Origin of the sequence: Skermanella sp. TT6 (assembly GCF_016653635.2) — a bacterium.
GTDB lineage: Bacteria > Pseudomonadota > Alphaproteobacteria > Azospirillales > Azospirillaceae > Skermanella > Skermanella cutis.
This window is the reverse complement of record NZ_CP067420.1, coordinates 1,165,813-1,223,483: the sequence shown is the minus strand read 5'-3', so window position 1 is coordinate 1,223,483 and position 57,671 is coordinate 1,165,813. Positions and strand designations below refer to the sequence as shown.

Sequence of the window (57,671 nt, the reverse complement as noted above, 5' to 3'; positions counted from 1 at the left end):
CCGATATGGCAGGTATAGTAGGGTAGCTGCCCCACCATGGTTTCCTTCAACGAGCCGCCGCAACTTGGACAGGTCAGCGATACCGGCTGATCCATTTCATAATCGCCTGTCACCTCGTCATCCTCTTCTGGTTCTTGCAAGCTCCCGGAATGCTCCTTCTCACCTCCCGAAGAACTGGCCGGGTGTGCGCCTGACAAGTGGACGACCAAATCGGGTATCGCCGCGAGCGGAAGGCAGTGGTCGGCACCAACATAGCGCAATGCGTTCCGACTCATACCAGGATATTCAGCTTCATCCGGGTCCTGCACCACGGTGGTGCCGCCGCACCGCTTGATCGCGCTGAAGCCGGCGGTGCCGTCGCTCAAGGTGCCGGACAGGATGATCCCGACGACCCGCGGACCGTAGGCTTCCGCGGCCGATCGGAACAGCGGGTCGACCGCCGGGCGGGTCCGGTTTTCCCGCGGGCCACGCGTCAGGCGCATGCGTCCGGGCTCGAGCAGGAGATGGTGGTCGGGCGGCGCCACGTGGATATGCCCGTTGCGGATCTCCCCACCGTCGACCGCCTCGGCGACCGGCAGCGGGCTCGACGAATTCAGGATCCGAGACGCGGCGCTGGGCCGCGCGCCGATATGCAGGACTATGAACACGGCTGCGGCAAGGTCCTGAGGCAAACCTCCGACCAGAGTCTGGAGCGCTCGGAGTCCGCCTGCCGAGGCCCCCACGACGATGATGTCTCGACATTTCATACGTTTGACAACAGGCGGGGGCGCCATCCATGGCGACGCGGCGCGAAGAATATGGAAGTATGGGCGTCGTGGAGCGACAGTCCGAGTCCGCAAGGGCGTGCCGAGACATGCACGCGTCGAGGTGATATCTCATGGAACAGGCCAACAGGCGGGACATCGTCGTCATCGCGGCGTCGGCCGGCGGCGTGGGCGCCTTGCAGATCCTGTGCGCAGGCCTGCCGAAGGATCTCGCAAGCGCCGTCCTCATCGTCCAGCATGTCAGCCCCAGCGCGAAGAGCATGCTGCCCGCCATCCTGGGCCGTACCGCGTCCCTGCCCGTGATCCACCCGGCGGAGGGAGACGCGATCCGGTCCGGCCAGATCTATGTCGCGCCGCCCGACCGGCATCTCCTGGTCAGGCAAGGCTATCTGCTGGTCAGGAGGGGACCGAAGGAGAACAGGACGCGGCCGGCCGCGGACCCGCTGTTCCGCTCCGCGGCGGCGGCTTACGGCTCGCGGGTCGTGGGCCTGGTGCTGACCGGCACCCTGGACGACGGAACCGCCGGGCTGCTGGCGGTGAAGCGCTGCGGCGGCATCGCCGCGGTCCAGGATCCGGACGATGCCGCATGGCCCGACATGCCGCGCCATGCCATGCAGAAGGTCGCGGTCGATCACTGCCTTCCCCTGGACCGGCTTGCCGATCTCATTCGGCGGCTGTCCCTGGAACCTGCCGGACCGCAGCCGCCGATACCGGCCGACATAGAGCTGGAAGCCCGCATCGCCGAGCAGGAAATGATCGCCATGATCGAAGAGACCGAGAACAATTCCCTGTCGGGTCGCCCCGCCCTGATCACGTGCCCGGACTGCGGCGGGGCGATGATGGAGGTGATGGACGGCCCCCTGCTCCGGTTCCGCTGCCATATCGGCCACGCATACAGCCCGGCGACGCTCGCCGAGGCGCAGGCCGAAGCCTTCGAGCAGGCCCTCGCGATGGCGCTCCGCACCCATCACGAACGCATCAAGCTGTTCGAACGGATGGCGGAGAACGCCACGGCGCACGGCCAGCATCACGCGGCCGCGAAATGGACGGCGGCGGCGGAGGAGGCCCGGGGCCATGTCGACGTGCTGAGGACCGTCCTGTCCAACCAGTCGCCCGCCGGCGGAATCACGCCTGAAGCGGGCTGATGCTCCGGGCGGCCGGGCAGGTCACGCCATTCCGCCCTGCTCCCGGGCGCCGCCGGCCGATTCGAGCTGCTGGCGCTCCGTCGTGTCGTGGACGATGGCGATCAGGATGGGCGGATCCTCCTCGTGCAGGTACTGCATGCAGACTTCGGCCGGATAGGGGCCGCGGTGCCGTGCCTGGATCACGGTATCGAACACCACCTCCTCCCTTTCCTTGGAGATCAGCGGCGCCAGGAGATCGCGCAGCCTCTCGCCGGAAACCTCGGGCATCAGCTCCGTCAGGGCCATCTGCCTGAGCTGGTCCAGCGGATAGCCCAGCTTCCGCTCGGCGCCTTTGTTCACCAGCTGGAAGCGGAGGGTGTCGGGCGACAGGATATAGACCTCGTTCAGCGACTCGCCGACGATACGGCCGAGATACGCGTTGAAATCCTGCGTGCGGCGCAAGTCCGTGATGTCGTCGATCAGCAGGACGAGACCGCGAAGATCATTGGAGCCATACATCAGCGGCAATATCCGGAAACGGCAGTCCAGGGTGCGGCCGCGCCGGTCGATCGCCTTGAACTCGATCGACTCTGCCGCCCCCTGCAGGTCCATGACCCGCTGCATCTCCGCGTTCAGCTTGAACAGGGGCAGCCCGATGTCCAGGCCGCCGAGGCGCTGGCCGATGACCTCCTCGCTCCGCAGGCCCCAGGTGTTCTCGTTCCAGCGGTTCCAGGACTTCACCCGCAGGTCGCGATCGAGGACGATGATCCCGTTGTCCATGCTGCGCAGGACCGCCTCGGCATAGAGGCGGTACTCGGCCGTCTCCTCCGACTGGCGGCGCATCTCCTCGTTGGTGGTCTCCAGCTCCTCGTTGGTCGAGCGCAGTTCCTCGTTGGTGGTCTCAAGCTCCTCGTTGGTGGATTGAAGCTCCTCGTTGGTGGTCTCGAGCTCCTCGTTGGTGGACTGAAGCTCCTCGTTGGTGGTCTCGAGCTCCTCGTTGGCCGACTGCAGCTCCTCGACCGTGGTCTCCAGCGTTTCCTGGGTCATTTCCAGTTCCCGCTGGAGCATGTGGGATCGCGTGGAATCGTTGAACCCGAGCAGGGTCGCCATGAACTGCCCGTCCTCGCCATGGACGGGCGAAATGTCGATCGTCAGCCAGATCGGATCGGCCGGAGGGCGATGATAGTTCTGGTTCTCCAGCCGCAAGGGACGGCTCGTCGTCTGCACCTCCTCGATGCGGCTGCGCAGCTCGGTCGGGCGATAGGAGATGATCAGGTCCTGGAAGGGCTTGTCGATGTCGCCCGGCCCGATGTCCAGCAGGCGCCGGGCGGTGGTGTTGGCGAGCATGACACGGCCTTGCGGGCTGACCGCCACATAGGCCGTGGCGCTGGCGTCCACGATCGCTTCCAGCAGACGGTTCTGATGGCCCCGGCGGACCGGGTTGTCCTCCGTCGTGACGGTCAGGCTTCCGCCGAGGCTGCGCTGCCATTCCTGGCCGACCTTCTTGAAGATCCGGCTCTTCAGGTTGACCGATTCGAACAGCTTCGACCGGGCGAGCTGGGTTTCGGCCTTGCCGAGGAACAGGAACGCGCCGGTGTTCAGCGCGTAATGCAGCCTGGGCAGAACGGCGGCCTGGGTCCTGGTATCCAGATAGATCAGCAGGTTGCGGCAGATCAGCAGGTCCACGCGGGAAATCGGCGCATCGTGCACGATGTTGTGGCGCCCGAAGATCACGCATTTCCGCAACTCGCGATGGAAGACATAGTGATTGCCGATGCGATCGAAATACTTGTCGAGCAGGGCCGGCGGCACGCCCTCGACATCGCGCGGGTTGTAGGTGGCGAGCCGCGCCGTCCGCAGCGCGTCCTCGTCCAGGTCGTTGGCATAGATCTTCACGGACCGGCAGAAATTCTCGACTCCCAGGGCTTCGGCGAACAGCATGGCCGCCGAATAGGGCTCCTGCCCGGAGGCGCAGCCGACGCTCCAGATGCGGATCGGGGTCTTGTCCTTCCTGTGCTCGATGATCCGGGGGACGACTTCCTCCTGCAGCACCCTCCAGGACTCCGGATCGCGGAAGAAGGACGTCACGTTGATCAGCACGGTGCTGAGGAGGTTTGCGACCTCCTTGGGGTCGCTATCGATCAGCGCGCGATAGGTCGCATAGTCCGGACACTCGACCTCGGCCATCCGCTGCTGGATGCGCCTTTGAAGACTGGTCCGCTTGTATCCGCGGAAATCGACCTGGCGCATCTCCTGCAGGTGATGGATCAGGTCTTCCAGTTCAGGGTTCGAGGGCTTGTCGTCAACCATCATGGCCTCGGCGTTGGCAGGGGCGCGGATACTAGCGCAAGGGATTCCAATGCCCAAATCGGCCTGCATCCGCGGCACCGGCCGGCGTTTGCGCGCCATTGACACTTCGGAGCGCGGTCATCCACAGTCGACTTCGGCGAAGGTGGCGAAGCGGCCACCAATAACAACAGTCGAGGGGGGACTATAATGGCGCAGAAGGCGGTGCATGTGCTCGCCATCGACCAGGGCACGACTTCGACCAGGGCGATCGTGTTCGACAGCACGGGACTGCCGGTCGCCACCGCGCAGCGCGAACTTCGCCAGTTCTATCCCCACGATGGCTGGGTCGAGCACGACCTGGAGGACATCTGGCGCGACACGACGGTGGTCTGCCGCGCGGCGCTGGAGGAGGCGGGCCTGACCGCTGCCGGCATCTCCGCGATCGGGATCACGAACCAGCGCGAGACGACCGCCCTGTGGGACCGGGCGACCGGCGAAGGCCTGCACAACGCGATCGTCTGGCAGGACCGCCGCACGGCGGAGGCCTGCCGCAAGCTCCACGCCGACGGCGCCGAGGCCCTGGTGGCGGAGCGCACCGGCCTGCTGATCGACCCCTATTTCTCGGCGACCAAGCTGGGCTGGCTGCTCGACCACGTGCCCGGTGCCCGCGCGCGCGCGGAGCGGGGGGAACTGTGCTTCGGCACCATCGACAGCTTCCTTCTGTTCCGCCTGACCGGCGGCGCCGTCCACGCGACCGATGCCAGCAACGCGTCGCGCACCCTGCTGTTCGACATCCATGCCCAGGACTGGGACGACGAGCTGCTCCGCCTGTTCGGCATTCCGCGGGCGCTGCTGCCGCGGGTGCTCGACAACAGCGCCGATTTCGGCGTGGCGGAGGCCGATTTCATCGGGGCTCCCGTGCCGATCACCGGGATGGCCGGCGACCAGCAGGCGGCCACCGTCGGGCAGGCCTGCTTCGAGCCGGGCATGATCAAGAGCACCTACGGCACCGGCTGCTTCGCCTTGCTGAACGTGGGCGACAAGCCGGTGCGCTCGACCAACCGGCTGCTGACCACGACGGCCTACCGGCTGGAGGGCAAGCCCGCCTACGCGGTGGAGGGCTCGATCTTCGTGGCCGGGGCCGCGGTCCAGTGGCTGCGCGACGGCATCAGGGTGATCGCGGACGCCGCCGCGTCGGAGCGGCACGCCAACGACCTGCCCGATACCCAGGGCGTCTACATGGTGCCGGCCTTCACCGGGCTGGGAGCGCCCTACTGGGATCCCGACGCCCGCGGCGCCCTGATCGGGCTGACGCGGGACACCGGGATCAGCCATATCGTCCGGGCGGCGCTGGAGGCGGTCTGCTACCAGACCCGCGACCTGATGGACTGCATGGCGGCCGACGGCGGCACCCGGCCCAGCGCGCTCCGCGTGGACGGCGGCATGGTGCGGAACGACTGGCTGATGCAGTTCCTGGCCGACATCCTGGAACTTCCGGTCGAGCGCCCGATCGTGACCGAGACGACGGCGCTTGGAGCCGCCTATCTCGCGGGGCTTCGTACGGGGGTGTACGCCTCCCTCGACAGCGTCGCCGCCGCCTGGCAGCGGGAAAAGCTGTTCGAGCCCGGCATGTCGTCCGCCGACCGCACGCGCCTGTACGACGGATGGCGGCGGGCGGTGCGCCGCGTGCGCAGCGATCTGGCATAACCCGGAAAAGAAGATTAGAATGCGCATCAACCGGCGGATGGTCATCGAAGCTTAATCGAACCGTCACGGCGGAGACATGGCGAGGGGCTAACCATTTGGCCCATCGTAAAAATTGGGAGACGAGACAAATGCAGCGCATCCACGCGACGATCGCCGTTTCGGCGTTCGCCCTGTTTGCCATGGCAGCCGCCACCACGGCCCCCGCACAGGCCCAGACCGAGATCCAGTGGTGGCATGCCATGTCGGGCGCCAACAACGAGACGGTCGAGAACCTCGCGAAGGAATTCAATGCCAGCCAGAGCGAGTACAAGGTCGTCCCGGTCTACAAGGGAACCTATCCGGAAACCCTGAACGCCGGCATCGCCGCCTTCCGCGCGCGGCAGCCTCCCCACATCATCCAGGTGTTCGACGTCGGCACCGGCGTCATGATGGGTGCGCGCAGCGCGATCAAGCCGGTCGCGGACGTCATGAAGGAAGGCGGCGAGAGCTTCGACAAGTCGAAGTACCTGGCGGGCATCGTCTCCTATTACAGCGCCGCCGACGGCACCATGCTGTCCTTCCCGTTCAACAGCTCGTCCCCGATCCTGTACTACAACAAGGCGAGCTTCCGGAAAGCCGGCCTCGATCCCGAGACGCCGCCCAAGACCTGGCCGGAAGTGTTCGAGGCGGCCAAGAAGATCAAGGCGTCGGGACAGTCCTGCGGCATGACCACGACCTGGCCGACCTGGATCCACCTGGAGAATTTCAGCGCCTGGAACAACCTGCCCTACGCCACCGACCAGAACGGCCTGACCAGCCTGACGCCGGAACTGAAGATCAACGGCCCGCTCAACATCCGGCACTTCTCGACCCTGGCGGAGCTTCAGAAGGACGGCACCTTCCAGTACGGCGGCCGCACCTCGGAGGCCAAGGCCAAGTTCCTGAACGGCGAATGCGCCATGCTTCCGGAGTCGTCGGGCGGCATCGGCGACATGGTCAAGGCCGGCCTGGATTTCGGCACCGGCAACCTGCCCTATTATCCGGAAGCGGCGGGAGCCCCGCAGAACACCGTGCCCGGCGGCGCGTCCCTGTGGGTCTTCGCCGGCAAGCCGGCCGCCGACTACAAGGGCGTCGCCCAGTTCTTCACCTACCTGTCGAAGACGGAAGTCCAGTCCCGCCTGCATCAGGTCTCGGGCTACCTCCCGGCCACCATGGCCGCCTATGAGGCGACCAAGAAGGAAGGCTTCTACGAGAAGAATCCCGGCCGCGAGATCCCGATCCAGCAGATGATGGGCAAGGAGCCGACCGAGAACTCCAAGGGCATCCGCCTCGTCAACATGCCGCAGGTCCGCGATATCCAGAACGAGGAGATCGAGGCCCTCCTGAACGGCAGGCAGGATGCCAAGACCGCGCTGGACAACGCCGTCCGGCGCTCCAACGAGGCGATCAAGGAAGCGGCCAAGGCTTACCAGTAAGCCGAAACCAGCTTCTCCGAAAGCGCCCTCTCCCCGCCACGGGGGAGGGCGCGCTCTCTTTTCACGGACCTTCATGTCAAGACGCGTCGTCTTTCCCAACCGGCTGCTGCCGTACCTGCTGCTGGCACCCCAGATCGCCATCACGCTGGTGTTCTTCTTCTGGCCGGCCTTCCAGGCGGTCCGCCAATCGCTCTACCGGGACGATCCCTTCGGCTTCAGCAGCCGTTTCGTGGGGCTGGCCAATTTCGAACTGGTGCTGTCCGATCCCAACTACATCAACTCGCTGAAGGTGACCGTCGTCTTCAGCCTGTCGGTCGCCATCGTGGCGCTGGTCGCGGCGCTGGTGCTGGCGGTGATGGCCGACCGGGTGGTCAAGGGCAAGGGCATCTACCAGACCCTGCTGATCTGGCCCTACGCGGTCGCCCCCGCGATCGCCGGCATGCTGTGGCTGTTCCTGTTCAGCCCCGCCATGGGCACGCTGGCGGTGATGCTCCAGCGCGCCGGGTTCGACTGGAATCCTCTGCTGAACGGCGACCAAGCCATGGCGATGGTCGTGGGCGCCGCCGCCTGGAAGCAGATCAGCTACAATTTCCTGTTCTTCCTGGCCGGGCTCCAGGCCATTCCGAAATCCCTGATCGAGGCCGCGGCGATCGACGGCGCCGGGCCCGGACGGCGGTTCTGGACCATCGTGTTCCCGCTGCTGTCGCCGACTTCCTTCTTCCTGCTGGTGGTCAACACCGTCTACGCCTTCTTCGACACCTTCGGCATCATCCACGCGGTGACCGGCGGCGGCCCGGCGCGGGCGACCGAGACGCTGGTCTACAAGGTCTACAACGACGGCTTCGTGAACCTGAATCTCGGCGCCTCCTCCGCCCAGTCGGTGATCCTGATGGCGATCGTCATCGCGCTGACCGTCGTCCAGTTCAAGTATGTCGAGCGCAGGGTGCATTACGCATGATCGAGTCCCACGATGATTGAAAGGCGTCCCCTGGGCGTTCTGCTCGCCCATTTCATCCTGATCCTCGGCATCCTGATCGTCGCCTTCCCGATCTACTACACCTTCGTCGCCTCGACCCTGACCACGCCGGAGATCATGGCCCCGCCCATGCCGCTGGTGCCGGGGCCGCACTTCCTGGAGAACTACGGCGGCGCCTTCGGGGGCATCGGGACCATCGGCGGCGTCGGCGTCGGCCGGCTGCTGCTGAACACGCTGGTCGTGGCGCTCGCCATCGCGGTGGGCAAGATCATCATCTCGATCCTGTCGGCCTACGCGATCGTGTTCTTCAGCTTTCCCGGCCGGATGCTGTTCTTCTGGATGATCTTCATCACGCTGATGCTGCCGGTCGAGGTGCGCATCCTGCCGACATACCAGGTGATCGTCGACCTGGGGCTGATCGACACCTATACCGGCCTGACGCTGCCGCTGATGGCGTCGGCCACCGCGACCTTCCTGTTCCGGCAGTTCTTCATGACGATCCCGGACGAGCTGGTCGAGGCCGCGCGCATCGACGGCGCCGGCCCGATGCGGTTCTTCAAGGATATCCTGCTGCCGCTCTCCTACACCAACATCGCGGCGTTGTTCGTCATCCTGTTCATCTATGGCTGGACCCAGTACCTGTGGCCGCTGCTCATCACCAACGACAACGAGATGAACACGATCATCATCGGCTTGCGGAAGATGATCTCGTTCGTGGACGCGGACACGCAGTGGAACCTGATCATGGCGATCACGATCCTCGCCATGCTCCCGCCGATCGCCGTCGTGGTCTTCATGCAGCGCTGGTTCGTCAAGGGCCTGGTCGATTCGGAGAAGTGAAGAAAAATGGCTGAAGTCGGCATCCGCGGCGTGCGGAAGACCTATGCGGGCGGTTTCGAGGCGATCAAGGGGATCGACTGCGCGGTGGGCGACGGCGAGTTCCTGGTCATGCTCGGGCCGTCGGGCTGCGGCAAGTCCACCCTGCTGCGCATGGTCGCCGGGCTGGAAACGATCAGCGCGGGCGAGGTCTCGATCGGCGGCCGGGTGGTCAACGACCTGGAGCCCAAGGATCGGGACATCGCCATGGTGTTCCAGAACTACGCGCTCTACCCGCACATGACCGTCTACGACAACATGGCCTACGGGCTGAAGATCCGCGGCATGTCGAAGTCGGAGATCGAGGAGCGGGTCCACAAGGCGGCGGACATCCTGGAACTCCGGCCCTTCCTGGGCCGCCGGCCCCGCCAGCTCTCCGGCGGGCAGCGCCAGCGCGTCGCCATGGGCCGGGCCATCGTGCGCGAGCCCAAGGTGTTCCTGTTCGACGAGCCGCTGTCCAACCTGGACGCCAAGCTGCGCACCCAGATGCGGGTCGAGATCAACCGGCTCCAGGACCGCCTGGGGATCACCAGCCTCTACGTCACCCACGACCAGGTGGAGGCGATGACGCTCGCCGACCGCATGATGGTGATGAACGGCGGCGTCGCCGAGCAGATCGGGACGCCGATGGAGGTCTATCACCGGCCGGCCAGCACCTTCGTCGCCGGCTTCATCGGGTCGCCCGCGATGAACTTCCTTCCGGCCAGGCTGACGGCCGCGGGGGTCGAGCTGAACGGCGGCCATGCCGTGCCGCTGCCGGGGGAAACGGGGATGTCCGGCGCCGCGGGCCGGGAGGTGACCCTGGGCATCCGGCCGGAGCATCTGACGCTGGAAAGCGGTCGGGGGATCGGCGACATCGCCGTGCGGGTCGAACTTGTCGAGGCGCTGGGAGCCGACACCGTGGTCCATGCCCGCCTGACGTCCAGCGGCGATCCGCTGCTCGCCCGCCTGCCCGGCAGCGCCCGCGTCGCGACGGGCGACACGCTGCATTTCGCGATCACGCCGGGGGAGGTCCACCTGTTCGACCGCCAGGGCGGCCGCAGGCTGTAAGGCATATCTTCCGGAGGGGCGGCGTGGCGTCGCCCCTCCTTCTTCCTACTCCGCCGCGACCTGCCGCGGCGCCGGAGGCGCGAAGCGTCCGGAGGTGTCGTGGGTCAGCATGAAGTCGCGGACCTTCGGCAGGATCTGCTCGCGCCACCGGCGGCCGTTGAAGATGCCGTAGTGGCCGACGCCCTTCTGCAGGTGGTCGCCGCGCTTCTCGGCCGGCAGGCTGGAGACGATCTGGTGGGCGGCGCGGGTCTGGCCGGGGGCCGAGATGTCGTCCAGCTCGCCTTCGACCGTCATCATCGCGGTATGCCGGATCGCCGAGGGATCGACGCGCTGGCCCTGCCACTGCATGGTGCCCTTCGGCAGCGAATGCTTCTGGAACACGTTCTCGACGGTCTGGAGGTAGAACTCCGCCGGGAGATCCATCACCGACAGGTACTCGTCGTAGAACTTGCGGTGCTGCTCGGCGCTGTCGCCGTCGCCCTGGATCAGGTGCTGGTACAGCTTGACGTGCTCGCCCACGTGGCGGTCCAGGTTCATCGACATGAAGCCGGTGAGCTGGATGAAGCCGGGATAGACCTGGCGCAGGCCGCCGGGGTAATAGGCCGGGACGGTCTGGATGACGTTGCGCTCGAACCAGCTCAGCGGCTTGTTCTCGGCCAGTTCGGTCACGACCGTGGGGGCCGCCGTGGTGTCGATCGGGCCGCCCATCAGGATCATGCTGGCGGGCTGGTTGGGATCCTCGTTCTGGGCCATCAGCGAGACCGCGCACAGCACCGGCACGGTCGGCTGGCAGACCGCCATCACGTGGGTGTGCGGGCCCAGGTGCCCCATGAACTCGATCAGGTAGCTGATATAGTCATCCAGGTCGAACTTGCCGCGCGACAGCGGGATCTTGCGCGCGTCGAGCCAGTCGGTGATGTAGACGTCGTGCTCCGGCAGCAGCGCCTGGACCGTGCCGCGCAGCAGCGTGGCATGGTGGCCGGACATGGGCGCCACGACCAGCACCGGGGGGTGCACCTTGTCGGTGTCCCGCTCGAAATGGATCAGGTCGCAGAACGGCTTGCGAAGCACGGGCACTTCGCGGACCGCCACCTCGATGCCATCGACCTTGGTGGTGGGCAGGCCGAACTCCGGCTTGCCGAACCTCCGCGTCGTCCGCTCGAACAGTTCCGCCCCGGCGGCGATGGTGCGCCCGATCCGGGTGTAGGAAGCCGGCATGAACGGATTCTGGAACGCGGTCTGGGTGGCCTCGGCCATGAGGCGTACGGGATACCAGGCCGCGTGCTGGAGATCATAGAGCTGGTAGAGCAAGATTCCCCTCACATACACCGTTTGAGTGACGCCGCGGCGTTCGTTTTTTTGCTGCGCTGCGATCCTGCGACTTGTTGCCGCTTACCCTTGCGAACAGCTTGATGTAGCAATTGTTTCATAGTCGTAAATATAGACTATCGAACCATTGATAGCCGCAACGCAGCTTGAATGTGCCGCAGGGCAGGAAAGTTGCGCGCTGCCTGAATATCCCGCAACAAAAAAGTTCGGCATTTGATCGGTCTTAATGCCGCATGGTCATGCCGACGCCAACAACCGTAGCACCAACGGATATGTCGCGGGTGCGAAGCGGTTCACACCCTTTCGCCGTATGCTTTGGATGGGGTTAGGGGCCGGAAGGGATCAGGCGACCATGCGCCAGGCCATGTAGCCGAGCACGCCGGCGTTCGCCACCATGATCAGCGGGGCCACGCGGGCGACCACGCCCCGGAAATTCCGCCCGGCGACGTGCCCGGCCAGCCCGACCGCCAGGAGGCTCGGCACCGTGCCGACGGCGAAGGCCGCCATGCCGAAGGCGCCGGCCGCGGGGCTCCCGCTGGCCGCCGCCGCCGCGACCGCGCCGTAGAGCAGCCCGCAGGGGATGAAGCCCAGGGCCAGCCCCAAGCCGTAGCCGCGCCAGCCGGTCGGCCGGCCGAACAGCGGCTTGGCGACTCCGCCGACGTGGTCCGCCCACCGGCGCCGCGCCCCTCCGCCGGAGCCCCGGCCGGAGGCCGGCATCCGGCCGAGCACCCCGCCCAGGGCCTGGACCAGGAAGAACAGCGCGGCGAACACCAGCAGCGCCCCGGTGACCCAGCGCAGGCCCGGCACGGCGCCGATGCCGCCCGCCAGCAGCGCCGCCGCAGCACCGATCCCCGCGTATGTCGTTGCGCGCCCGAAATGGTACGGCAGGACCGCAGCGCCGGTCAGCCGGTGAAACTCGGTCATGCGGCTGGCGGGGACCCCTTCGAGCCGCGTCGCGACCTGGGCCAGGACGAAGGGGCCGCACATGCCGGCGCAGTGGGACCAGCCGCCGACCAGGCCGGCCGTGAAGAGGCTGGCGAACAGCCCGCCGTCGCGGCCGAAATCGACCCCGCATTGCTGCAGGCCCGCGTCGATCAGGGTCAGTACGGTATGCTGGTCCATCGTGCCGGTTCGTCTCGCTGCGGGATACAAGCCCCACGTCAGCGTATCGGTGCGCCGGCGACAATGACGTAGGTCAAGGCCGGGCGCCGGACTGCCCCCGAGAATGCCGGAAGGGCAGGACCAGGATCGTTCCGGTTACGAAACCGCCGAGATGCGACCACCAGGCGACCATGGCCTCCAGGTCTGCGGCCACCGCCTCCAGGCCCTGGATGCCGAGCCAGCCGCCGAGCGCCACATAGACGGGCACGGGCAGGGAAACCCGCCGTCCGGGCAGGACCAGGACCAGCCACGCCCTGGGATGGAGCATGACGGCGGCCGCCAGCAGGCCGGAGATCGCGCCGCTCGCCCCGACCACCGGATCGATCGAGGCGGGGTCGTGCAGGATCTCCGCGCCCGCCCCGCCCAGGCCGCACAGCAGGTAGAACACTCCGTAGCGGACATGGCCCAGGGCCATCTCGACGCTGTCCCCGAACAGCCACAGGAACAGCATGTTGCCGGCCAGATGCCAGACGTCGGCGTGGAGGAACATGGAGGAGAGCAGGCTGAAGGCCCGGCCCAGCGACGGAACGTCGGGCGGCAGCAGGCGGTCGCCGGTGACCACGGCCGGGACCATCGAGAAGCCGAGCACGAAGTCCCAGGCCGCGGGTTCGGCCAGGGTCTCCTGGACCAGGAAGGCGAGGACGCACAGGACGACGATCGTGACCGTCGCGTAGGGCGGCCTCACGCCGGTCCGCTCCCCTCGTCGAGGTCCAGCGCCTCCCGCCCCAGCTCAGTCAGCCGCCATCCCGCCCCGTCGCCCTCGATCAGCTTCGCCCTGCCGGTCTCCCGCACGGTGGCGCGGACCCGGTGCAGCGGCAGCCCGGCCGCCGCCGCGATCTCCTCCGGGGCCGCGAACGCCGCGCCACGACGGGCCATGTCGGCCAGCACGCGGCGCGCCACCTCCGTCAGGGTGCCGTCGGGGTTGATGCAGGCCATGCGCCCTGCGCCCGCTCAGCCCTTCGAGCCGGGAGCCGGCACGGTGGTCTTGCAGAACCACCAGTCCGTGCATTCGTAGCCCAGGTCCTTGCGCGCCTCGGCGTCCTCGACGGTGCGCGGCGGCGGGACGATCACGGACTCGCCGGGCCGCCAGTTGGCCGGGGTGGCGACCCTGTGCCGGTCGGTGGTCTGGAGGGCATCGATCAGCCGCAGGATCTCGTCCGTATTGCGGCCGGTGGTCAGCGGATAATAGATCATGGCGCGCAGGACGCCCTTGTCGTCGATGACGAACAGGCAGCGGCTGGTCTCGGTGGAACTCTCCTCCGGGTTGATCATCCCATAGAGCGACGCGACTTCGCGGTTGCCGTCGGCGATCACCGGGAAGGGGATCTCGACGCCGAACTTGTCGCGGATCGCCTGGACCCAGGCGAGATGGCTGTAGATGCTGTCGATCGACAGGCCCAGCAGTTCGGTGTTCCGCTCCTTCAGGGCCGGGGCCATGCGGGCGAACTCGATGAACTCGGTGGTGCAGACCGGCGTGAAATCGGCCGGATGGGAGAACAGGACGACCCAGGTCCCGCGATAGTCCTCCAGGGCCAGCCGTCCATGGGTGGTCTCGGCCTCGAAGGCGGGCGCCAGGGCGTTCAGGCGCGGCAGGGCGGTCTGGATGTGATAGTCGCCGGTGGTATTGTGTTCCACTGTGTTCCTCCGCGGGCTCGGGCTGGTACCGTATCGGCACCCGCTTTTACCCGAGCCCGCGGCCGAAAGGTATGCGGTTATCGGTGTCGGTGCCGGATCACGCGACGGTGCCGGTGCCCGCCGGTACCGGGTCGGCCTTGGCCATCTCGTGGATTTCGACCGGGCGGCTTGCATGCTTCCGCAGGATGCCCATGACCTGGGCTTCGTCGGCTGTCCCCGGCTTACCGGGACTGTCCAGCGTGACCCACATCAGGATCCCGCCCTTGTCCAGGTGCTCCTGGAGCCAGTCGTTCCGCTTGTCGCCGATCCATTGGGACATCACCGACCCCAGCGCGCCCCCGCCGACGCCGGCGGCGGCGGCTCCCAGGCCCGCCACCAGGGCGGTGCCGCCGGTCGCGACGATGGTGCCGGCGGCAACCAGCGCGCCGACATAGGCGGGGGCGGCCATGGCGGCGCCCACCCCGTTGCCGACCTCCTCCGGGGCGACATAGGACTGGCGCGGCGCGCTCGGGTCGTCCTTCGCCTCGTCGACCGTACGGTAGGTGCGGCCGAGCTTCTCGGTCACGGCGGCGTCGCTGGACATCAGGCTGATGGCGGCGCCGTCCACTCCGGAAAGGGTCAGTTCGTCGACCGCGGCTTCGAGCGACCCGGTGCTGCCGAAAACGGCGATGGCTTCCCGCACCGAGGGCAGGTCCGTACCGCCGGATGCGGCTCTGTTGGCGTATGTCATTCCAAATCCTCCGTTTCGGTCCCAAGGGACGCCTGCGAAGGCAATTGGTTCCCGATGCCCGGCTTGCAAGCGGACCCCCCGTATCATGCGGCCGGAACGGGGAGGACCGGACGCTCCCAGCCCGTACGCGGGAGCATGGGCGACGGCCTGGGGGCCGGCCAGAGGACGTACAGCGCCGCCGCGACGACGGCGACCTTGATCACCAGCGCAAGCGCCACCTTGAGGAGGAAGGGAGTGTTCGGCATGCCGCCATCCTGACGGCGGGATCGGGCCGGCGCCTTGATCTCCGTCAATCGCGCGGACCCTTCCTGAACACCCATTTCTCTATGAAATGCATCCCGGTCAGGATAGCCGCCGCGAAGAGCGTGATGATCAGGGCCAGGGCGTGGAGTCCCGCTCCGGCGGCGACCCCGACGGCGCTGCACAGCCAGATGTTGACCGCGGTGGTGAGGCCATGGACGTCCCGGCGGGCCTGGATGATGACGCCGGCGCTGATGAAGCCGATGGCCTGGGCCAGCCCCTGGACGATGCGCAAGGGATCCATGTCGGTATGGCCCGTCGCCTTCAGCATCTCGAAGATCTCCAGGGTCACCAGCGTCGTGCCGGCCGAACTGAGCGCCACCAGCATGTGGGTCCGCAATCCGGCCGACTTCCCCCGGATCTCCCGGTCTATGCCGAGCGCCATGCCGCAGAGCGAGGCCACCGCGAGCCGGAACGCCACTTCCGACAGCGGCGTGATGGTCCGGAACTCCGCCGCGAGATCCATCGGTCACCTCTCGCGATTGCCGTGGATTTGACTCAATGGGGCGATCATCTACACTCCTTGGCGACGGTTCGGTGAAAGCGCTGATGGCCCCTGTTTCCGACGGCTCCCCCCGGGTAACATTTATCTCAACCTTCCGGTTCCTGCTCGCCGGGGCCTATCTCGGCCTTCTGCTGAACATGCCCAACTGGACGGGCGACCTGCTGGGTCCCGATCATGTCAGCCCGTCGCTGGAGGTCGCCGCGATTTTCGGCCTGCTGGCGCTGGCGTCGGCAGCCAGGGGACGGGCCGGCCGGGGCCTGACCTCGGCGCTTGCGGCTGCGGCGCTGCTCCTGGGGGCGCTGCGCCTCGCCGACATCTCCAGCCACATGCTGATCGGCCGGCCCGTCAATCTGTCGCTCGACCTGATGCTGCTGCCGGCGATCCTGGAAGTGCTGGCGGGGGCCGCCAGCGTCCCGGAACTGGTCGCCGCCGCGGTGGCGGTACCGGCAATCCTGGCCGTGCTGTTCCTGCTGAACCTGTGGGCGATCCGGACGGCCGCGCGGTTCCTGGAACGTCGGCCCAACCGGCTCTTCTTCGCCGGGGCCTTGTGCGCCCTGGCGGTGCCGGCCCTGTTCGGCCTGCGCCCCTATGCGCCGCTCGACCAGGGATCGGTGGCGCTGCTCCGGTGGCAGGTCTCGCAGGCCGCCCAGGCCTCGGCGCTGCGGGCGGAGCATCTCGCCGGCTTCAGGACCGACCCGTTCGCCGGCCTGTCCGACGACGCCGTGCTGGCGCACCTGGGACGGCGGGATGTCTATGTCATGTTCTTCGAGTCCTACGGCGAAACCGTGCTGGTCGATCCGCGCTACCGTTCCGTGATCGAACCGACCCTGGCGGACTTCGACCGCGCCCTTTCGGAAGAGGGATTCGGCGTGCGCTCCGGGCTGATCGAGTCGCCGATCCGGGGCGGGCAGTCCTGGCTGGCCCACGGCACCTTCCTCAGCGGCGCCCGGCTCGGCGACCAGGGGCTCTACAACCTGATGCTGGAGAGCGGCCGGCAGTCGCTGACCCATTATTTCAGGCGCGCCGGCTACGAGACCATGGCCGTCATGCCGGCCCTGTCCCGCGCCTGGCCGGAAGGCGGCTTCTGGGGCTTCGACCGGATCTGGAGCACCGACGACATGGGCTATGCCGGGCCGCCCTTCGGTTGGGCCGCGATCCCCGACCAGTACACGCTCGATTTCATCCACCGGCGGAAGCTTCGCCAGCGCGACCGGCCCCTGTTCATCGAATACGCCCTGATCAGCAGCCACGGCCCCTGGGAACCGCTGCCCCCGCTGCTGGACGACTGGGAAAGCATCGGCGACGGCTCGGTTTTCGACGGCATGGCGCCGCCCCTTCCGGCCGACCGGCAGGGCTGGAGCGGCATGACCCGCAACTATGCCGATTCGGTCGACTATACCCTCAAGGTCCTGCGCGACTACATAACCAGGTATATCGCGGACGATGCGCTGATCATCGTCCTGGGCGACCACCAGCCGGCACCGCTGATCACCGGCGACGGTGCGTCGCGCTCGGTCCCCATCCATGTCATCAGCCGGGACCCCGAACTGCTGGCTCCGTTCGAGGAATGGGGCTTCACTCCCGGCACGATTCCGGAGGCGGATCGGCCGCCCGTGCCGATGGAACGGTTCCGCGACCGCTTCCTGGCGGCGTTCAGCGCGCGGGAGACCGGCTGACCGATCGAACCGCCTGCTTGCCCGGGGAAGCGGCACTGGAGTACACCATGACCCCATGTCCATCCCTCCCGTCTACGCCCCCTTCGAACCGGCCGATCTCGACCGGATGACGATGCTGTTCCGGCACGCCTTCGCCTCGACGGCGGACGGTGTCCGCTTCTACATGTCGATCGTCGGGGACGACAATTTCCGGGTGATGCGCCGGGCGGGCGCCGCCGTGGGCACCCTGGCGCTGCTCGACATGGCCCAGTATTTCGGAGGGCGGGCCGTTCCCTGCCGGGGGATCGCCGCGGTCGCGGTCGAGCCGGGCGAGCGTGGACGCGGCACCGGCGGCCGGATGATGGCCGCCATGCTGGCGGAGGCGCGCGCCGACGGCATGCCGATCTCGACCCTCTATCCCGCGACCTTGCCGCTCTACTCCAAGGCCGGCTACGGCATGGCCGGCGACCGCTTCACCTACCGCATCCCGTTCGGGATCCTGCGCGGCCTACGCCCCGAACCGGCGCCCCGGCTGGCCTCGCCGCCGGACCGCGCCGTCCTGGCCGGGCTTCAGCGGGAGCGGGCGCAACGGACCAACGGTCTGCTGGAGCGTTGCGAGCTGATGTGGCAGCGGGTGCGCGGCACTGCCGACAAGCCGCTGGACACCTTCCTGATCCCGGGTGACGACGGCCCCGAGGGATACCTGACGGTCGGCCCGCGGGCGCCCGACCGGACTCTCCACGTGGAGGACTGGGTCGCCCTGACGCCCCGCGCCGGGCGGGCGATCCTGGGCTTCCTGGCGGGCTGGCACTCCCAGGCCAACACCGTGACCTGGGGCGGCGGCCCGGAGGATCTGCTTCTCCACCTGCTGCCCGACGTCGGCGGCTCGATCGCCTCTTGGGAGCAGTGGATGCTGCGGATCACCGACGTGGCCGGCGCCCTGGCCGCCCGCGGCTGGCCCAACGGGGTCCGGGCCGAACTGACGCTCGCCGTGACCGATCCCCTGCTGCCCGACAATGCCGGCCGCTACCGGGTGGAGGTGGCCGACGGCGAGGCCTCGGTCGAACGGACAGGCGACGCCGGCTCGGGGCCCGCCGACATCGAACTCGGCGTAGATGCCCTGGCGACGCTCTACAGCGGCCATCTCGGCCCCGGCACCCTGGCCGGCCTCGGCCGCCTCCGCGCCTCCCCCGAGGCGCTCGCCACCGCGACGACCCTGTTCGCAGGCCCACGGCCGTGGCTGGCGGACATGTTCTGACAGGCGTCAAGCGGGAGGGGATCGGTACCGTGTTGCGCCATGGGCGCAACCTACGGCTCGATGCAGGGCGGAGGCGATGCGGAGCAACGATCGTAGGTTGCGCCCATGGCGCAACGCTTCGGATCGGCTGTCCCGGGCGTATCGACCTGATCGGGTACGGCTCCAGGGCGCGGCGGCCGCTACACGACCGCCCCGCTAGCCGCCGTCATCGGCCGCTCGCGCCTGAATTCCGCGCCGGCGGACCGGGGAGACCGCTCGGGCCGGCTCTCTTCCGTCCCTTCCTGTATCGCGGCCTGGATCTTCCGGTTCAGCTCCGCGCCGGAATAGGGTTTGGCGATCATCGCGTAACCCCGGTCGGTGCCGTCCTCGTTGGCGACCGCATGGCCGGCGAATCCGGAGGTGAGGAGGATCGCGAGACTGGGGCGCAGGCGTTGCGCGAGGCGGGCGAGTTCCGCCCCGTTCATGCCGGGAGGCATGACGATGTCGCTGAACAGCAGGTCGATGCGCTGGTCGCCCCGCAGGGCCACCAGCGCTTCGTTGGCGTTGGCGGCGCCGGTCACCCGGTGTCCCTGGTCCTCCAGGATGGACATGGCGGCCACGCGGATCAGGGCATCGTCCTCGACCAGCAGTATGTCCAGCGGGCGGACGGCGCCCGGCTGGGCGGCCTGCCTTGACGGCCGGCGGACGACCCGGTCCCGCGGGAAGCGGAGCGTCGCGGTGGTCCCGCTGCCCACGACGCTGCTGAGCTGGATGGTGCCGCCATGCAGCTCGACAAGCCGGCGGGTCAGCGGCAGGCCCAACCCGGTTCCCTCGACGTCGCGGGCTCCGGCGTCGTCGGCGCGCCAGAAGGATTCGAACATCCGGGTCAGGTTGTCCTCGGCGACGCCGATCCCGGTGTCCGCGACCGACAGGAGCAATCCTCCGAAGGCGTCCAGGTCGGCCGCGATGTCCACCTTCCCGCCGCTCGGCGTGTATTTCACCGCGTTGGAGATCAGGTTGAGCAGGATCTGGCGCAACCGCTTCTCGTCCCCCCGGATGAAGCGCGCCTCGGCCGCGACCGTGGAGGACAGGGACAGGCCGGCGCGCTTGGCCCGCGGCTCCAGCATCCGCGTGCAGAAATCGACCGCCTTGAGCAGGTCGACGTCTTCCTCCTGGAGGGTCAGCTTGCCGGCCTCGGCCTTGGCGTGGTCGAGGATCTCGTTGATCAGTTCGAGCAGGTGCTGGCCGCTGTCGCAGATATCGTTCGCCCACTCCCGGTAGCTCGGATCGCCGAGCGGTCCCGAAACCTCGTTCCGCGTCATGTCGGCGAAACCGATGATGGCGTTGAGCGGGCTGCGCAGCTCGTGGCTCAACCCGGCGAGGAACTCGCTCTTGGCCTGGCTTGCGGCCTCGGCGGCGTCCTTGGCCTGCTGCAGTTCCGCAGCCGTGCGCTTGCGCTCCGAGATGTCCCGCATGATCCCGGTGAAGTGCCGTTGCCCGCCGCCGCTCTCCCATTCCGCGATCGACAGGTCGAGCGGAAAGACGCTGCCGTCCTGGCGCCGCCCCCGCACCTCGCGCCCGATGCCGATGATCCGCTGCTCCCCCGTCGCCAGATAGCGGGCGAGATGGCCATCGTGGGCCGAGCGGTCCGGCTCGGGCATCAGGATGCCGACATTCTGCCCGATCACGTCGGCCGCGGCGTAGCCGAACATGCGCTCCGCGGCCGGATTGAACGCGACGAGCCTGCCTTGATGGTCGATGATCGTGATCGCGTCGACGGCGGTATCGAAGATGGCCCGGTGCCGGGCCTCGCTCGTCCGGAGGGCGTGGATGCTGTCGATCCGTTCCCGCTCGCGGGCGAGCATGGTGCCGAAGAGCAGGATCCCGCCGGTCGTCATGATCGTCAGCGGCAGCGCGGCGGTCGAGACCGTGTGGACCGCGTCGCCCCAGGACGGCAGCAGGAAGGCGCTCAGCACATGGGACGACGCCAGGGCGCCGAGGGTCAGGAAGTGCCCTGTCCGGAGCCGGCCGAGGGACCTCCGGAACATCAGGACGAAGACGATGCCGGCGAGCGAGCACAGCATGATGCCCGCCGTCCCGGCGAGCGCCCCGATGCCGCCGCTCCAGAAATAGCGGTAGGCTCCGGCGACGGCCCCGGCGAGGACCGCGGCGGAGATCCCGCCGAAGGGAGCGGCAAGGCCGAGCATGATGCTCCGCGCGTCGATGAGCACTCCGGGAATGATCTGGATCGGCGCCAGCATCGAAAGCACGGCGCCGCCGCCGAAAAGAAGACCGCAGGTCAGGGTCCGCAAACGCGGCCGCTCATCGACCCGCCTCAAGGCGTTGGTATAGGCAGCTAGTATCAATCCGAGCAGGCCGGCGCTCTCGGCGAGGGAAAACAGGACACCAAAAAAGGACATGAAACTACTCGCGAAAAGATCTTCGGCGAGTGTGCTGCCCAGGTCTTGAAGATTTGATAACGCGGCGCAAGCCAGGCCACGGATCCTCTCCCAAGCAAATAAACAAAGTCACGGTAACACGAACATATATTGCTATGAATTTCTAACGATTTTGCGCGGAATCGCGAGATCCTTGGACCGCCTGCCGTTCGAGCGCGGTCTCGATCTGCCTCGCGGTCTCACGGGCGGTCCGCATGACGCCGATCAGCGTCGCCGAAGCGATCCCGGTCCACTCGCCGTAGCCGACCAGCCAAAGGCGCGGTTCGCCCGTGGACCGCGTGCCGTCGACGCGGACCCTGCCGTCCGCCTCGACGACGCCGAGACCTTTCAACGGGTCCAGGGCCGGCCGGAACCCGGTGCACCAGATCACCGCATCCGCCTGCGTTTCGGTACCGTCACGCCATACCACGCCCGACTCGGTGAACCGCACGAACGGCCGCGCCGACGTCAATACGCCGCGGTCCCGTGCCTCGCGGACCGGCGGCACCATGACGATGTCGCCCAGCCCTCCCTTCGGCGTTTCCACCGTCCGCCCTTCCCGCAAGGCCCGCCAGCGCTCCGTGGCGCGCTCGAACAGGACCCGCCCGTCCACATCGTCGGGCAGGAACGACGGCGGGTCGATCGTCACCCAGAGCGTCCGCGCCACCTTCGAGACTTCCGCCAGGATCTGCGCGCCTGAATTGCCGCCGCCGACGATCAGGACGGTGAGGCCGGCGAAGTCGTCCGGGACGCGGTATTCCGCCGAATGCACCTGCCGGCCCCCGTACTCGTTCCGCCCGGGATAATCCGGAAAGAAAGGCCGGCGCCAGGTTCCGGTGGCGCTCACCACCGCCCGGGCCCGCCAGTCGCCGCGGTCGGTGCGGACCAGCAGGCCGTCGCCGGCCCGGACCACCGTCTCCACCCCTGCGGGACGGACGACGGGAAAGCCGTAGCGGGCCTCATAGCGCGCCAAGTAATCGATCACATGGTCGCGGCGCGGATACTCCTCTCCCGTGGGCGGCATCGGCCACCCGGGAAGGGAACTCCACTGCGCCGGGGAGAACAGGCGCAGCGACTCCCAGCCATGCCGCCACGCACCGCCCGCGCCATCCTCCCCGTCGAGGATGACGAAGGACAATCCCGTCCGGCGCAGGAAATACCCGACAGCCAAGCCGGACTGCCCGCCGCCGATCACCACGACATCGCGCTCGCCGTCCATCGCTCGACTCCTTCCACGGAACTTCAGGCCCGGCGGCGGGGCCTTGCGGGCGGTTCCCGCACTTTACGGCGGTAACCGATCAGGTGGAACCGCTTCGGTCCTCGCGGCCTGCCGCCCCACTCGCCGCACCGTGTTGCGCCATGGGCGCAACCTACGGCTCGATACGGTGCGAAGGCGATATCGGCCGACGATGGTAGGTTGCGCCCACGGCGCAACGCTTCGGATCGGGTACAGCTCCAGGCCAGGGCGTGCAGGTCCATCAACCCTCCGACACCGGAGAGATCGCGAGGCGGTTTCACATGAATGAAAACCGTACCCTCACAAGGATACCGTGAATAAAGATGACTTCTAAATACACCAATATACAAGCGTTCTCTTTAGTTGCTGCACCGATACGTTGGATTTCCACGACAAACATGTGAACCGGATCACTGTGAGCCAGATCTCATCTTTGTAGCCTCGGCCATCGCACCGGATTTCCGGGATCTTTCCTGACCCGGACACCTCTCGATAGGAGCCGACCATGCACGAATACGGCAAGCGCGCGCGCCTGAAGTCAGGCGCGGTCCGATCCGTCGACGGATTGCCCGACGCCACCAGACGCACGTTCCTGCGAACGGTCGCGGTCCAGGCGGTCGCCCTTCCGGCGGCCTCCGTCCTGGCCGCCCACGGCGGCCCGCTCGCCGCGGCCACCCTGGGTCCCGGCACGGCTCCCTCGGTGCCGGGCTCCGGGGACGGCACCGTGCGTCCGATCGTCCGGGAATTCGCCGATCCCTGGCTGGAACTCGTCCGGCTCCTGCGCGAAGCCGCCGAAGTCGAGCATGCCCTGATGGTCCAGTACCTGTACGCCGCCTTCTCGCTCAAGCCGGCCTATGCCGCCATCGCCGGATACGGAGCCCCCAATGCCGACGATCTGCTCGGGGTCGCGGTCCAGGAGATGCAGCACCTGGGAGCGGTCAACCGCTTCCTGGTCGCGATCGGCTCCTGCCCCCACCTGGAGCGGCAGGATTTCCCCTACGAGCCGGCGATCTATCCCTTCGCCTTCCATCTGGAGCCGCTCAGCCGGCACAGCCTGGCGAAATACGTCTATACCGAAGCGCCTCCCGACGCGCTCGACAGGACCGGTGCCGGCCCGGAGGATGCCCGTTTCATCGACGAGGTGTTCGCGGCGCTGGGCACGGAGCGGCGGCCCAACCATGTCGGCAGCCTCTACGAGCAGATCATCGCCCTCGTCGGGGAGCTGAGGCAGTCCGGCTCCGCCCCGAAGCATGTCGATTTCGACGGCTGGGCCGCCGCCTTCGAAGCGATCAAGGACGAGGGCGAAATCGACCATTATCTTTTCTTCCGCAAGCTCTTCACGGGCCGGCACGAAGGCTTGGCCGCGGCCATGGGCGGAACGGGGAATGCCTGGGACCTGCCCAGGAGCGATCCCCGTTATCCGGCCTTCGATATCGCGGTCGATCCCTCCGCGTTCATCGGGCATCCCGGGCAGATCATGGACGGGACCGCGTTGCGCATCGCCTGGCTCGGGAACCTCGAGTACTGGACGGTCCTGTGCCTCCTGGACAACCACTACCGCGAAGGCGGCGACTGGGCGGTCGAGCGCGCCAGGGCGCACATGGTCGGCGCCATGCTGCCGATCGCCCGGACCCTGGGCGCCCGGGGCGCCGCCCTGCCCTTCGACGCGCTGAGCATGGGCTATGCGCCCGGCACCGACGGCGCCCTGTCGCGGCTGGCGATCCTGCGGCTGGTCCGGGAGGCGCAGGATGTCGCCCGCTCCCTCGGGCCGGACCTGCCGGGCGACTTCCCGTGGGACGTCCACGCGGATACCATCGCGGCGATCCAGGGCGACGTCGTCCTCGCCGGCTTCGGCACGCGAAGGTGACATCGGACCGCCTCCGGGGGCTTGCCTTTGGGCGGCGCAGCATAGGAATATCCCGGCGCAAGGGGAGATCCGCATGAAACCCGAGGCATACGCCACCAAGACCATCAACCTGGCGCTCCAGGGCGGAGGCAGCCACGGCGCCTTCACCTGGGGCGTCCTCGACCGCCTGCTGGACGAGAAGCGCCTGGTCATCGAGGGAATCAGCGGGACCAGCGCCGGCGCCATGAACGCGGCGGCGCTTGCCCAGGGCTGGACGCGGGGCGGACGCGCGGGAGCGAAGGCGACCCTGGACCAGTTCTGGCGCAGGACCTCCGAGCTGTCGCACTTCAACCCGATCCGGCGCAGCCTGGCGGACCGCCTGCTCGGCCGGTGGAACCTGGACCATGCGCCGGCCACCAGGGTGCTCGCCTGGTTCCAGCACCTGCTGTCGCCGTACCAGAGCAATCCGCTCGGCCTCAACCCGCTGCGCACCGTGCTGAGCGAACTGATCGACGAGCGGGACATCCAGGGCTGTTCGGGCATCAAGCTGTTCATCGCCGCGACCAACGTCGAGACCGGCCGGGCCCGCGTCTTCTGGCGGCACGAGGTCACGCTGGACGTGCTGCTGGCCTCGGCCTGCCTGCCCTTCACCTTCCAGGCGATCGAGATCGACGGCGTGCCCTACTGGGACGGCGGCTATATGGGCAACCCGGTGATCTGGCCGCTGATCTACCACTGCGACAGCCGCGACGTCGCGGTCGTGCAGATCAATCCCCTGGTCCGCAAGGGCACCCCCCGCACGTCCATCGAGATCATGAACCGGGTCAACGAGATCAGCTTCAACGCGTCGCTCATGGCGGAGATGCGGGCCATCGCCTTCGTGCAGCGGCTGATCGAGGAGGACATCGAGGGTGGATCGAGCAGCCGGCTGAAGCGGATGAACATCCACATGATCGGCGACGAGGAACGCATGCGGGCACTCGGCGCCACCAGCAAGATGAACGCCGAGCTGGATTTCCTGCTCCATCTCAAGTCGCTCGGCCAGGACGCGGCCGACGCCTGGCTGACCGGGAACTGGAGCCATATCGGCCAGCGGTCGACCATCGACCTGCGCCGCATCTTCCTGGCGGCCCAGCCCTCCGGAAGCCCGTCGCCCTCCGCCGGACCCGGCGGACCGGATCCGGCGCTGCCCCGGAAGGTCGCCGGGCAGGCATAGCGCCGGCCGGAACCAAACCCGGACGGGTCCTGTTGCCTTCGCCGGACCACGATCTGCGGAGTCTCGGCAATGGGTACGCGACGGACCCTCTCACCCGGCATGGCGGCCCTGGCCGTAGGCGGCGCGCTGGCGCTGAGCGGGCTGTTCAGCCGGCGCTACAGCCCCGACCCCACCCATCCCGACATCCGGGACTGGTATGACAGCCTGGAGAAGCCCTCCTACAAGCCGCCGGACCCCGTTTTCGGGGCGGCCTGGCCCGTGCTCAGCACGCTGCAGGGGATCGGCGCCTACCGGCTCATGCGGTCGCCGCCCAGCCCCGAGCGCGATGCCGCGCTGGCATTATGGGCGCTGGACACCGCCGTCATGAGCGGGTGGGCGAAGATCTTTTTCGGCCAGCGCGACATCACCGGCGCCGTCATCGACAGCGCCGTCCTGGTCGCCGGAGCCGCCGGCTACGTGGAACGGGCATCACGGGTGGACGGCGTCGCCGCCGCCCTGGGAGTGCCCTTCGCCGCCTGGAGCCTGTTCGGCGGCGTCATGACGGAGGATCTGCGCGAGCGGAACAGGGATCTCGACGGCCGCGACGCGGGCCGGCGTCCGCCAGGGCGGCGGAGGCCGGTCCGGTCGGCGCGGACTCAGTGGTGAGCCGCGCCGGTTTTCTCGGATCTCATCATATCCAGGAACGCGACCACGGTGGGAACACCAATAAGGACGAGCGCGAACAGCAATCCCATGATGACACCTCTTCAATGAGCCGGAACGACCGATAATCCGCCTAGCATAACCGCATCCGGGCCGTCCGGTCTCGCGCGAGGTGACGTCATACCCCGTTTGCCGCGCCCCCTCGTCGTTTTCGGCTCCGCGCGGGTCGGATCCGGCCGCCGTCACGCCCGGGACAGGACCGCCCGGGCGTTCTTCAGGTCGCGGGTATCCAGCCCTTCCCGGAACCACGAATAGATCGGCTCCAGGAGCTCCCGCGCCTCCCGGCATCGGCCCCGGCGCTGCCATAGGCGGGCGAGACTGGTCGCGGCCCTGAGTTCGCGCATCCGGGCGTTCTGCCGGCGGGCGATGTCAAGCCCCCGGCGCAGGGCCGCTTCGGCCGCGGCGACCTGGTCGGCCGCGATCAGCAGCTCGCCCCGGCGCCACTGCAGCTCCGCCTGCGACCCGAGTTCCCAGCGCTCCGCCCGCTCGATCGCCTCGTCGATGAGCACCAGCCCTTCGGACGTCCGCCCCGCCTTGCTCAGGGCCTCGGCGAACAGGGCGAGATGGAAGGGAATGCCGAGTTCGCCGCGGGTCGCCCGATATGCCGCCATTCCCTCCTGCATGATCGGCATGCCTTCGGCGATCCGGCCCAGGTGGACCAGCGCCCATCCCCGGAGGATCCTCCCCGCGGCCAGCGCCGAGGCGAAGCCGCAGTCCGACGCCAGCCCGATCAGTTCCCCGGTCAGGTCGGCCACCTGCTCCGGAGCCCCCGCATAGGCGGAGAAGTCGCTGGCCTGTTCGAGCGCGAAGGCAAGGGTGGCCGGGTGCGACAGGAGCCTGGCCCGGGTGAGCGCCTCCCGCTGCCGTTCGATGGCCCTGTCGGGATAGCCCTGGCTGAACAGGTTCCAGGACAGGAAGCCGAGGCATTTGATCCGATGGTTGTAGGGCTGCACCAGGGGCAGGTACCGGCTCTGCGGAAGGTCGTGGAGCGCTATCGCCTGTTCCAGATGCCTGCCTGCGGCCTCGAGCTGTCCGAGATAGAAGGAAATGACGCCGACGGCGCTGTGGCCCGTCAGCCGGGCCGGCGTTTCCCGCTGCTGCTCGGCCTCGGCCAGCAGCTCCTTGGCGATGGCGAGCGCATGCCTCAGCTCGGCGCGGCCGAGATGGAACTCGGTCTGGCCGTAGAGGACGGTCAGGAGCTGCGCCCTTTCGCCGATCTGTTCGCACAGCCGGCGCGCCCGGGCATAGGCTCCGCCCACCTCCGGGGCCGCCAGACCCCTGGTGGCGGCGAGGGCCGCCCCGAGCGTGACCTGAAGCGGGATCTCCAGGCGATCCCGCCCGGCCCCCTCGGGCAGTCCGGCGAGGAGTCGCAGCCCTTCGTTCACCTGCTCGACGGCCTCGAGGCTGCCCGACTGGGCGAGCGCCCTTTGCCCGGCGATCAGCCGATACCGGGCGGCTTCCCGGAACTGGCCGGATTCCTCGTAATGGCGGGCGACCAGTTCGGGCCTGCTCCGGACGGTGTCCGGAAACCGCTCGACGAGGGTCCGGACGATACGGCCGTGCAGCTGCTGCCGCTTGCCGCGCAGCAGCGCCTGATAGGCGGTCTCCTGGATCAGCGCGTGCTTGAAACCGTAGGTCGCCCCGGGCGGGGTCCCGTGGGACAGCAGGAGTCCTCCTCCGGTGAGCTGGTCCAGGGCATCGCGCAGGGCGCGGTCGTCCAGGTCGGAGACCGCGGCCAGCATGTCGTAGGAGAACTCCCGCCCGATCACGGCGCCGATCTGCGCCACCTCCTTGCCCGGGGCAAGCCGGTCGAGGCGGGCCATCAGCAGATCCTGCAGGGTGGCGGGAATGGTCGTCGCCGCAACACCGGGATGCCCGCTCCCGTCGCCGGGAACGCTGGCTTCGATCACCGCCTTCGTCAGTTCCTCGATGAAGAGGGGGACGCCGTCGGCCCGGCCGATGATCCTGCCGATCACCCCGTCGGGCAGCGTTCCGCGACAGGCGACGCTGTTCACCAGCATCGCCGACTGCGCGGGAGTGAACCGTTTCAGCACGACGCCGGTGACGTTGGGCCGGGCGTCCTCCGTCCAGGGCGGGTCGAAGTCCAGCCTGAACGTCACGATCACCATCAGCCGCGACGACCGGGCGCGATCCATGATCAGCGTCAGCAGGTCCAGGGTGCTCGGGTCGGCGGCATGCACGTCCTCGAACTGCAGCAGCAGGGGCCGGCGGAAAGCCAGCCCGGCGAGATGGGCCGCCAGCGCTTCGAGCATCAGTTCCCTGCGCTGGCCGGCCTCCTGGACGACCGGCCGGCCCCGATCGTCGAACGGGATCGACAGCAGGGACGCGATCGGCTGCAGCGCGTCGTCGCCAAGGCAACCCGACCGGGCGAGCATGGCCCTCAGCTTGTCGAGCCGGCGATCCGGCCCGTCGTCGGCCGCGAACCCGGCTTCCCGCTCAAGCGTCTCGATCACGGGGAAGAAGGCGGTATGCCGGAACTGCGGGCTGCAGGAGAACTCGAGCCGGCCGTCCGGCGGGATATCCAGGTTGCGCGAGAGTTCATGGAGCATCCGCGACTTGCCGATGCCGGGTTCTCCGCCGAGCAGCACCACCTGGCCTTCGCCCTTCTCCGACCGGCGCCAGCGGTCCGCCAGCAGCGAGAACTCCTCCTCACGGCCGATCAGCGGAGTCGCTCCCGCTTCGTGAAAGGCGGCGAAACGGCTCGCGACGTTCCTTTCGCCATCCACCCGCCAGACCCGCACGGGTTTCGCGAAGCCCCTCAATTCCCGGTCGCCCAGGTCGGCACAGTCGAACAGCCTGCCGATCAGGCGGCGCGTCGTCTCCGCGATCACCACCGAATTGGGCTCGGCCAGCGTCTGCAGGCGGGCCGCCAGGTTGAGCGGGCCTCCGATGACCATCCGCTCCTCCAGGGCGGACCGGTCGGCCGGATCGTCCACGACCACCAGGCCCGTCGCGATTCCGACGCGGACGCGCAGGCCGGTCCTCGACGGCAGCGCCAGTCCGGCGACGGCCCGGACCAGGCCCAGGCCGGTGCGAACCGCCCGCTCGGCGTCGTCCTCCTGGGCGGCGGGATACCCGAAATAGATCAGGATGCCGTCACCCAGATGCCGGGCGATCCAGCCGTCGAACCGCTCGACCACACCGGTGCAGGCGTCGCGGTATGCCCGGATGACATTGACCATGTCCTCCGGGTCCAGCTGCTCCGACAGGGCGGTCGATCCGACGATGTCGCAGAACAGGGCCGTGATCTGCCGGCGCTGCCCTTCCGGCCGCAGCGCCTCCCCGTCCCGGCTCCGGGTCCTCAAGGCCGTCCCGCAATGCCGACAATAGAAATCCCCGCGCTGGTCTTGATGGCCGCAGGCAGGGCATTTCATCGGGACTTCTCTCTGGCTGCGCCGGACTCGGGTACACCTGGCTTCGAAAGAAAGCATCGCGCCGTGCTCATCGGCAGCGTACCGCACGCCCGGACCGGCATCCTATTCCGCTTTCGGCGTGTCACCAAAGAGCAGGTAGGCGGCAAGGACTGTGGCACAGCCTGGCGGTCCATCCGCAAACAGGTTTTTCGACTTTAGTATGTATAACCAAATTCACTACTGCCAAAATCCTCTCCAATGACAATCATAACGACCGCAAGTCCTGACATACGCAAGATCAGCGCCTCCCGTACCGAATACTTACGACGCCGCACCGTCTTTCCATCCCGGAGGGATCATGACGTTTGCCACCATTGTCGAGGCCACCGACGACGATCATGTCCTTGACCTGTGCGCGAAGCATTTGGCGCGGCTGAACTCCGACCTCCGGCATTCCTACAACGGCCACCTGGCCGGGGACCCGCGCGGCCGCTTCAGCGAAGGCTGGCGCTTTCCGGCCATCGAGTCCGACCGGCAGCGGGAGTTCAACCAGGTCACCTTCGTCTGGCGCCGGGAGATGGACGAGCCTCGGCCGGAAACCGTCGGCCTGATCGGGACTTTCCGAGCCCTTTACGACCGGATCCCGCTGCGCGAGATCCCGGATTCCCTGTACTGGCACGTGACGCTCCGGGTCCCGAAGCGGACCTGCCACAGGTACCTGTTCCAGGTCGGCGGCGCCTACCATCAGGACCGCGTCAACCCGCAGACCGAGACGGACGGCGACGGGCGGGTCTGGTCGCGTTTCTTCACCGAGGAAACGACCAGGCCGCTCGTGCTGCAGCCCCATGAACGCCGGATCCTGGGCCGGTTCGTGCAGCATATCCTGCCGTTCCGGACCGATGCCGCGGAGGAGTTCCTGCGCTCCCCGGGCAATCCCTTGCCCAAGGATGTCTACGAGCTGGACCAGGCCGTGGGGGTCGTCAATTTCATCGACAAGGTGCTGGCCCGGGAGGAACGTCACAACCGGATCGACTATGCGATCTGCCTGCGGGAGATCGAGAGGATCCTGCGCCAGCGCGACCCCTATTCGGAGCCGGAGAAGGTGAGCAAGGATGCCTTCACCAAGCTCTACGGGGAGATGTGGGGCCAGGTGCCGGGCTGGAACACGTCCGTTTACGGGAACCCGTCGCACTTCCTCCGCATGGTCCGCAGGCACGTCTTCCTCGGCGCCTTCTCCCATCCGAAATACGGCGGCAACGCGATGGCCCTGGGCTGGCGCTTCCTGGAGCAACGCTTCCGCGATCAGGCCGGCAACAGCGTCTTCGACTGGCGCAAGGCGATCGAGAAGCCGCTCGGGACCAACAACGAGTATGTGGGCTAGGAGGGCCGGGCGCGTGGCAGAGACATACGACATCGTCATCATCGGCAGCGGCGCCGGCGGGGCGCCGATCGCGGCGGAACTGGCGGCCCTGCCGGACCGGGCCCTGCGCATCCTGGTCCTGGAGAAGGGCCCCAAGCTCCGCACGCAGGAGGACAACCCGGCCGGCGGCTTCAGCGACTTCAAGCGGGACGAGTTGCTGAACGCCGGGCCGGAGAAGCGCATCAACTGGGGCGGCCCCGGCAACTCGAACCGGCCCTTCTACTCCAGCCACATCGAGCCGGACCTGAACGACGAGCCGCACCTGTGGTCCGGGCATGACGAGCAGGACCCCCGCGTCACGGTCGAGGGCTACACCGCCCAGGTCGTCGGCGGCGGGACCCAGCTCTACGGCGCCGTTTCCCTTCGTTTCCCCGAACGGGACTTCCTGCTGGCCTCGGCCGACCGTCCCGCCGGGTTGCCGGACGATCCCTACGCCGATCCCGACGTGGACATCCGGGACTGGCCCATCGGCTACGACGACCTGCTGCCCTATTACGAGAAGGCGGAGACGCTGGTCGGCATCAACGGCACGGTCACCGACGTGCAGACCGGCGCACAGGCGCAGGAGAAGAAGTTTCCCAAGAACTGCTACCAGACGCCGGTCGCTCCGAACCCGATCAGCGACCTGGCCCTGAGCGGGATGAAGAGCATCGGCGCCCAGGTCTACCGCACGCCGCTGGCCGTCATCACCGAAGCCCATGCCCCCAGCGGGCGGCCGGCGCCGGGCTGGGTCAAGACGGGCTACGTCAACCGCTACGGCGACCCCTTGGGCTACAAGTCGAACACCTGGGTCTCCCTGCTCCGCCCCGCCATGCGGACCCATCCCGGTCGGATCGACCTGCGGGCCAACTGCACCGTCACCCACCTGGAGGCGAGCGGCAAGCGCATCTCCAAGGTCCATTACCGCGACGCCAGCGGCTTTCCGAAAAGCGTCGAGGGAAAGATCGTGGTGGTCGCCTGCTCGGCGATCGAGTCCGTCCGGCTGCTGATGCTGTCGGCGGAGGAGGACGCCACCGGGCTGGGCAAGCTCCTGCGCCACGGCGAGGACGGCACCCCGCTGGGCCGCTACTTCCTGACCCACTGCTTCGGCGGCGCGGAGGTCAGCATCCCGGACGGCAGGCGGTTCGACAAGACGCAGTCCCTGGACAGCGACTACGCCACGGACTGGACCAGCCGGCTCGACTTCCTGAATGAGAACAAGCTGTGGGCCGGGGCCGCCATCTACAACAACACGTCCGACCAGTCCCTGCCCGTCACCCTGGCGCGGACCGACGGCGCCAACGACCTCGATACCTGGTGGCAGGGCTTCGACAACGACCCCGCCAAGACCGGCGAGGGGATCCTCGACTGGATGGATGCCGATTTCGGCACCCGGCTGAGCGTCAGCTTCATGGCCAACCAGGTCCCCTGGCGGAAGAACCGCATCCGCCTGGGCGACGTGCGCGACAAGTGGAACCGCAAGAGCGCCTGGGTGGTCAAGGACTGGCATCCCCACGACGGCCACGTGATGGACACCCTGGCGAGGGTCTGCGAGGACATCCTGCTGGCGGGAATCCCCGGAACCGTGCGGGATGGCCAGGACATCAAATGGGGCAAGGGCGTCATCGGCGAAGGCAGCGTCTACGGCCAGGGCGTCCGCATCGCGAACCACATCCTGGGCGGGGCGCGCTTCGGCACCGACCGCGCGACGTCGGTGCTCGATCCCAGTTGCCGCGTCTGGGACATCGACAATCTCTATGTCACCGACGGCTGCTTCATGCCGACCTCGGGCGGCGGCAACCCGACGCTGACGATCCAGGCGAATTCGTTCCGCGTCGCCGACATCCTCAAGCAGGTGATCTAAGGGCGGCTGATCCGATGCGTTGCGCCATGGGCGCAACCTACGATCTTCGACAGGCATCACCTCCGCCCTGCATCGAACCGTAGGTTGCTCCCATGGCGCAACGCAGTGCGGCGAGAGGAACGGCAAGCCGCGTGAACCGAAGCGGTTCAACCTGATCGGGGACCGCTCTAACCAGGATTGATCGAGGAACGGCCATGGATTTCCGGTTCGAAAAGATCTTCAACGACCCGAGCGCAAGCGTCTTCCAGGTCGTGTTCTTCCCCGACCGCATCTACCACGACCAGTACCTCAACGCGACGCGGTCCGAACGCTACCGCTACAATGTGCAGGAGGTCCGCACCAAGGCTGAGATCACCGTCCTGAAGGGCGAGGTCTACAAGGACTCGGTCCTGTACACCAACTTCCTGCGGGTCGAGTACCGGTCGGCCCGGCTGGTGGAGGCGATGCGGGTGAAGGGGCGGCTGGGCGGTTCGGCGGTCCGGGCGCGCATCCGCCTGTGGCTCGACCCCGAGCAGCGCGACCTGACCCAAGCCCAGTTCCTGAACGAGGACGATCCGATCATCCGGCTCTACTACTGTCCGTGGGTCGACGCCTACCAGGTCGAGCTGTGGAACACGCTGGAACCCGGCGAGGGCGACCATCACGACATCGAGGTGCTGACTCAGATGGGCCGCAACGGCGCCATCACCAAGATCCCCAAGCTCTCCGCCAAAATGGCGGACATGAAGCTGATCCGCGAGGTGGACCTGGAGTTCCTGGAGGACGACGTCACCGAGACCTCCGGCTATTTCTTGCCCGACTCCGAGGTGGCGAGGGACAACTTCTATTTCCGCAACCTTCAGGTCCCGAACACCAGCAACCCCAGCAGCGACAGCAACACGATCCAGAAAGGGACCTACACCCTGAACTTCCGCCGGGGCTTCTTCATCCCGGACGTCAAGAAGATCCCGCCGGTCCGCTACCGCAACGCCATGATGCTTCCCGGCAACCCGGACGCCGGGGAAGACAACATCCTGGAGATGCGCTGGCTGCTCCAGGACGAGTTTTCTTCCTCCATGGTCTTCTTCCACGAGGTGGCGGTGCCGCCCGGCGTGGTGGAAGGCACGCACCAGCACATCGGCAGCGAGGAACTCTACTTCGTCTACGAGGGCGAAGGCATCGCCTACATGGGCGCCGCCGACCATCCCGATCTGCCGGACACCCACCCGGTCGAGGACCGCCACGTGTTCGGGCTCGATCCCAAGCAGGTGCGGCCGCTCGACGTGAAGGCGGGCTCCGTCATCTTCACCAAGAGCGGCGGCGTCCACGGCATCCGGAACACCCACGCGACCCAGACCCTGCGGTTCGTCGCATTCCTCTACCAGAGCGCCTGAACAAGAGTCCCAGCCCCGGCACAGGATGACGTCCATGCAGATCTTCGAAGCCGAAATCCGGAACAACATCGCGGTGTCCCCGGGACAGGGTCCCGACTACCAGGAGCGGAACCCGATCCTGAGGATGATGGAGGTCTGGGCCAAGGCGGAACTGGCGGCCGACCGCGAGCATTACGACGCCGGCAGCCTCGACTTCCTGTTCCCCTTCAAGGACCTGGCGCTCTACGGCCCCAGGCCGCCGAACTCGGGCGTGCTCGATCCGCGGCAACAGGACGAGAAGCAGGATTTCCAGAAGCAGAACGTCGCCGACTTCAACCTGGAAGACTGCTGGCTCGCCCGGGGCTATGCCAGCGCCGACCCCTGGGAGGGCAGCTTCCTCAAGCTCTCCTATTCCGCCAGCCCCTTCACCCGGCTCGCCACCAAGGCGGCGGAGGCGGGTTCGCCGCTGGGATCGACCATCCGCGCCTGGATCAAGGTCGGCGCCAACGCCACCTCCTTCCCCGTCCTGGTGCCCTACAATACGCGCACCGACCGCTACGAGATCGAGATCTGGGCCTATCCGGGCCGCGACCTGTCCGGCCGGCTGGGCGACAAGGGCCGCGCGGCCATCGAGGCCGGGGCGATCGTCGCCGACGCCTTCCTCGTCCGCGGCGAGCGCTCGGCCTTCCACGGGCCGGCCGTCAGCGGGGAGCGCGACCAGGCGAACCGGGCGATCGCCCAGACCAACGACCCGTCCCCGGTCGACATGATCCAGCGCGCGACCGACCATACCCTGCATCCGGTGCTCCCGGTGACGGTGGAGGTCGCCTGGGCGAACGACTCCCTCCAGGTCTGGGACAACAACGGCGGCGCCAACTATACCTACAAGTTCAACATGCTGTTCCGCGGGTGGCGGAACTACCTCCAGGTCGGGCAGAGCCGGCATCCCCACGGCGGCGTCGGCTTCCTGGAATACCGCAATCTGCTGTCGAACTATTTCTCCCTGGAGGACCGGCGCAAATCGGTGCTCGGCGACCGCTGGGAGCCCGAGCTGGGCCGCGAGCTGAACTCCTGGAACTTCGGCGCCGATGCCTGGAACGGCCAGCAGGCCGCGGGGCCGAAGCCCGCCGGCCCGAAGCTGGAGCGCTTCATGGCCGTCGATTACATGGACCTCCACCTGCTCAACAGCCGCTGCGGCATCGGCATCCATAGGCACCGCGACAATCAGGAGGTATTCCTGCTGATGGAAGGCAGCGCGCTGATGCTGGTGGGCGACTGGTGCAAGTTCCCCGACAGGGAGCGCGCGTTCGAGCTTCGCCAGATGGAAGCGGGCGACCTCGCCGTCTGCAAGACCGGCCAGCTGCACGCCCTGTACAACCATACGGACGAGCAGATCAAGCTGTTCATGTTCGGGGGGTACGACTGATCCGATGCCCGCTTCCCAGCAGCACATCACGCCGGCGACGCCCATGGGGGCGAACCTGGTCCAAGGCGGCGCCACGTTCCGCGTCTGGGCGCCGCGCGCGAGGATGGTCCATGTCTGCGGCGACTTCAACGGCTGGACCCGGGACGACTCCACCCTCCTGGTCCGGCAGGGCGACGGCCGCTGGACCGGGTTCGTGCCGAACGCGCGGGACGGAGACAAGTACAAGTTCCATGTCACCGGCGACGGCACCGAAGGGTTCAAGCGCGATCCCTACGCCCGCGAGCTGACGGTCGCCTGGCCCAATCCCGACTGCATCCTCCGCTCGGCCGGCAGCTTCCCCTGGCAGGACTGGAGCTGGCGAACGCCGGATTTCCGCGACCTGATCATCTACCAGCTTCATGTCGGAACCTGGTACGGACCGGACCGCCAAAACCGCGTCGCGAAGTTCCTCGACGTCCTGGACCGGGTGGAATATCTCGCGGACCTGGGCATCAACGCGATCGAGCCGCTGCCGATCGTCGAGTACAGCACCTCGCGCAGCATGGGTTACAACGGCTCCGACCTGTTCTCGCCCGAGATGGACTATCAGGTCCCGGACGGCGAACTCGACCGCTATCTCGACCTGGCGAACCGGCTGCTGACGCAGAAGGGCAAGGCGCCGCTGACCCGCGCCGTGCTCGCCGTCGGGATCAACCAGCTCAAGGCGCTGGTCGATATCTGCCACCATTACGGCATCGCGGTCCTGCTCGATGTGGTCTACAACCACGCCTCCGGCGACATCACGTCCCAGCCGGAATCCATCTATTTCTTCGACCGCGCCGCCGGCACGGACCCCAACGACAGCCTCTATTTCACCGAGCAGGACCATACCGGCCCGGTCTTCGCCTTCTGGAAAGGCGACGTGCGCCAGTTCCTGATCGACAACGCCCGGTTCTTCCTGGACGAATACCACGTCGACGGCTTCCGCTACGACCAGGTGACCGTGATCGACCGGCAGAACGCCGGCTCCGGCTGGCTATTCTGCCAGCACCTGAACGAGACGCTCACCCATCAGGACCCTTCCGCCATCAACATCGCGGAATATTGGGGACCGGACCCCGCGGTCGTCCGCCCGCAGGACCAGGGCGGCGCCGGCTTCCATGCCAATTGGCACGACGGGTTGCGCACCGCGATCCGCGGCGTCATCGAGCAGGCGGCCGGCGGCCGGGATGCCTTCGTGAACTGGCAGCCGGTCGTGGACCAGCTCCGCGCCCCCGGCTTCCGGGACGCCTGGCGCGCCGTCCAGTACGTCGAGAGCCACGACGAGGTCTACCGCGACCGCAACGCCCGGATCCCCTCCCTCGCCGTCGGCGGCGGCCGGCAGACCCGCACCTGGTACGCGACCAGCCGGTCGCGGGTGGCGACCGGCCTCGTCCTGACCGCCCCCGGCATCCCCATGCTCTTCATGGGCCAGGAGTTCTACGAGGACAAGCGCTGGGCCGACGACCCGCCGAACCACCGCGACGCGCTCCTCTTCTGGGACGGCCTGGGCACCGACAGGACCATGATCGACTTCCACCGGTTCACGCGTGAACTGGCCTGGCTGCGCCGCAAGCACCCCGCCCTGCGGGGCGAAGGGGTCCGCGCCGTCTCCATGGAGAACGACCCCCGCGTCCTGGTCGTCCAGCGATGGGTGGAGGGCGTCGGCCGCGACGTGATGGTGGTGGCGAGCCTGAACGAGGCGACCCAGCACGGCTACCGGATCCCGATGCCGGCCCCCGGGCTGTGGTTCGAGGTCTTCAACAGCGACCTCTACGAGACCTGGGTGAACCCGAACGCGGCCGGCAACGGCGGTTCCGTCCTGGCCGACGGCCCCGGCCTGAACGGCCTGCCCTGCTCGGCCGCCATCACGGTCCCGGCCAACTCCATCCTCGTGTTCGCCCGCGACCTGGGGGATTGAGCGAAGGAAACGCCCGTTTCGACAGGACGGACTTGGAAGTACAAAGCACGGGTAACAATACCCTTTTCTTCATGACCGGGCTTGATCCACGGCTGTCCGGCACGTTTATTGCTTACTGCTCACAAGCCTGAACTCAAGGCAGAACTACCCCTTTTTCGTCATGGCCGGACTTGATCCGGCCATCGTCTCACAGGTCTCACGGGGGCTCCGTGGCTGGAGATGCCCGGATCAAGTCCGGGCATGACGATAATGGGAAGATGAAGTATCCTGAGCATCAGCTTGGGGTTGATCAGCAATCATCGTACCGGACAGCCGTGGGCTTGACCCGGTCATCCACGCGCGAAAGACATCGTCCGGCGAGCGGGCATCCATCAGGCGGTACATGTAGTCGTCGAGCTGTTCCGCCGTCGCGTCCTCGATCAGGCGCTCCGCGCCGGCCGGCAGGGCACCGAAGCGGCGAGCGAACAGGCGCCGGAGCAGGCCGGAATAGACCTGCACCCGCACTGGCATGAACCGCTCCGGTGTCGATTGGAACTCCAGCATCAGGTAGATGTGGACCATCTCGCCGGCCAGCGTCGGCACGCGCCAGATCACGTCGCTCTCGCGCCGATCGCTGCGGGCGGCGTGGAACTTGGCGTTGACCCGTTCGAGCCGGGTGAAGTCCAGCAGGGCGGCGATCCGGGCGGGCATGAAGCCACGGACGAGCTGCTCGATCATCACCGGGTCGGAGAACAGGCGGTGGTACAGGAAGTCGGAGGCTTGCATCGTCGCGGGCGCCGGTCGGGTTATGGTCGCGCGAACAGCAGCACACTCCCGCAACCATCGGCAAGGGCCGTGTCCCACGGCGAGCCCCCCAAATCGATACCGGCCCCCTTGGCCTCCCGCTCCACTCGCCGCACTGTGTTGCGCCATGGGCGCAACCTACGGCTCGATGCAGGGCGGAGGTGACGCGGACCGATGATCGTAGGTTGCGCCCATGGCGCAACGCATCCGATCGGCTGCCCCGGCCGGGTTAGCCTGGACATGAACCGCTCCAGGCAACCACCATGCCGGACAGCCCTGGACCAAGCCCGAACATCCGCCCCCCTCCCCTACGGACCCTCAGCGGCGCGGCACCCTCTCCGGCGGGGCAAGGGCCAGCAGGATCATGCGACAGCGGGCCGGCACGCCAAAACCCGCACGTCCCGGGCGGGATCGCCAGCATTGAGCACCCCCCCTCCGGCAGCGGAACGACACGAAGAAGGCTCGACCCGCCGCGACGCCGCCCGACCCGTCGTCCGGCCCTCGGCGAGGCATTTCCAACCCTGCTTCCCCCGCCAAGAACCTTGCATTCGCGCCTAACCCCGGATAATGTTCCCTAATCGTTCTCATCCGACCAAGGCGCTCCAGCCATGCTCGACCACAGCTCCCCGACACCCGACGCACCCTCCACCCTCGCTACCACGCCCGTGATCCTCCTGTCGCCGCGCCACGAGGCGTTCTGCAAGGCCATGGCCTGCGGCGTCGGCGCGGCGGAGGCGGCGCGGCGGGCGGGGTACTCGCCTTATGGGGCGAAGCAGCGCGGCGCGGTCCTGACCGCCCGGCCGGAGATCCGCGTCCGCATCGACCAGCTCCGGACCGACCGGCAAGCCTGCCACCAGGACGCCCTGGACCGCGCCGCCGCCCTGGTCGAGACGATCGGGGCCGAGGCGCTGGAGCGCAAGAGCCTCGGGCTGGCGCTGCGCGCGGTCGAGCTGGGCCTCAAGCTCCGCGGCGTGGTCCAGGACAAGCGCATCCCGCACCACTATCTCGGCGACAGGCCGAACCCCGACGCCGACCTGGAGAACATGTACTGCGACCCGGAGGAGGAAGCCGACCACGCCACCGTCGTCGGGGCGCCCGGACCGGGTCCGGACCAGTCCCGCGGCACGCCGCCGGCCTCCCCGCCGGCCGAAACCGCCGCCATGCCGGATAGTGACCTTTCGGCCGTTTCGATAGTGACCCGTCCCGCCAAGCCCGCCTCCCCCCTGCTCGGCTCGACCTCACTGTCCGCGCCGTTCACGCCGTCCAACCCGTCCGCGCCGGTGACGTCCTCCCGGGTGCCGGCCGCCGCCTGACCGCGACCATGTCGAACGGCCCGGCGCGGCGATGGACATGACGCTGGAATCCCCCGCCCAGGTCGGCGATACTCATCCAGGGTCAAGGCATACCGAGGGAATCCATCAACACTGTCCGGCGGAGACGGGTGATGCGCGGGTCCTTTGCCTTCTTGGCGGCGCTGCTGTTGGGGCCGGCCACGGGTCTGGCCGACTGGGAGTTCACCCGGTGGGGAATGACCGTGGACGAGGTGCAGCGGGCGTCCCGCTACGACGCCGTCCTCAACGGCCAGGGCTTCGGCTGCCTGCTGGAGATGCCCGGCCCCCTCCAGTTCCAGGGCAGCCGTTTCGACAAGGTGCTGTTCTGCTTCGACGACGACACCCTGCTGAGGCGGGTGGAGCTGGTCGCCGATGCGACCGCCTACGCGGCCATCGAGAGGAGCCTTCAGCGGACTTACGGCCAACCCCGGCTCCGGCGCAGCCTCGACATGCCCGAACGCTACTGGAGTTCCCCCGAAGGCGGCGACATGGTCCAGCTGTCGCTGGACGGCAAGGCCATCGTCACCTTCAGGGAAGCTCCGGAAGGGCTGAACTGAGGGGTCAGCTGTCGCCCGGCTTGGCCGGCTTGAGGTTGGGGTCGGCATGGCCCTTCGGGGCCTGGGCCGCGCCCTTCCCGGCCGCCGTCGTCGTGTCCTGCTTGCCGGACTCGCCGCCGCCCTGCGGGATCGCGGTGTCGCCCTTCAGGCGCTGCCGGCCCTTGGCCGCGGCTTCGCTTTCGCTGGTCATCGTCAGTCTCTCCACCGGTACGGGATGCTCGACCGGGAACAACAGTCCGACACGCCGTTATGTCCCGCAGACCGGCCGCTTGACACGGCCCCGCCCCGCGGCTTGAACATCCTGGAGAAAACCGGAGGAAACATGCCGACGCCGTCCGACGCCGCCTTCATCCCCCTTGCAGATGCCCTCGCCGACGCCCTCGGCCCCGCCGTTGTCTCGACCGACCCGGCCGACCGGGAGCGGCACGCCAGCGACTGGAGCGGCCTGCAGGGAAGCCGGCCCCGCGCCGTCCTCCGTCCCCGCACCACCGAGCAGGTCTCGGCCGCACTCCGGCTCTGCTCCGCCGCCGGGCAGCCGGTGGTGGTCCAGGGCGGGCTGACCGGCCTTGCCGGAGGCGCTTCGGTTCAGGAAGGCGAGGTTGCGCTGTCGCTGGACCGGCTGGCCGGCGTCGAGGCGATCGACCCGGCCGCCATGACCATGACGGTCAAGGCGGGAACCACGCTCGCGGCGGTACAGGCCGCCGCCGAGGAGGCCGGCCTGTTCTACGCCGTCGATATCGGCGCCCGCGGCTCCTGCACGATCGGCGGCACCATCGCGACCAATGCCGGCGGCATCCGGGTCGTGCGCTACGGCATGACCCGCCTGCAGGTGCTGGGCCTCGAAGCCGTCCTGGCCGACGGGACGGTGCTCAGCGACATGGGCGGGATGCTGAAGAACAACACCGGCTTCGACCTGAAGCAGCTGTTCATCGGCGCGGAAGGGGCGCTCGGCGTCGTCACCCGGGCGGTCCTCCGCCTGCAGCCGGCACCCAGGGCCCGGGCGACGGCGTGGCTGGCCGTCGCCGACGATTCATCCCTGATCACGCTCCTGTCCGCGGCGCGCCAGCGGCTCGGTTCGAGCCTCGCCGCCTTCGAGGCGATGTGGCCCGGCTACCTCTCGGCGATCACCGCGCGCGGGCCGCATTACCGCGCGCCCCTCGCCGACATCGCCACGCCCGCCGTCCTGATCGACGTCTTCGGCGACGATCCCGCCGCCACCGACGCCGACCTGCGCGAGCGCCTGGAGGGTTTCCTGGCCGACGCCCTGGAGCAGGGCTGGCTGAACGACGCGGTGATCGCCGAAAGCATCTACCAGTCCCGCCGCCTGTGGGCGATCCGCGACGAGGCACCGGCCGAGTATTCGACCCTCTTCCGCAGTTCCAAGGGCTACGACGTGTCGATCCCGATCGGCCGCATGATCGACGCCGTGCGGGTCCTGGAAACCGCCCTGTCCGGCGCGGTGCCCGAGGCCGCCGTCCTGATCTACGGACACCTCGGCGACGCCAACATCCATGTGGTCATAGGCTTCGACGCCCCGGTGGAGAAGGCCGTCTACGGGCGCGTCGACGACCTGCTCTACGGCACGGTGCGGGACTTCTCCGGCTCGGTGTCGGCCGAGCACGGGATCGGCGTCCTGAAGCGCCAGTGGCTCGGCTTCACCCGGTCGGCGGCGGAGATCGCGACCATGGAGCGGCTGAAGGCGGCGCTCGACCCGTCCGGCATCCTCAACCCGGGCCGGGTGGTCGCCGCTCCCTCATGACCCCGCGCCGACCGCCGGGGCCAGCAGATGGGAGACCCGCGGCGGCTCGGCTCCGCGATGGAACGCGCGCACCCGCTCCTGGAGGGTCTGGTCGGTCCGGCTGACCCGCTCGTGCTGGCGCAGATGGTCGAGCCAGGATTGCAGGATGAAATATTCCAGGTACCGCCCCTGCGCGGCGGCGTCCTCGAACACTCCCCAGGACAGGGCGCCGGACCGCCGCCGCGACCGCCCCATCTCCGCCATGGCGGCGGCGAAGGCGGCCGCGTCGGCCGGATCGATCCGGTACTCCACGGTGACCATGACCGGCCCGCGATCCGGCTCGGGATCATGCTCGACCATCGGCGTGGGCCAGTGCATCGAGGGCGCGAGGTCGAGGCCCGCGCCGCCGCCGAGCGGGAAGCGCAGCGCCGCCGCCGATCCCAGCACGAGGCCGGCCGCCGCGAGCGCCAGGGCCGTCGGCGTGCCGGCCAGGGTCGCGACCTGCCCCCAGACGGCGCTGCCCCCGGCCATGGAGCCGAAGAACACCACGAGGAAGACCGACAGTGCCCGCGCCTTGACCCAGCCGGCGGTCGCCTGCTGCGCCCCGACATTCAGGCTGGACAGCATCGCGATCCAGGAGAACCCGGCGACCAGCATGGCGACGGCCACCAGCTCGTAGGTCCTGACGAAGGCCAGCGCCAGCGTCGCCGCCGCGAACGCCCAGGTGGCCAGCACCGTCAGCCGGTCCGCCGAAAGCCTGGCGCGGAAACGGGGCAGCAGCAGCGCGCCGGCCACGGCGCCGACTCCGATGCAGGCGAGCAGGATCCCGTACCCTCCCGGTCCCTCCCCCAGCTCGTTTCGGGTGACGATGGGCAGCAGGGCCCAGGCGGCGCTGCCGAAGGCGAAGAAGGCGACCGCCCGGACCAGGACCGTACGCAGGGCGGGCGCTTCGCGGACATAACGCAGGCCCGCCCGCATCGCCGGCACGAAATGCTCGGGCGGCAGGCGGTTCGGCGTCGGCTCGCGCTTCCAGGCCAGCAGCACGGCCAGCACGCCGAGGAAGGAAACCGCGTTCAGCAGGAACACGGCCGCCGGGCCGGCGAAGGACAGGATCGCGCCGGCCAGCGCCGGGCCGATCGCCCGGCTGACATTGATGCCCATGCTGTTCAGCGCCACCGCCGAGGACAGCTCCTCCTTAGGCACCAGTTCGGGCACGATCGCCTGGAAGGCGGGCGCGTTCATGGCGGCGCCGGCGCCGAGCGCGAAGGTCGCGGCGAGCAGGATGCCGGGGCCGACCAGCCCGAGCAGCGCCAGGATGCCGAGTGTCAGGGCGGCGGCGAGCCCCCAGAGCTGGGCGGCGATCAGGAACCGGCGGCGGTCCACGATGTCGGCGAGGACTCCCGACGGCAGCGCGAACAGGAACATCGGCAGCGTGGTCGCGGCCTGGACCAGCGCCACCATGAAGGGGCTGGGCGACAGCGAGGTCATGAACCAGCCCGCGCCGACATCGTGCATCCAGGTGCCGATGTTGGACGCGACGGTCGCGATCCACAGCGCCCGGAAGGTCCCGCGCCTGAACGGGCTCCAGGCCCCGGCGCCGGAGGCAGGCGCCGGGGTTCGTTCGACGGCGGCCGTCATGGGATATCCTCCGTCAGAAAGCGAAGCAGTTGCAGCCCAGGGCGCCCCAGAACCGGCTCTTGTCGGAGACCGGCAGCGGGGTGGACCAGGCGATGTGGTGGGCATGGCCGTGAACGCCGCACTGGTCGGCGCAGCCGCAGGCCGATGACAGCGCCATGGCGTTGGTGGCGCTCGCAGGCCTCCCCTCCGCCCGGCGCCAGTGGCCGCCGAAGGTCCGGGCCGGCGACCAGTCCGGCGACGGCGGCGGGGGCGCCGGGTCGCGGCCGCGGAACTCCGCCGCGGCGTAGACGATCCTGCCGCCCAGCACGGTCATCACGGACTCGATGTCCTTGATGGCCTCGCCGGGGACCGAGAAATAGTCGTCGGACAGCACGGTGATGTCGGCATGTTCGCCGGGAGCGAGCGCGCCCTTCACGCCGGCCTCGCCGGAGAACCAGGCGCTTCCCTTGGTCCACAGCCGCAGCGCCGTTTCCCGGTCCAGGCGGTTGCGTTCGGGGGTCAGCGTCAGCCCGCCCAGCGTCTTGCCCTGGGTCAGCCAATAGAGCGCCACCCACGGATTGTACGACGAAACGCGGGTCGCGTCGGTGCCGGCGCCGACCGGAACGCCCGCCTCCAGCATGCGGGTGATCGGCGGCGTCGCCTCGGCGGCGTCGGCGCCGTAGCGGTCGACATAATATTCGCCCTGGAAGGCCATGCGGTGCTGCACCGCGATGCCGCCGCCGAGCGCCGCGATGCGCTCGATGTTCCTCGGCGTGATCGTCTCGGCATGGTCGATGATGAAGCGCAGGCCGTCGAAGGGAACGTCCCGGTCCACCCGCTCGAACACGGTGAGGAAACGGTCGATCGATTCGTCGTAGGTCGCGTGGATGCGGAACGGCCAGCGGTTCTCGGCCAGCAGCCGGACGACGCTTTCCAGCTCCGCCTCCATCACGGGCGCCAGGTCCGGGCGGGGCTCCAGGAAGTTCTCGAAGTCGGCGGCCGACCAGGCGAGGTTCTCGCCGCCCCCGTTCAGGCGCAGGAACGCGTCGCCGTCGCCCGGCTTGGCCATCCCGGTCCAGCGCCGATAGTCCGCCAGCTCCTCGCCGGCCTTCTGGGCGAACAGGTTGTAGGCGACCCGGACCGTCATCTGCCCGTCGCGGTGAAGCGCCCGGATGATCTCGTAGTCGTCGGGATAGTTCTGCCCTCCCCCGCCGGCGTCGATCACCGACGTGATGCCCAGCCGGTTCAGCTCGCGCATGAAATGCCGGGTGGAGTTGGCCTGGTCCTCGGGATCGAGCTTGGGTCCCTTGGCGAGCGTGGAGTAGAGGATCAGCGCCGACGGCTTCGCCACGAGCAGCCCGGTCGGCTCCCCGGCCGCGTCGTGCTCGATCACGCCGCCCGGCGGGTTCGGCGTGTCGCGGGTGAAGCCGATCGCGCGCAGGGCCGCCCGGTTGAGCAGCGCCCGCCCGTAGAGATGCAGGATGAACACCGGCGTGTCGGGAGCGGCGGCGTTGATCTCGTCCAGAGTCGGCATGCGCCGCTCGGCGAACTGGAACTCCGACCAGCCGCCGACCACCCGGACCCATTGCGGCGCCGGCGTGCGCCGGGCCTGCTCCCGGAGCATGCGCAGGGCATCGGCCAGGCTCGGCACCCCTTCCCAGCGAAGCTCCAGGTTATAGTAGAGCCCGCCGCGGATCAGGTGGGTGTGGCTGTCGTTGAGCCCCGGGACCGCGCGGCGGCCCTTCAGGTCGATCACTTCCGTCCCGGCCCCGGCCAGGGGCATGATCTCGTCGGCGCGTCCGGCGGCGAGGATGCGGCCGTCCTTGATCGCGACGGCCTCCGCGTCGGGCTTCGAGCGGTCGAGCGTCGTGATCCGCCCGTTGGTCAGGATCAGGTCGGGTTCGGTCGTCATGGCTCCCTCGGCGTGACGGATGCCCGTGCCCAGGAGGGCGGCGGCGCCAACGGATTTCAGCAAAGTGCGACGGGTCGGTGTCATGGGGTCCGGCCTCCTGTCGGTCATGTCCGGCCCGGGCTCCGCGCCCGAAGGCGCGGAGCCCGGGCCGTGGGCCGGCTACTCGGCAGCGATCGGCGCCAGGACCTCGTTCGGCTCCCTGGTGCGCTGCGGCGCCTTGTGGACCATGGTGTAGGCATAGTCGACGCCCATGCCGTAGGCGCCGGAATGCTCGCGCACCAGGGTCATGACCGCGTCGTAGGTGTCGCGGCGCGCCCAGTCGCGCTGCCACTCGAGCAGCACCTGCTGCCAGGTCACCGGGACGACGCCGACCTGGATCATGCGCTGCATGGAATAGTCGTGCGCCTCCTTCGAGGTGCCGCCGGACGCGTCGGCCACCATGTAGATCTCGTACCCGCCTTCCAGCATGGCCGAGAGGGCGAAGGAGTTGTTGCACACCTCCGTCCAGAGGCCGGAAACGACGACCTTCTTCTGTCCGTTCGAGGCCAGGGCGTCGCGCACCTTCTGGTCGTCCCAGGAGTTCATGGAGGTCCGCTCCAGCAGCTTCTTGCCGGGGAACACGTCCAGCAGTTCCGGATAGGTGTGCCCCGAGAAGCTCTCGGTCTCGACGGTGGTGATCGTGGTCGGGATATTGAAGATCTTCGCGGCCTTGGCCAGGGCCACCGTATTGTTCTTCAGGACCTGGCGGTCGATCGACTGCACGCCGAACGCCATCTGCGGCTGGTGGTCGATGAAGATCAGCTGGCAATTGCGAGGCGTCAGCAGGTGGAGCTTCGTGTCGGTCATCTCTCTGGTCTCCCTTGTCGGATCATGTTCTTGAGGATTGCCCGCGGTCCGGATCAGTCCGGCCTCCTGGTTCCCTGGGCGAAGGCCGAGCGTATGCAGCCGAGCAGTTCGTCGGGTTCGAACGGCTTGGCCAGGTAGCTCCCGACCCCCGCCTTCAAGGCGCGGGCGCGGGTCGTCTCGTCGGGAAAGGCGGTGACCAGGACGGTCGGGATCAGCAGGCCCGACGCGACCAGATGGCGGTGCAGGTCGAGCCCGCCCATGCCGGGCATCCTCACGTCCGTGATCAGGCAGGCCGTCCGCGCCATCTCGCCGGAGCCCAGGAATTCGGCGGCGCTCCGAAATCCCGATGCCGCGAACCCCAGCGCCCTGACGAGGCTGACCGCGGCCTCCCGAGCCGAATCGTCATCGTCGACGACCGCAATCAGCAGGTTCGCGGACATCCCGTCGCTTTCCCCGTTCTTCCCCGACGCACACGTTCCTGCGTCGATATGGACCATGGTCAAAGCCGCCGGATGGGAGCAATTATACTGTCGTATCGAAGGCCTAATGCCTGGCGGTACCGGCGCCCAGCCTGTCCGCGATGCGCACCAGGTCCGGCAACGATTTCGCCTGCATCTTGCGCATCACCTGGGCGCGATGGACCTTGACCGTGACCTCGCTGAGCTGAAGCTCGCCGGCGATCTGCTTGTTCATCTGGCCGGCGGCGACCAGCGCCATGATCTCCTGCTCGCGCGGCGTCAGCGTCGCGAAGCGTTCCCGCAGCTCCGCGAGCATGGCCAGTTCCGCCCGGCGGCTCCGGTCCAGCTCGATGCCCCGGTGGACCGCGTCGAGCAGATCCTGGTCCCGGAAGGGCTTGGTCAGGAATTCGAGCGCGCCCGCCTTCATCGCGGCCACCGACATCGGGATGTCGCCGTGCCCGGTTATGAAGACGATCGGGATGCTGATCCCCGACCCCGCCAGCTCCCGCTGGAACTCCAGCCCGCTGGAGCCGGGCAGCCTGACATCCAGGATCAGGCATCCGGGCGCGTCGATCCGCTCCCCGACCATGAAGGCCTGCGCCGTGTCGAACACCTGGACCGAGTGGCCGACCGAGCGCAGCAGGCTTCGGATCGACTCCCGGACGGAGGGATCGTCATCGACGACGAAGACGACGGAGGGCGGCTCGCTGCTCGACGCGGGGTGTCTCATCGGGCCTGCTCCCCAACCGGCCAGACGCCGTCGTCGCCGCCCGGCAGCGTGAACCGGAAGACCGCGCCGTGCGGGACATTGTCGTCCGCCCAGAGCCGTCCGCCGCCGGCTTCGATGATCAACCTGCAAAACATCAGTCCCATGCCCATTCCGTCGGGTTTCGTCGTGTAGAACGGTTCGAAGATCCTGTCCCTGTGCTCCGGATCGAGGCCGGATCCGGAGTCCTCGACGGACACCATGACCTCGCCGGGAGCCTGCGACCGGGACGTGACCCGCAGCACGCGCGCCCTGCCCGTCACGGAGCACATGGCGTCGATCGCGTTCGAGACCAGGTTGGACATCACCTGCTGGAGCTGGATCGGGTTGCCGGTGACGGTCGGCAGCCCCGGCTCCAGCGCCGTTTCGACGGTCACCCGGCCCAGGCGGGCGTCATCCCGGCAACGGTGCAGGACCTCCTCGATCAGCCGGTTGACGTCCAGCGGAACGCGATCCCGGGTGTCCTTCTTGAACATCGTCCTGATGCTCTCGACGACCGTCCCGGCGCGGTGGCCGTCCTTGACGATCCGTTTCAAGGCCGCCTGAACCTCGCCGAGGTCGGGGTCCTTCTTTTCGAGCCAGCGGAGCCCCGCATCCGCGTTCGTGACCATGCTCGCCAGGGGCTGGTTGATCTCGTGGGCGATCAGCGCCGACAGGCCCTCCATCGCGGTAAGCCTCGTCTCGCGCGCGCGGCGTTCGGCGGAAACCGAACGGGCGACCCGGGCATAGAGGGTCGTCGATTCCGACAGCAGGACGAGCAGGACGATGCTGGCGGAAGCCAGCCCGTAGGAACGCCCTCCCCACCAACCCACGCTCAGGCGGATGCCGGCACTGATGTAGGAAAGCAGGATGATCTCGATCAGCAGCGTGCAGAGGACGACCATGAGCCAGAGATCGAGGACCGATCGCCTGCGGACGAACAGGACGGTGAGCGCCGTCAGGTAGAGGAGCACCGCCGTGGCCGGGACATAGAGCCATATATCGGTGACGGTCCTCGCGTTCCTCATGAAGTTCGGCAGCGAATCGTCGTTGGCCAGGATGATCCAGGTCAGCCCGCCGGCGGCGGCGAGCGTGCCGGCGACGCTCCCGACGATCGCTTTCCGGACCGAACCCTGGAACCTGGGCACCGAAGTCGCTCCGTCCTTCGAAAGCGCATAGGCGAGCACGAACAGAGGGAAACCCAGGCGGCGCAGTGCGGCGATCGACGCGGTGGCCTGCAGCCCCGCGTCCAGGCCCAGCGCGTGGAACACGCCGGGAAAGGTGAGCATCCACGGCACCACCATCAGGCCCGAGAAGAGGTAGCCGATCGCCAGGACGAGGACGGCCCGCGACTGCTGGACAGAGAACAGCGCCAGCAGCAAGGCCGAGGTGATCAGCTCGATCAGCAGGATCGCGGACCCGTAGGCCGGAAGCAGGACTTCCGTGCCGGCCAGGGGAATGCGCGCGAACGGCACCGTGACCAGCAGTTCGACGACCAGGACGACGAGCACGCAGACGGCCAGCCGCTCCTGGTTCCGGGACGGCGGCGATGTGGACAGCAGGAACGGGTGGTCGCCCTGCGCACGCCTCGGTGATCTCACGCACGTCTCCCCAATCTGCCGCCCCGCGGGCCGGAGGATTGCAGCGAAAGTCGGATGGACGCAACAGGACAGCTTCGGCAAGGGTCGGTGGCGGGGACCGATCGCTTCGGTTGCTATCCTCTCCCCGACGGACTATGGCAGTGGGAAACGGGCCGGCTCCGGAAGTCGAAGCCGCGACCCGCGTCATCTCGGGAGTTGGATGCGGACATGGCTGACGAAGCGCGGAAGGTAGCACTGGTGACAGGGGCGGCCCGGGGCATCGGCCTCGCCGCGGCGAGACGTTTTCTGGCCGGCGGCTGGCGGGTAGCACTCCTCGACATCGACGGCGGGACCCTCCGGGAGGCGGTCGCCTGGGCCGGCGCGCCGGAGGCGACGATGGCGCTCGTCTGCGACGTCGCCGACCCGGACGCGGTGAACGGCGCCGTGCAGGATCTCGGCAGCCGGTTCGGTCGGCTCGACGCCCTGGTGAACAATGCCGGCATCGCCGTCTTCAAGCCGATCCTGGAGACGTCGTTCGAGGAATGGTCGCGCGTCCTCGCGGTGAATCTGAGCGGTCCGTTCCTGTGCACCCAGAAGGCCGCGCCGCTGATGGCCGAGACCGGCGGAGGCGCTGTCGTGAACGTCACGTCGATCTCCGGTATGCGGGCCTCGACTCTCCGCGTCGCCTACGGCACGAGCAAAGCCGGGCTCGCTCACCTGACGAAGCAGCAGGCGGTGGAATTGGCCGGTCTTGGAATCCGCGTCAACGCCGTGGCACCCGGCCCGGTCGATACGGCCATGGCCAAGGCGGTGCACAGCCCCGCGATCCGGGCGGACTATCGCGACGCCATCCCGCTTGGCCGCTACGGGCTCGAGGAGGAGCTTGCCGAAGCGATCTTCTTCCTGTGCAGCGACGGCGCCAGCTACATCACCGGGCAGACGCTCGGCGTGGACGGAGGTTTCGGCGCCACGGGCATCGGGTTGCCGACGCTGCGCGGGCAGGCACGTAACGACTGACGGCGGAGTCCTGGCGTCCCATGGGACGAGGGCCGGCGGTGATCGAGGATTCCTGCCGGGGAAATGGTCAGCCTCGCGAGGGCGGCGGAGCCCGCGGAGAACGAAAGCCGCCTTGGTTTGAGCGCGATCGATCCAAGTTAATCGGGTCAGAGTATGCGTTTCGCGTGGGGAAAGCAGGCGTCATGGAACGGCAACACGGCATCCTGATCATCGGCCACGGGTCGGAGCAGAGTCCCGGCCCTCTCGTCTCCGCCAGCGGTCACGCGGAACGCCTGATGGAAAGCGGGCGTTTCGCGGAGGCCCGCGTCGCCTTCCTGATGGCCGGAGAGGATCCCCGCGACCAACTGGAGGCGATGCATGCGCGGACGATCCATGTCGTCCCGCTGTTCATGTGCGACGGCTACTACACGCGCACCGTCATCCCGAAGACGCTGGGGCTCCGGGGACCCCGGACCTCTCGCGGCGGCAGTCTCCTGATCTACGGGGCGCCGATCGGCATGCATCCCGGCATGGCGGATATCCTGAGGCTCAGAAGCCTGGAAACCTGCCGTGCGGCGGGATGGAAGCCATCCCGTACGCGGCTGATGGTGATCGGCCACGGCTCACCGAAAAGCCCGGCATCGGCCGAAGTCACCCGTCGCCACGCGGGGGAGATCGGGCGCCGGTCGGAGTTCCTTGCGGTCGAGTGCGCCTTCATCGACGAGGCTCCGAAGATCGAGGACTGGCTGCACGATCTTCCCGCCGAAGGACCGCCCGTCGTGCTGGCCGGCTTCTTCGCGGCCGACGGGCTGCATTCCTCCCTCGACATCCCCGGCTGGATCGAGGCATGGGAGGAACGGACCGGATCCCGGCCGGGAGCGCGGGTGCGCTATACCGGGGCCGTGGGCGCCGACGAGAGGGTGACGGCCCTGATGGTCGAGGACATCGAAGCCGGGTCACGCTCAAGGCGTAGCGGCGGGCCTGGCGGGTCATGTTGCTGATCCTGGCGATGTGGCCGTTGCGGATCGCGCCGGACCGAGGCGTCGAGCCGCGGACGGAATGATCGACCTGAACCGGGCGCTGCTTTGCCCCATCGCGTATCTGCCTCGGTAAGGCATGAACCAACCCCTTCCGATAACGAAACACCATGATCCATCAGAATTAACTTTAAAGTTGTGGTAGCACATAGGATAGACGCCGGATGTCTTTCGTCAGGTGGCCGGGGAGGGCGTTCCCAAATAGAACTCTGCCATTCGTTTATGTACTTTATTAGTCACCCCGACATCTTTCCAAAGATGTAATGTAATTCCTGCACGGAATTTGTTAGACCTGAAACACCACATCAAGTTCAGGGACTAATTTACAAAGATAAAACGTGCACATCACCTGAACGCCCTGGAGGCGAAATGCTCAGGCTGTCAATTCCGTGCACAAACAAAACGGAGGAGACCACCGATGTCCTATTTCGGCGATCACGACCACAAAGATGACGAAACCAACGATTATGATGGTCACAACGACTATCATCATTGGAAAAAGTACAACGTGATTTTCGGCACGAAGTATGCCGATGAGATTCATGGAACCAAGAAGCATGACCTGATCCTGGCCGGAAGAGGCGACGACAAGGTCTGGGGCAATAACGGTGACGACGTCATCTACGGCCAGAAGGGCGACGACAGGCTCTATGGCGACAATGGCGATGACAAGCTCTTTGGCGGCAAGGGCAACGACTACCTCGACGGTGGAAACGGCGACGACAAGCTCTACGGTGACGAAGGTTACGACGAGCTCTATGGCGGCAGGGGCGACGACTACCTCGACGGCGGAAACGGCGACGACAAGCTCTACGGCGGGAACGGCCGCGACAAGCTCTACGGCGGCAACGGCGACGACTATCTCGACGGCGGCAACGACGACGACAAGCTCGACGGCGGGAACGGCCGCGACAAGCTCTACGGCGGCAACGGCGACGACTATCTCGACGGCGGCAACGGCGACGACAGGCTCTATGGCGACAACGGTCGCGATACGCTGTATGGCGGCAACGGCGACGACCATCTCGAAGGCGGCAACGGCGACGACAGGCTCTACGGCGACCGTGGCCATGACCATCTCTATGGCGGCAACGGCGACGACTATCTCGAAGGCGGCAAGGGCGACGACAAGCTCTATGGCGGCAAAGGCAGGGACGTTCTAGTCGGCGGTGAGGGTCGGGACACGTTCTACGTGGATAAGCACGACATCATCAAGGACTTCAACAAGTACGAAGACTATATCGTCTACGATCACCACATCGCCTGACGCTCCGATCCGCGGATCCGGGACATCAAGACTGCAAGCGGGCGGACCCGGAAGGCTTCCGGGTCCGCTCCCCGCCACCGGAGCGGGTCGTCCGGTGTGCTTTTCAGGAAGAACCGGCGACAGAACCGGTATTGGGGATGCTCAAGCATGCCGTACGATCGCCTGCTAACCGTTGTCCTTTCGCGTTGCCGCGGCCCGCTGCTCTGGATTTCGGCCTTCAGCCTGGTGCTCAATATCCTGACGCTGACCTCGTCTCTCTACATGATGCAGGTCTTCGATCGCGTCCTGGCGTCCGGCAGTCTTTCGACGCTTGTATTCCTGACCTTGGCCGCTGCGGGTGCCCTGGCGCTCATGGCCATGCTGGATTTCGTTCGATCGCGCATTCTCTCGGGGCTGGGGGAGTGGATCGAGCGGCGTCTCGGTGCGGCCGCCCTGGAAAGATCCCTCGAGGGCACCCTGGCCGGCCGGAACGAGCGAACGGATGCCTTGCGCGATCTTGAAATGCTGCGCAACTTCTTCTCCGGCGGCCTGACGTTCCTGTTCGATGCACCGTGGGTTCCCATCTACATAGCGGTCATCTACCTCCTGCATCCGATCCTGGGGCATACGGCCTTGGGGGCAGCGGTGGCGCTGTTCTCCCTCGCCCTCGCCAACAACGCACTGACCGGCAAGCCTCTCGCCGCCGCCAACGTCGCCAGCCGTCGCGCCCTGCGCACCGCCGACGCGGCCCTCAGGAACGCGGAAGCCGTGGAGGCCATGGACCTGATGCCGGGCATCGTCCGCCGCTGGGAAGAGGACCAGGCGACGATGCTGGAGAACCAGGCGTCGGTGTCGCGCAGGGGCGCCCTGATCCTCGACGTGACCAAGTTTCTACGTCAGATGGTCCAGATCGCCATCCTGGGATTGGGCGCCTGGCTGGTCGTCCGGCACGAACTGACCGGGGGGCCATGATCGCCGGCTCGATCATCCTCAGCCGGGCCCTCCAGCCCGTCGAGCAGGCGATCGGTGGCTGGAAGCAGGTCTCGAACGCACGCGCGGCCCATCGACGCCTGAAGGAATTCTTCAATCGCCCGCGACGGCGCCCGGCTGGACTTCCCTTGCCGGCGCCGACAGGACGCCTCGTCGTCGACAACCTGTTCTTCAGGCCTCCCGCCGGCCAGAAACCCATTCTGAAAGGCGTCAGCTTCGATGCCCGTCCGGGTGAAGCGATCGCCGTGATCGGCCCGTCGGCCGCCGGGAAATCAACCCTGGCCCGGCTTCTTGTCGGCCTGCATCCGCCGACATCGGGAACGGCAAGGCTGGACGGCGCGGAAATCTTCACGTGGCGCCGCGACGAGATCGGCGGGTACCTGGGTTACCTGCCGCAGGACGTCGAGCTCTTCTCCGGCACCATCGCCGAGAACATCGCCCGACTTCGCGAACCGGATGCCTCCGCCGTCGTCGCGGCGGCGCAGCTCGCCGATTGCCACGATATGATCCTGCAATTGCCCAGAGGCTACGACACCGAGATCGGCGAAGGCGGAGCCATGCTGTCCGGGGGACAGCGGCAGCGGGTCGGCCTCGCCCGCGCCCTGTACGGCAACCCCAAGCTGGTGGTCCTGGACGAACCGAACGCGAGCCTCGACATCGAGGGGGACGATGCCCTCAACCAGGCGATCGCGACCATGAAGAACAACGGCACGACCGTGGTGGTGATCGGGCACCGGCCCAGCACCTTGTCCCAGGTCGATCGCATCCTGGTCCTGCGCGACGGGCGGGTCAGCCTGTTCGGACCACGGGCGGAGGTGATCGACAGGCTCAAGCGGCAGCGCATGCATCCCATCCCCCCTCAGCCCACGCCGCCCCAGCAGATGCCGTCGCAATCGCCGCCCGCCCGGATCGCCCAGCCCGAAACGGTCGATTGAGAGTCCATTCATGACCGAGACGCCCCCAGCCATTCTTCATCGTTCCCCGGCATGTCCGCCTTATCAGGGCTTGTCGGCCAGGAACCAGAATCCGCCCGTGGGCCGGACCGTCGTGGCAGGCGTGGTGTTGACGCTGCTCGGATTCGGCGGGTTCACCACCTGGGCGGCGCTGGCGCCGCTGGCGAGCGCAGCGATAGCGCCGGGCATCGTGACGGCGGATACCAACCGCAAGACCGTGCAGCACCTCGACGGCGGCGTGATCGCGGAGATCGCGGCCCGCGACGGCGACCGCGTCGAGGCCCGGCAGGTCCTGATGCGGCTGGACGATCTGGAGACCAGGTCCGTCGTGACGCTTCTCGAAGGTCAGCGGCGGGCCTATGCCGCCCAGGAATCCCGCCTGGTGGCGGAACGCGACAAGAAGGACAGGCTGGTTTTTCCGAAGGATTTGGCTGATCTCCGGACCGTTCCGGAGATGGCCCAGATCCTGTCCGGGCAGGAGCGGATCTTTCAGAGCCGGCGTGCCTCGCTCGAGGGCAGGATCGAGGTGACACGCCAGCGCATCGCGCAGTACCAAGCCCAGATCAAGGCATTCGAGGCCCAGTTCGAAGCCGGTCGACAGCAGCTCGACCTCATCCGCGAAGAGCTGGTCGACGTCTCGGAGCTGACGGCCAGAGGGCTGGAACGTAAGCCGCGCCTGCTGGCTCTCAAACGTCAGGCTGCCGGCCTGGACGGTGACCAGGGAGAATTCCTGAACAGCATCGCGCAGGCGAGGGAAGCCATCGCCGAAGCCGAGATGGAGATCCTGAGTGCCGAGGCCGACCATCAGAGCGAGGTCGCGACCGAACTGCGGGATGTCCAGGTTCGGCTGGCCGAAGTGACGGAAAAGCTGGCGGCGGCTCAGATACGCCAGGGACGCCGCGATGTCCTGGCTCCGGAAGCGGGGACCGTGCTTAACCTCCGGTACTTCGCGCCCGGCGCCGTCGTGCCGCCGGGAGGGCCGATCCTCGATCTGGTGCCGCGGGACGACTCCCTCGTGGTCGAGGCGCGGGTCAAGCCGTCCGACATCGATGTCGTCCATGTCGGACTGTCCGCGAAGATCGTCTTCAGCGCCTTCAAGAGCCGGACGACGCCTCAGATCGACGGCAGGGTCACCCGCGTCACGGCCGATGCCCTCAAGGACGAGCGCACGGGAGAATTCTACTATGTCGCACGCGTCGCCGCCGATCCGGCCCAACTCGGCAAGCTTACCGATGTACAGTTGCAGGCCGGCATGCCGGCGGAGACGCTGATCATGATCGGCGAACGCACCATGCTGGAGTATCTGATCCAGCCGATCCGGGACACTTTCCGCAGGGCCTTCCGCGAACAGTGAAGCCCGGCGGTTTTCTACGGGGTTATCGCGATGTCCGGTTCCATGCGTGTGTCGATCACAGCGTCCCTGTTCCCTTGTGCGATGGCGCTGGTTTCGCCGGCTGTTCCGGCAAAGGCCGGCGATCTGGATCTGGTCCTGCCGGTCGCTTGCGAGATCGGCCGCGACTGCTTCGTGCAGAACTTCTTCGATCATGATCCGAGCCCCGACCGGCGCGACTATTCCTGCGGAAGGCTGAGCTACGACGGCCATTCCGGTACGGATTTCCGGGTGATGGACATACCGTCGATGATGCGAGGCGTGACGGTCGTGGCGGCCGCCGGCGGTACCGTGAAGGCCGTCCGCGACGGCATGCCCGATGTCGGTCTCGCCGGGACCGGCCGTGAGGCGCTCCAGGGAAGGGAGGCCGGCAATGGGGTCGTGATCGATCATGGCGATGGCTGGGAAACGCAGTACAGCCACCTGTCGAAGGGCAGCACCGTCGTGAAGCCGGGTCAGCGGGTCGAAGCGGGAACGCCGCTGGGCCGGATCGGAATGTCGGGACTGGCGGAGTTCCCCCACGTGGATTTCTCCGTACGTCACGAGGGCAGGAAGGTCGATCCTTTCACCGGCTCCGCGGATCCGTCGGCCTGCGGCGACACCACGCGGACCCTGTGGCGTGAGGATACGCTGGCGGCACTCCGATACCGGCCCACCGGCGGGCTGGTCTCCGGGTTCGCCGAAGGGCCGGCCGCATCGGAGGAGGCCAGGAAGGGAAGCTATGCCCGGGAAACACTCCGGGACCCGCCGGCCTTGGTCTTCTGGGCCGATGTTTTCGGCGCCCAGGCCGGCGACGAGCAGCAGGTCCGCATAACGGCTCCGGACGGCAGCGTGATACACGAGCATGCATCCACGCTGAAATCCAGCAACGTGTCCTGGTTCGCCTTTTCCGGCCGGAAGCGCCCACCGGAAGGCTGGCAGGCCGGAAAGTACCAGGGCACCTATACCTTGCTGAGAGACGGAACCGTGGTCGCCCGACTGGAGGACAGCGTCGAAGTACGGCGCTGAGGCACACCCCGGAGACGTGCCTCGAGACTGGGATCGATGCGCAGGGAAATGCCGGTTATGCCGGAAGGCATGTCCAATTTGCCCTATCCAACTGCCCGCATAGGTCTTTTTATCCGCGATAAAGGGTTAATTTTTCCTTTATATTGCACTATTTTTCGGGCAATGTCTTTCCAACGCAGTATCGAACGCGCCAACGCCCACCACCTTGGATCATGCAGCCGTTCGATCGTCGATGCATTCGGAGAGATCCCGTCATGACCACGTCCCGCACCTTCCTGATCGAACCAAACCGCCTTTTTCGCCAGGGCCTGAGGCACCTGCTGTCCGGCACCCGTTTCGAGGCGGGTGCGGAATTCGATACGGTCAAGCTGGCCCTGGAAGCCGGCGACGCCGGGTTCACGCCCGATCTCATCATCAGCGGCCAGCCGGTAGGGGACGAGGCTGATCTGCGCACCCTTCGGGAGGTGTTCCCGGCCACCCGGATCCTCGTGCTGGCCGACGACATGTCGGTCGATGTGCTGCGCACCGCCATGGGGGCCGGTGCGGACGGCTTCCTGAGCAAGAACGTCTCGCCGGAGGCGCTGATCCAGTCGCTTCAGCTCATCATGCTGGGCGAGAAGGTGTTCCCGACCAATCTTGCGGCGATGCTGCTCGACATCAGCGCGCCCTCGCCCCAGAACTCGATCCGCGGCCTGTCGCCCCGCGAGCAGGAGATCCTGCAACTGCTGGTCACCGGGGCCAGCAACAAGATGATCGCGATCCGGCTCGGCATCACCGAGGCGACCGTCAAGGTCCATCTGAAGACGCTGCTGCGCAAGATCGACGTCAACAACCGCACCCAGGCGGCGATCTGGGCCATGAACAACGGCTTCTCGGCGGAAGGCGCCGGCACGCCGACC

At 67.7% G+C, this 57,671-nt stretch carries 49 protein-coding genes (2 of these 49 only partly in view); 28 read left to right on the top strand and 21 right to left on the bottom strand.

The window, feature by feature from the left end; all coding sequences use genetic code 11:
* Positions 1–746: the 5' portion of a chemotaxis protein CheB gene (locus IGS68_RS05680; protein ID WP_201078003.1), read on the bottom strand. The gene continues 295 nt to the left of window position 1, outside the view; the window shows 746 of its 1,041 coding nt (coding positions 1–746); it begins with the start codon at positions 744–746; its stop codon lies beyond the left edge, outside the window.
* A 131-nt stretch (positions 747–877) separates the two neighbouring features.
* On the opposite strand from IGS68_RS05680, the gene IGS68_RS05675 reads away from it, so the two are divergent.
* Positions 878–1,909, top strand: a complete 1,032-nt coding sequence (locus IGS68_RS05675) for a chemotaxis protein CheB (RefSeq protein ID WP_201078001.1) — start codon at positions 878–880, stop codon at positions 1,907–1,909.
* Between the two features lie 21 nt (positions 1,910–1,930).
* On the opposite strand, the gene IGS68_RS05670 is transcribed toward IGS68_RS05675, so the two are convergent.
* The gene (locus tag IGS68_RS05670; protein ID WP_201077999.1) at positions 1,931–4,201 is read right to left on the bottom strand and encodes a CheR family methyltransferase; all 2,271 of its coding nucleotides are present in this window, start codon (positions 4,199–4,201) and stop codon (positions 1,931–1,933) included.
* Between the two features lie 183 nt (positions 4,202–4,384).
* Here IGS68_RS05670 and glpK point away from each other — a divergent pair, with 183 nt between their 5' ends.
* From glpK to IGS68_RS05645, 5 genes are all read left to right on the top strand, one after another.
* Complete coding sequence (gene glpK, locus IGS68_RS05665) at positions 4,385–5,884, top strand: glycerol kinase GlpK (RefSeq protein WP_201077997.1); 1,500 nt, start codon at positions 4,385–4,387, stop codon at positions 5,882–5,884.
* Between the two features lie 128 nt (positions 5,885–6,012).
* A complete protein-coding gene (gene ugpB / locus IGS68_RS05660; RefSeq protein ID WP_247881188.1) occupies positions 6,013–7,338 on the top strand; it encodes a sn-glycerol-3-phosphate ABC transporter substrate-binding protein UgpB in 1,326 nt (441 codons plus the stop codon).
* 73 nt (positions 7,339–7,411) lie between these two features.
* Positions 7,412–8,296 carry a sn-glycerol-3-phosphate ABC transporter permease UgpA gene (gene ugpA / locus IGS68_RS05655; protein WP_201077996.1) on the top strand — a complete coding sequence of 295 codons (885 nt, stop codon included), beginning with the start codon at positions 7,412–7,414 and terminating at the stop codon, positions 8,294–8,296.
* A gap of 12 nt (positions 8,297–8,308) precedes the next feature.
* A complete protein-coding gene (gene ugpE / locus IGS68_RS05650) occupies positions 8,309–9,154 on the top strand; it encodes a sn-glycerol-3-phosphate ABC transporter permease UgpE (protein ID WP_201077995.1) in 846 nt (281 codons plus the stop codon).
* A gap of 6 nt (positions 9,155–9,160) precedes the next feature.
* Positions 9,161–10,240, top strand: a complete 1,080-nt coding sequence (locus IGS68_RS05645) for a sn-glycerol-3-phosphate import ATP-binding protein UgpC (protein WP_201077994.1) — start codon at positions 9,161–9,163, stop codon at positions 10,238–10,240.
* A gap of 45 nt (positions 10,241–10,285) precedes the next feature.
* On the opposite strand, the gene IGS68_RS05640 is transcribed toward IGS68_RS05645, so the two are convergent.
* The 8 genes from IGS68_RS05640 to IGS68_RS05605 form a co-directional block, all read right to left on the bottom strand.
* A complete protein-coding gene (locus tag IGS68_RS05640; RefSeq protein ID WP_201081109.1) occupies positions 10,286–11,551 on the bottom strand; it encodes a polyhydroxyalkanoate depolymerase in 1,266 nt (421 codons plus the stop codon).
* A gap of 360 nt (positions 11,552–11,911) precedes the next feature.
* On the bottom strand, positions 11,912–12,691 hold the full coding sequence (locus IGS68_RS05635; RefSeq protein WP_201077993.1) for a sulfite exporter TauE/SafE family protein: 780 nt from the start codon (positions 12,689–12,691) through the stop codon (positions 11,912–11,914).
* A 73-nt stretch (positions 12,692–12,764) separates the two neighbouring features.
* Complete coding sequence (locus IGS68_RS05630; protein WP_201077992.1) at positions 12,765–13,415, bottom strand: rhomboid family intramembrane serine protease; 651 nt, start codon at positions 13,413–13,415, stop codon at positions 12,765–12,767.
* Complete coding sequence (locus tag IGS68_RS05625) at positions 13,412–13,666, bottom strand: hypothetical protein (protein WP_201077991.1); 255 nt, start codon at positions 13,664–13,666, stop codon at positions 13,412–13,414. Before IGS68_RS05625 ends, IGS68_RS05630 begins: the two co-directional genes overlap by 4 nt.
* A 15-nt stretch (positions 13,667–13,681) precedes the next feature.
* Positions 13,682–14,365: a peroxiredoxin gene (locus tag IGS68_RS05620; protein WP_247881187.1), complete on the bottom strand. Its 684-nt coding sequence runs from the start codon at positions 14,363–14,365 to the stop codon at positions 13,682–13,684.
* 97 nt (positions 14,366–14,462) lie between these two features.
* Positions 14,463–15,095, bottom strand: coding sequence for a hypothetical protein (locus tag IGS68_RS05615; RefSeq protein WP_201077988.1), 633 nt, complete (start codon positions 15,093–15,095; stop codon positions 14,463–14,465).
* Positions 15,096–15,178: 83 nt separating this feature from the next.
* Positions 15,179–15,340, bottom strand: a complete 162-nt coding sequence (locus tag IGS68_RS05610) for a hypothetical protein (RefSeq protein ID WP_201077986.1) — start codon at positions 15,338–15,340, stop codon at positions 15,179–15,181.
* A gap of 44 nt (positions 15,341–15,384) precedes the next feature.
* On the bottom strand, positions 15,385–15,861 hold the full coding sequence (locus tag IGS68_RS05605; protein WP_201077984.1) for an MgtC/SapB family protein: 477 nt from the start codon (positions 15,859–15,861) through the stop codon (positions 15,385–15,387).
* An 83-nt stretch (positions 15,862–15,944) separates the two neighbouring features.
* Here IGS68_RS05605 and IGS68_RS05600 point away from each other — a divergent pair, with 83 nt between their 5' ends.
* Positions 15,945–17,576: a sulfatase-like hydrolase/transferase gene (locus tag IGS68_RS05600; protein WP_201077982.1), complete on the top strand. Its 1,632-nt coding sequence runs from the start codon at positions 15,945–15,947 to the stop codon at positions 17,574–17,576.
* A 55-nt stretch (positions 17,577–17,631) separates the two neighbouring features.
* A complete protein-coding gene (locus IGS68_RS05595) occupies positions 17,632–18,813 on the top strand; it encodes a GNAT family N-acetyltransferase (protein ID WP_201077980.1) in 1,182 nt (393 codons plus the stop codon).
* A 179-nt stretch (positions 18,814–18,992) separates the two neighbouring features.
* On the opposite strand, the gene IGS68_RS05590 is transcribed toward IGS68_RS05595, so the two are convergent.
* Together IGS68_RS05590 and IGS68_RS05585 are read right to left on the bottom strand one after the other, a co-directional pair.
* On the bottom strand, positions 18,993–21,212 hold the full coding sequence (locus tag IGS68_RS05590) for a PAS domain S-box protein (protein WP_201077978.1): 2,220 nt from the start codon (positions 21,210–21,212) through the stop codon (positions 18,993–18,995).
* Positions 21,213–21,354: 142 nt separating this feature from the next.
* Positions 21,355–22,449, bottom strand: a complete 1,095-nt coding sequence (locus tag IGS68_RS05585; RefSeq protein WP_201077976.1) for an ArsO family NAD(P)H-dependent flavin-containing monooxygenase — start codon at positions 22,447–22,449, stop codon at positions 21,355–21,357.
* 523 nt (positions 22,450–22,972) lie between these two features.
* Here IGS68_RS05585 and IGS68_RS05580 point away from each other — a divergent pair.
* The 3 genes from IGS68_RS05580 to IGS68_RS05570 all read left to right on the top strand — a co-directional run bounded on the left by IGS68_RS05580 (position 22,973) and on the right by IGS68_RS05570 (position 26,174).
* On the top strand, positions 22,973–24,334 hold the full coding sequence (locus tag IGS68_RS05580) for a ferritin-like domain-containing protein (protein WP_201077974.1): 1,362 nt from the start codon (positions 22,973–22,975) through the stop codon (positions 24,332–24,334).
* A 73-nt stretch (positions 24,335–24,407) separates the two neighbouring features.
* Entirely contained in the window at positions 24,408–25,529 is a 1,122-nt protein-coding gene (locus tag IGS68_RS05575) for a patatin-like phospholipase family protein (RefSeq protein WP_201077972.1), read from the top strand.
* A gap of 69 nt (positions 25,530–25,598) precedes the next feature.
* Positions 25,599–26,174: a TspO/MBR family protein gene (locus tag IGS68_RS05570; RefSeq protein WP_201077969.1), complete on the top strand. Its 576-nt coding sequence runs from the start codon at positions 25,599–25,601 to the stop codon at positions 26,172–26,174.
* Between the two features lie 239 nt (positions 26,175–26,413).
* Here IGS68_RS05570 and IGS68_RS05565 read toward each other — a convergent pair whose 3' ends face one another.
* Positions 26,414–29,557: an ATP-binding protein gene (locus tag IGS68_RS05565; RefSeq protein ID WP_201077967.1), complete on the bottom strand. Its 3,144-nt coding sequence runs from the start codon at positions 29,555–29,557 to the stop codon at positions 26,414–26,416.
* Between the two features lie 406 nt (positions 29,558–29,963).
* On the opposite strand from IGS68_RS05565, the gene IGS68_RS05560 reads away from it, so the two are divergent.
* The 5 genes from IGS68_RS05560 (at position 29,964) to IGS68_RS05540 (ending at position 37,585) form a co-directional block, all read left to right on the top strand.
* Entirely contained in the window at positions 29,964–30,986 is a 1,023-nt protein-coding gene (locus tag IGS68_RS05560) for a gluconate 2-dehydrogenase subunit 3 family protein (protein WP_201077965.1), read from the top strand.
* Between the two features lie 13 nt (positions 30,987–30,999).
* On the top strand, positions 31,000–32,868 hold the full coding sequence (locus IGS68_RS05555; RefSeq protein WP_201077963.1) for a GMC oxidoreductase: 1,869 nt from the start codon (positions 31,000–31,002) through the stop codon (positions 32,866–32,868).
* 194 nt (positions 32,869–33,062) lie between these two features.
* On the top strand, positions 33,063–34,241 hold the full coding sequence (locus IGS68_RS05550) for a cupin domain-containing protein (RefSeq protein ID WP_201077962.1): 1,179 nt from the start codon (positions 33,063–33,065) through the stop codon (positions 34,239–34,241).
* 34 nt (positions 34,242–34,275) lie between these two features.
* Positions 34,276–35,646 (top strand): cupin domain-containing protein, encoded by a 1,371-nt coding sequence (locus tag IGS68_RS05545; protein ID WP_201077961.1) that lies wholly within the window; start codon positions 34,276–34,278, stop codon positions 35,644–35,646.
* Positions 35,647–35,650: 4 nt separating this feature from the next.
* Positions 35,651–37,585, top strand: a complete 1,935-nt coding sequence (locus IGS68_RS05540) for an alpha amylase C-terminal domain-containing protein (protein WP_201077960.1) — start codon at positions 35,651–35,653, stop codon at positions 37,583–37,585.
* Positions 37,586–37,813: 228 nt separating this feature from the next.
* On the opposite strand, the gene IGS68_RS05535 is transcribed toward IGS68_RS05540, so the two are convergent.
* On the bottom strand, positions 37,814–38,302 hold the full coding sequence (locus IGS68_RS05535; RefSeq protein ID WP_201077959.1) for an Rpn family recombination-promoting nuclease/putative transposase: 489 nt from the start codon (positions 38,300–38,302) through the stop codon (positions 37,814–37,816).
* Positions 38,303–38,976: 674 nt separating this feature from the next.
* On the opposite strand from IGS68_RS05535, the gene IGS68_RS05530 reads away from it, so the two are divergent.
* Together IGS68_RS05530 and IGS68_RS05525 are read left to right on the top strand one after the other, a co-directional pair.
* Positions 38,977–39,681, top strand: a complete 705-nt coding sequence (locus IGS68_RS05530; RefSeq protein ID WP_201077958.1) for a hypothetical protein — start codon at positions 38,977–38,979, stop codon at positions 39,679–39,681.
* A gap of 131 nt (positions 39,682–39,812) precedes the next feature.
* Positions 39,813–40,256: a hypothetical protein gene (locus IGS68_RS05525; RefSeq protein ID WP_201077957.1), complete on the top strand. Its 444-nt coding sequence runs from the start codon at positions 39,813–39,815 to the stop codon at positions 40,254–40,256.
* Positions 40,257–40,260: 4 nt separating this feature from the next.
* Here the strand turns inward: IGS68_RS05525 and IGS68_RS05520 are convergent, their stop codons facing one another.
* On the bottom strand, positions 40,261–40,446 hold the full coding sequence (locus IGS68_RS05520; protein WP_201077956.1) for a hypothetical protein: 186 nt from the start codon (positions 40,444–40,446) through the stop codon (positions 40,261–40,263).
* Positions 40,447–40,578: 132 nt separating this feature from the next.
* On the opposite strand from IGS68_RS05520, the gene IGS68_RS05515 reads away from it, so the two are divergent.
* Complete coding sequence (locus IGS68_RS05515; RefSeq protein WP_201077954.1) at positions 40,579–42,015, top strand: FAD-binding oxidoreductase; 1,437 nt, start codon at positions 40,579–40,581, stop codon at positions 42,013–42,015.
* Here the strand turns inward: IGS68_RS05515 and IGS68_RS05510 are convergent.
* The 6 genes from IGS68_RS05510 to IGS68_RS05485 form a co-directional block, all read right to left on the bottom strand.
* Positions 42,010–43,632, bottom strand: coding sequence for an MFS transporter (locus IGS68_RS05510; RefSeq protein WP_201077952.1), 1,623 nt, complete (start codon positions 43,630–43,632; stop codon positions 42,010–42,012). The two genes, IGS68_RS05515 and IGS68_RS05510, sit on opposite strands and share 6 nt — an antisense overlap.
* A gap of 13 nt (positions 43,633–43,645) precedes the next feature.
* Positions 43,646–45,607 (bottom strand): amidohydrolase, encoded by a 1,962-nt coding sequence (locus tag IGS68_RS05505; protein ID WP_201077950.1) that lies wholly within the window; start codon positions 45,605–45,607, stop codon positions 43,646–43,648.
* 75 nt (positions 45,608–45,682) lie between these two features.
* A complete protein-coding gene (locus tag IGS68_RS05500; RefSeq protein WP_201077948.1) occupies positions 45,683–46,369 on the bottom strand; it encodes a hydrolase in 687 nt (228 codons plus the stop codon).
* Between the two features lie 53 nt (positions 46,370–46,422).
* Entirely contained in the window at positions 46,423–46,809 is a 387-nt protein-coding gene (locus IGS68_RS05495; RefSeq protein ID WP_201077946.1) for a response regulator transcription factor, read from the bottom strand.
* 103 nt (positions 46,810–46,912) lie between these two features.
* Positions 46,913–47,557: a response regulator transcription factor gene (locus tag IGS68_RS05490; protein WP_201077944.1), complete on the bottom strand. Its 645-nt coding sequence runs from the start codon at positions 47,555–47,557 to the stop codon at positions 46,913–46,915.
* On the bottom strand, positions 47,554–49,173 hold the full coding sequence (locus IGS68_RS05485) for an ATP-binding protein (protein ID WP_201077942.1): 1,620 nt from the start codon (positions 49,171–49,173) through the stop codon (positions 47,554–47,556). Before IGS68_RS05485 ends, IGS68_RS05490 begins: the two co-directional genes overlap by 4 nt.
* A gap of 207 nt (positions 49,174–49,380) precedes the next feature.
* Here IGS68_RS05485 and IGS68_RS05480 point away from each other — a divergent pair, with 207 nt between their 5' ends.
* The 9 genes from IGS68_RS05480 to IGS68_RS05440 form a co-directional block, all read left to right on the top strand.
* Positions 49,381–50,169 carry an SDR family NAD(P)-dependent oxidoreductase gene (locus IGS68_RS05480; protein WP_201077940.1) on the top strand — a complete coding sequence of 263 codons (789 nt, stop codon included), beginning with the start codon at positions 49,381–49,383 and terminating at the stop codon, positions 50,167–50,169.
* Positions 50,170–50,351: 182 nt separating this feature from the next.
* Positions 50,352–51,149: a CbiX/SirB N-terminal domain-containing protein gene (locus IGS68_RS05475; protein ID WP_201077938.1), complete on the top strand. Its 798-nt coding sequence runs from the start codon at positions 50,352–50,354 to the stop codon at positions 51,147–51,149.
* A gap of 454 nt (positions 51,150–51,603) precedes the next feature.
* On the top strand, positions 51,604–52,452 hold the full coding sequence (locus IGS68_RS35910) for a calcium-binding protein (RefSeq protein WP_201077937.1): 849 nt from the start codon (positions 51,604–51,606) through the stop codon (positions 52,450–52,452).
* Positions 52,453–52,599: 147 nt separating this feature from the next.
* The gene (locus tag IGS68_RS05465; protein WP_201077936.1) at positions 52,600–53,403 is read left to right on the top strand and encodes an ABC transporter transmembrane domain-containing protein; all 804 of its coding nucleotides are present in this window, start codon (positions 52,600–52,602) and stop codon (positions 53,401–53,403) included.
* Positions 53,400–54,356 carry a type I secretion system permease/ATPase gene (locus IGS68_RS05460; protein ID WP_201077935.1) on the top strand — a complete coding sequence of 319 codons (957 nt, stop codon included), beginning with the start codon at positions 53,400–53,402 and terminating at the stop codon, positions 54,354–54,356. The genes IGS68_RS05465 and IGS68_RS05460 overlap by 4 nt, the downstream gene beginning before the upstream one ends.
* A gap of 97 nt (positions 54,357–54,453) precedes the next feature.
* Positions 54,454–55,728 (top strand): HlyD family type I secretion periplasmic adaptor subunit, encoded by a 1,275-nt coding sequence (locus tag IGS68_RS05455; RefSeq protein ID WP_201077930.1) that lies wholly within the window; start codon positions 54,454–54,456, stop codon positions 55,726–55,728.
* An 81-nt stretch (positions 55,729–55,809) separates the two neighbouring features.
* Entirely contained in the window at positions 55,810–56,772 is a 963-nt protein-coding gene (locus IGS68_RS05450) for a M23 family metallopeptidase (protein ID WP_247881186.1), read from the top strand.
* A 36-nt stretch (positions 56,773–56,808) separates the two neighbouring features.
* A complete protein-coding gene (locus IGS68_RS05445) occupies positions 56,809–57,030 on the top strand; it encodes a hypothetical protein (RefSeq protein ID WP_201077926.1) in 222 nt (73 codons plus the stop codon).
* On the top strand, positions 57,027–57,671 hold the 5' portion of the coding sequence (locus tag IGS68_RS05440) for a LuxR C-terminal-related transcriptional regulator (RefSeq protein WP_201077923.1). Its footprint extends 27 nt past the window's final position; only the first 645 of its 672 coding nucleotides appear in the window; the start codon lies at positions 57,027–57,029; its stop codon lies beyond the right edge, outside the window. The genes IGS68_RS05445 and IGS68_RS05440 overlap by 4 nt, the downstream gene beginning before the upstream one ends.

What these genes read in the sequence shown, in the direction of transcription:
- IGS68_RS05550 (WP_201077962.1), top strand. Translation starts at nt 33,063, where the DNA reads ATGGATTTCCGGTTCGAAAAGATCTTCAACGACCCGAGCGCAAGCGTC.
- IGS68_RS05615 (WP_201077988.1), bottom strand. Translation starts at nt 15,095, where the DNA reads ATGACATACGCCAACAGAGCCGCATCCGGCGGTACGGACCTGCCCTCG.
- IGS68_RS05535 (WP_201077959.1), bottom strand. Translation starts at nt 38,302, where the DNA reads ATGATCGAGCAGCTCGTCCGTGGCTTCATGCCCGCCCGGATCGCCGCC.
- IGS68_RS05595 (WP_201077980.1), top strand. Translation starts at nt 17,632, where the DNA reads ATGTCCATCCCTCCCGTCTACGCCCCCTTCGAACCGGCCGATCTCGAC.
- IGS68_RS05670 (WP_201077999.1), bottom strand. Translation starts at nt 4,201, where the DNA reads ATGATGGTTGACGACAAGCCCTCGAACCCTGAACTGGAAGACCTGATC.
- ugpB (WP_247881188.1), top strand. Translation starts at nt 6,013, where the DNA reads ATGCAGCGCATCCACGCGACGATCGCCGTTTCGGCGTTCGCCCTGTTT.
- IGS68_RS05575 (WP_201077972.1), top strand. Translation starts at nt 24,408, where the DNA reads ATGAAACCCGAGGCATACGCCACCAAGACCATCAACCTGGCGCTCCAG.
- IGS68_RS05600 (WP_201077982.1), top strand. Translation starts at nt 15,945, where the DNA reads ATGGCCCCTGTTTCCGACGGCTCCCCCCGGGTAACATTTATCTCAACC.
- IGS68_RS05625 (WP_201077991.1), bottom strand. Translation starts at nt 13,666, where the DNA reads ATGGCCTGCATCAACCCCGACGGCACCCTGACGGAGGTGGCGCGCCGC.
- IGS68_RS05445 (WP_201077926.1), top strand. Translation starts at nt 56,809, where the DNA reads ATGCGCAGGGAAATGCCGGTTATGCCGGAAGGCATGTCCAATTTGCCC.
- IGS68_RS05585 (WP_201077976.1), bottom strand. Translation starts at nt 22,449, where the DNA reads ATGGACGGCGAGCGCGATGTCGTGGTGATCGGCGGCGGGCAGTCCGGC.
- IGS68_RS05590 (WP_201077978.1), bottom strand. Translation starts at nt 21,212, where the DNA reads ATGTCCTTTTTTGGTGTCCTGTTTTCCCTCGCCGAGAGCGCCGGCCTG.
- IGS68_RS05490 (WP_201077944.1), bottom strand. Translation starts at nt 47,557, where the DNA reads ATGAGACACCCCGCGTCGAGCAGCGAGCCGCCCTCCGTCGTCTTCGTC.
- IGS68_RS05505 (WP_201077950.1), bottom strand. Translation starts at nt 45,607, where the DNA reads ATGACACCGACCCGTCGCACTTTGCTGAAATCCGTTGGCGCCGCCGCC.
- IGS68_RS05530 (WP_201077958.1), top strand. Translation starts at nt 38,977, where the DNA reads ATGCTCGACCACAGCTCCCCGACACCCGACGCACCCTCCACCCTCGCT.
- ugpE (WP_201077995.1), top strand. Translation starts at nt 8,309, where the DNA reads ATGATTGAAAGGCGTCCCCTGGGCGTTCTGCTCGCCCATTTCATCCTG.
- IGS68_RS05465 (WP_201077936.1), top strand. Translation starts at nt 52,600, where the DNA reads ATGCCGTACGATCGCCTGCTAACCGTTGTCCTTTCGCGTTGCCGCGGC.
- IGS68_RS05560 (WP_201077965.1), top strand. Translation starts at nt 29,964, where the DNA reads ATGACGTTTGCCACCATTGTCGAGGCCACCGACGACGATCATGTCCTT.
- IGS68_RS05475 (WP_201077938.1), top strand. Translation starts at nt 50,352, where the DNA reads ATGGAACGGCAACACGGCATCCTGATCATCGGCCACGGGTCGGAGCAG.
- IGS68_RS05635 (WP_201077993.1), bottom strand. Translation starts at nt 12,691, where the DNA reads ATGGACCAGCATACCGTACTGACCCTGATCGACGCGGGCCTGCAGCAA.
- glpK (WP_201077997.1), top strand. Translation starts at nt 4,385, where the DNA reads ATGGCGCAGAAGGCGGTGCATGTGCTCGCCATCGACCAGGGCACGACT.
- IGS68_RS05480 (WP_201077940.1), top strand. Translation starts at nt 49,381, where the DNA reads ATGGCTGACGAAGCGCGGAAGGTAGCACTGGTGACAGGGGCGGCCCGG.
- IGS68_RS35910 (WP_201077937.1), top strand. Translation starts at nt 51,604, where the DNA reads ATGTCCTATTTCGGCGATCACGACCACAAAGATGACGAAACCAACGAT.
- IGS68_RS05450 (WP_247881186.1), top strand. Translation starts at nt 55,810, where the DNA reads ATGGCGCTGGTTTCGCCGGCTGTTCCGGCAAAGGCCGGCGATCTGGAT.
- IGS68_RS05460 (WP_201077935.1), top strand. Translation starts at nt 53,400, where the DNA reads ATGATCGCCGGCTCGATCATCCTCAGCCGGGCCCTCCAGCCCGTCGAG.
- IGS68_RS05570 (WP_201077969.1), top strand. Translation starts at nt 25,599, where the DNA reads ATGGGTACGCGACGGACCCTCTCACCCGGCATGGCGGCCCTGGCCGTA.
- ugpA (WP_201077996.1), top strand. Translation starts at nt 7,412, where the DNA reads ATGTCAAGACGCGTCGTCTTTCCCAACCGGCTGCTGCCGTACCTGCTG.
- IGS68_RS05515 (WP_201077954.1), top strand. Translation starts at nt 40,579, where the DNA reads ATGCCGACGCCGTCCGACGCCGCCTTCATCCCCCTTGCAGATGCCCTC.
- IGS68_RS05675 (WP_201078001.1), top strand. Translation starts at nt 878, where the DNA reads ATGGAACAGGCCAACAGGCGGGACATCGTCGTCATCGCGGCGTCGGCC.
- IGS68_RS05525 (WP_201077957.1), top strand. Translation starts at nt 39,813, where the DNA reads ATGCGCGGGTCCTTTGCCTTCTTGGCGGCGCTGCTGTTGGGGCCGGCC.
- IGS68_RS05500 (WP_201077948.1), bottom strand. Translation starts at nt 46,369, where the DNA reads ATGACCGACACGAAGCTCCACCTGCTGACGCCTCGCAATTGCCAGCTG.
- IGS68_RS05495 (WP_201077946.1), bottom strand. Translation starts at nt 46,809, where the DNA reads ATGTCCGCGAACCTGCTGATTGCGGTCGTCGACGATGACGATTCGGCT.
- IGS68_RS05645 (WP_201077994.1), top strand. Translation starts at nt 9,161, where the DNA reads ATGGCTGAAGTCGGCATCCGCGGCGTGCGGAAGACCTATGCGGGCGGT.
- IGS68_RS05520 (WP_201077956.1), bottom strand. Translation starts at nt 40,446, where the DNA reads ATGACCAGCGAAAGCGAAGCCGCGGCCAAGGGCCGGCAGCGCCTGAAG.
- IGS68_RS05510 (WP_201077952.1), bottom strand. Translation starts at nt 43,632, where the DNA reads ATGACGGCCGCCGTCGAACGAACCCCGGCGCCTGCCTCCGGCGCCGGG.
- IGS68_RS05610 (WP_201077986.1), bottom strand. Translation starts at nt 15,340, where the DNA reads ATGCCGAACACTCCCTTCCTCCTCAAGGTGGCGCTTGCGCTGGTGATC.
- IGS68_RS05545 (WP_201077961.1), top strand. Translation starts at nt 34,276, where the DNA reads ATGCAGATCTTCGAAGCCGAAATCCGGAACAACATCGCGGTGTCCCCG.
- IGS68_RS05605 (WP_201077984.1), bottom strand. Translation starts at nt 15,861, where the DNA reads ATGGATCTCGCGGCGGAGTTCCGGACCATCACGCCGCTGTCGGAAGTG.
- IGS68_RS05540 (WP_201077960.1), top strand. Translation starts at nt 35,651, where the DNA reads ATGCCCGCTTCCCAGCAGCACATCACGCCGGCGACGCCCATGGGGGCG.
- IGS68_RS05580 (WP_201077974.1), top strand. Translation starts at nt 22,973, where the DNA reads ATGCACGAATACGGCAAGCGCGCGCGCCTGAAGTCAGGCGCGGTCCGA.